This window comes from Pseudoalteromonas sp. BSi20652 (assembly GCF_000239855.1).
In the GTDB taxonomy this organism is placed as follows: Bacteria; Pseudomonadota; Gammaproteobacteria; order Enterobacterales; family Alteromonadaceae; genus Pseudoalteromonas.
The window spans coordinates 1-52,462 of sequence record NZ_BADT01000089.1; the positions used below are offsets into that span (position 1 = coordinate 1).

46 protein-coding genes, 1 tRNA gene and 1 pseudogene are annotated in these 52,462 nt (G+C 37.9%); 33 read left to right on the forward strand and 15 right to left on the reverse strand.

All coding sequences use genetic code 11. The annotated features are described in order from the left end of the window. Positions 1-62 precede the first annotated feature (62 nt). From P20652_RS11115 to P20652_RS11085, 7 genes are all read right to left on the reverse strand, one after another. Complete coding sequence (locus P20652_RS11115; RefSeq protein WP_008167987.1) at positions 63-1,052, reverse strand: sensor domain-containing diguanylate cyclase; 990 nt, start codon at positions 1,050-1,052, stop codon at positions 63-65. A 182-nt stretch (positions 1,053-1,234) separates the two neighbouring features. Beyond that, the gene (locus tag P20652_RS11110) at positions 1,235-1,615 is read right to left on the reverse strand and encodes a DP-EP family protein (RefSeq protein ID WP_008167988.1); all 381 of its coding nucleotides are present in this window, start codon (positions 1,613-1,615) and stop codon (positions 1,235-1,237) included. A 20-nt stretch (positions 1,616-1,635) separates the two neighbouring features. After that, positions 1,636-4,890: a winged helix-turn-helix domain-containing protein gene (locus tag P20652_RS11105; protein WP_008167990.1), complete on the reverse strand. Its 3,255-nt coding sequence runs from the start codon at positions 4,888-4,890 to the stop codon at positions 1,636-1,638. 168 nt (positions 4,891-5,058) lie between these two features. After that, positions 5,059-5,889 (reverse strand): mechanosensitive ion channel family protein, encoded by an 831-nt coding sequence (locus P20652_RS11100; protein ID WP_008167991.1) that lies wholly within the window; start codon positions 5,887-5,889, stop codon positions 5,059-5,061. Positions 5,890-5,927: 38 nt separating this feature from the next. Then, a complete protein-coding gene (locus tag P20652_RS11095) occupies positions 5,928-6,671 on the reverse strand; it encodes an LrgB family protein (protein WP_008167993.1) in 744 nt (247 codons plus the stop codon). Continuing rightward, entirely contained in the window at positions 6,664-7,017 is a 354-nt protein-coding gene (locus P20652_RS11090; protein WP_008167995.1) for a CidA/LrgA family protein, read from the reverse strand. Before P20652_RS11090 ends, P20652_RS11095 begins: the two co-directional genes overlap by 8 nt. 71 nt (positions 7,018-7,088) lie before the next feature. Beyond that, positions 7,089-7,880 (reverse strand): crotonase/enoyl-CoA hydratase family protein, encoded by a 792-nt coding sequence (locus P20652_RS11085; protein WP_008167997.1) that lies wholly within the window; start codon positions 7,878-7,880, stop codon positions 7,089-7,091. Between the two features lie 367 nt (positions 7,881-8,247). Here P20652_RS11085 and P20652_RS11080 point away from each other — a divergent pair, with 367 nt between their 5' ends. From P20652_RS11080 to P20652_RS11070, 3 genes are read left to right on the forward strand one after another with little or no spacing between them, the layout of a single operon-like run. Further along, positions 8,248-8,568, forward strand: coding sequence for an HI1450 family dsDNA-mimic protein (locus tag P20652_RS11080; protein ID WP_008167999.1), 321 nt, complete (start codon positions 8,248-8,250; stop codon positions 8,566-8,568). 42 nt (positions 8,569-8,610) lie between these two features. Beyond that, entirely contained in the window at positions 8,611-9,423 is an 813-nt protein-coding gene (locus tag P20652_RS11075; RefSeq protein WP_008168000.1) for a DUF481 domain-containing protein, read from the forward strand. Between the two features lie 25 nt (positions 9,424-9,448). After that, on the forward strand, positions 9,449-9,931 hold the full coding sequence (locus P20652_RS11070) for a hypothetical protein (RefSeq protein WP_008168001.1): 483 nt from the start codon (positions 9,449-9,451) through the stop codon (positions 9,929-9,931). 42 nt (positions 9,932-9,973) lie between these two features. Here the strand turns inward: P20652_RS11070 and P20652_RS11065 are convergent, their stop codons facing one another. Further along, on the reverse strand, positions 9,974-10,459 hold the full coding sequence (locus P20652_RS11065; RefSeq protein WP_007581704.1) for a peptidylprolyl isomerase: 486 nt from the start codon (positions 10,457-10,459) through the stop codon (positions 9,974-9,976). Positions 10,460-10,471: 12 nt separating this feature from the next. Further along, positions 10,472-11,383, reverse strand: coding sequence for a folate-binding protein YgfZ (locus tag P20652_RS11060; RefSeq protein ID WP_008168004.1), 912 nt, complete (start codon positions 11,381-11,383; stop codon positions 10,472-10,474). Positions 11,384-11,547: 164 nt separating this feature from the next. On the opposite strand from P20652_RS11060, the gene P20652_RS11055 reads away from it, so the two are divergent. Both P20652_RS11055 and P20652_RS20840 read left to right on the forward strand, forming a co-directional pair. After that, the gene (locus tag P20652_RS11055) at positions 11,548-11,799 is read left to right on the forward strand and encodes a succinate dehydrogenase assembly factor 2 (RefSeq protein ID WP_008168006.1); all 252 of its coding nucleotides are present in this window, start codon (positions 11,548-11,550) and stop codon (positions 11,797-11,799) included. Between the two features lie 55 nt (positions 11,800-11,854). Next, entirely contained in the window at positions 11,855-12,196 is a 342-nt protein-coding gene (locus P20652_RS20840; protein ID WP_008168008.1) for a hypothetical protein, read from the forward strand. Here P20652_RS20840 and nadB read toward each other — a convergent pair. Beyond that, the gene (gene nadB, locus P20652_RS11045) at positions 12,177-13,781 is read right to left on the reverse strand and encodes an L-aspartate oxidase (protein ID WP_008168010.1); all 1,605 of its coding nucleotides are present in this window, start codon (positions 13,779-13,781) and stop codon (positions 12,177-12,179) included. The genes P20652_RS20840 and nadB overlap by 20 nt on opposite strands. A gap of 246 nt (positions 13,782-14,027) precedes the next feature. On the opposite strand from nadB, the gene rpoE reads away from it, so the two are divergent. From rpoE to pdxJ, 10 genes are all read left to right on the forward strand, one after another. Next, positions 14,028-14,609: an RNA polymerase sigma factor RpoE gene (rpoE, locus tag P20652_RS11040; protein ID WP_008168012.1), complete on the forward strand. Its 582-nt coding sequence runs from the start codon at positions 14,028-14,030 to the stop codon at positions 14,607-14,609. Position 14,610: 1 nt separating this feature from the next. Beyond that, a complete protein-coding gene (locus tag P20652_RS11035) occupies positions 14,611-15,228 on the forward strand; it encodes a sigma-E factor negative regulatory protein (protein ID WP_008168014.1) in 618 nt (205 codons plus the stop codon). 4 nt (positions 15,229-15,232) lie between these two features. After that, positions 15,233-16,183, forward strand: coding sequence for a MucB/RseB C-terminal domain-containing protein (locus P20652_RS11030; protein ID WP_007581719.1), 951 nt, complete (start codon positions 15,233-15,235; stop codon positions 16,181-16,183). A 19-nt stretch (positions 16,184-16,202) separates the two neighbouring features. Beyond that, positions 16,203-16,652, forward strand: coding sequence for a SoxR reducing system RseC family protein (locus P20652_RS11025; protein ID WP_008168016.1), 450 nt, complete (start codon positions 16,203-16,205; stop codon positions 16,650-16,652). A gap of 274 nt (positions 16,653-16,926) precedes the next feature. Continuing rightward, complete coding sequence (gene lepA / locus P20652_RS11020; protein ID WP_008168019.1) at positions 16,927-18,714, forward strand: translation elongation factor 4; 1,788 nt, start codon at positions 16,927-16,929, stop codon at positions 18,712-18,714. 16 nt (positions 18,715-18,730) lie between these two features. Continuing rightward, positions 18,731-19,666 carry a signal peptidase I gene (lepB, locus tag P20652_RS11015; protein WP_008168021.1) on the forward strand — a complete coding sequence of 312 codons (936 nt, stop codon included), beginning with the start codon at positions 18,731-18,733 and terminating at the stop codon, positions 19,664-19,666. Further along, positions 19,656-20,345, forward strand: coding sequence for a ribonuclease III (gene rnc, locus P20652_RS11010; protein ID WP_033017358.1), 690 nt, complete (start codon positions 19,656-19,658; stop codon positions 20,343-20,345). The genes lepB and rnc overlap by 11 nt, the downstream gene beginning before the upstream one ends. Continuing rightward, positions 20,335-21,267 carry a GTPase Era gene (gene era / locus P20652_RS11005; protein ID WP_008168023.1) on the forward strand — a complete coding sequence of 311 codons (933 nt, stop codon included), beginning with the start codon at positions 20,335-20,337 and terminating at the stop codon, positions 21,265-21,267. The genes rnc and era overlap by 11 nt, the downstream gene beginning before the upstream one ends. A 20-nt stretch (positions 21,268-21,287) precedes the next feature. Next, a complete protein-coding gene (gene recO, locus P20652_RS11000) occupies positions 21,288-21,980 on the forward strand; it encodes a DNA repair protein RecO (protein WP_008168024.1) in 693 nt (230 codons plus the stop codon). 22 nt (positions 21,981-22,002) lie between these two features. Then, positions 22,003-22,734: a pyridoxine 5'-phosphate synthase gene (pdxJ, locus tag P20652_RS10995; protein ID WP_008168025.1), complete on the forward strand. Its 732-nt coding sequence runs from the start codon at positions 22,003-22,005 to the stop codon at positions 22,732-22,734. Between the two features lie 114 nt (positions 22,735-22,848). Here the strand turns inward: pdxJ and barA are convergent, their stop codons facing one another. Beyond that, positions 22,849-25,623, reverse strand: a complete 2,775-nt coding sequence (gene barA, locus P20652_RS10990; RefSeq protein WP_008168026.1) for a two-component sensor histidine kinase BarA — start codon at positions 25,621-25,623, stop codon at positions 22,849-22,851. A gap of 123 nt (positions 25,624-25,746) precedes the next feature. Between barA and rlmD the strand changes: the two are divergent. The 6 genes and pseudogenes from rlmD (at position 25,747) to P20652_RS10960 (ending at position 34,405) form a co-directional block, all read left to right on the forward strand. Next, positions 25,747-27,071, forward strand: a pseudogene (gene rlmD, locus P20652_RS10985) (23S rRNA (uracil(1939)-C(5))-methyltransferase RlmD). 8 nt (positions 27,072-27,079) lie between these two features. Next, positions 27,080-29,236 (forward strand): GTP diphosphokinase, encoded by a 2,157-nt coding sequence (gene relA, locus P20652_RS10980; protein ID WP_008168028.1) that lies wholly within the window; start codon positions 27,080-27,082, stop codon positions 29,234-29,236. Positions 29,237-29,238: 2 nt separating this feature from the next. After that, complete coding sequence (gene mazG / locus P20652_RS10975; RefSeq protein WP_008168029.1) at positions 29,239-30,036, forward strand: nucleoside triphosphate pyrophosphohydrolase; 798 nt, start codon at positions 29,239-29,241, stop codon at positions 30,034-30,036. Between the two features lie 835 nt (positions 30,037-30,871). Next, positions 30,872-32,506 (forward strand): CTP synthase, encoded by a 1,635-nt coding sequence (locus P20652_RS10970; protein ID WP_033017359.1) that lies wholly within the window; start codon positions 30,872-30,874, stop codon positions 32,504-32,506. A gap of 274 nt (positions 32,507-32,780) precedes the next feature. Continuing rightward, complete coding sequence (gene eno / locus P20652_RS10965) at positions 32,781-34,079, forward strand: phosphopyruvate hydratase (protein ID WP_008168032.1); 1,299 nt, start codon at positions 32,781-32,783, stop codon at positions 34,077-34,079. A gap of 71 nt (positions 34,080-34,150) precedes the next feature. Continuing rightward, positions 34,151-34,405 (forward strand): hypothetical protein, encoded by a 255-nt coding sequence (locus P20652_RS10960; protein WP_008168034.1) that lies wholly within the window; start codon positions 34,151-34,153, stop codon positions 34,403-34,405. A gap of 479 nt (positions 34,406-34,884) precedes the next feature. Here P20652_RS10960 and mutH read toward each other — a convergent pair whose 3' ends face one another. Next, entirely contained in the window at positions 34,885-35,556 is a 672-nt protein-coding gene (gene mutH / locus P20652_RS10950; RefSeq protein WP_008168037.1) for a DNA mismatch repair endonuclease MutH, read from the reverse strand. A 530-nt stretch (positions 35,557-36,086) separates the two neighbouring features. On the opposite strand from mutH, the gene rppH reads away from it, so the two are divergent. The 12 genes from rppH (at position 36,087) to P20652_RS17910 (ending at position 46,243) form a co-directional block, all read left to right on the forward strand. After that, positions 36,087-36,605, forward strand: a complete 519-nt coding sequence (gene rppH, locus P20652_RS10945) for an RNA pyrophosphohydrolase (protein WP_008168038.1) — start codon at positions 36,087-36,089, stop codon at positions 36,603-36,605. Positions 36,606-36,635: 30 nt separating this feature from the next. Beyond that, on the forward strand, positions 36,636-38,900 hold the full coding sequence (ptsP, locus tag P20652_RS10940; RefSeq protein WP_008168040.1) for a phosphoenolpyruvate--protein phosphotransferase: 2,265 nt from the start codon (positions 36,636-36,638) through the stop codon (positions 38,898-38,900). A 90-nt stretch (positions 38,901-38,990) separates the two neighbouring features. Further along, entirely contained in the window at positions 38,991-39,800 is an 810-nt protein-coding gene (locus P20652_RS10935; RefSeq protein ID WP_008168042.1) for a sulfite exporter TauE/SafE family protein, read from the forward strand. Between the two features lie 13 nt (positions 39,801-39,813). Then, positions 39,814-40,617 (forward strand): prolipoprotein diacylglyceryl transferase, encoded by an 804-nt coding sequence (gene lgt, locus P20652_RS10930; RefSeq protein WP_008168044.1) that lies wholly within the window; start codon positions 39,814-39,816, stop codon positions 40,615-40,617. A gap of 8 nt (positions 40,618-40,625) precedes the next feature. Continuing rightward, positions 40,626-41,477, forward strand: coding sequence for a thymidylate synthase (locus P20652_RS10925; RefSeq protein WP_008168046.1), 852 nt, complete (start codon positions 40,626-40,628; stop codon positions 41,475-41,477). Positions 41,478-41,500: 23 nt separating this feature from the next. Further along, positions 41,501-42,379 carry a UTP--glucose-1-phosphate uridylyltransferase GalU gene (gene galU / locus P20652_RS10920; protein ID WP_008168048.1) on the forward strand — a complete coding sequence of 293 codons (879 nt, stop codon included), beginning with the start codon at positions 41,501-41,503 and terminating at the stop codon, positions 42,377-42,379. Between the two features lie 348 nt (positions 42,380-42,727). Continuing rightward, on the forward strand, positions 42,728-43,411 hold the full coding sequence (locus P20652_RS10915) for an SPOR domain-containing protein (RefSeq protein ID WP_008168049.1): 684 nt from the start codon (positions 42,728-42,730) through the stop codon (positions 43,409-43,411). Positions 43,412-43,491: 80 nt separating this feature from the next. Next, positions 43,492-44,061: an SPOR domain-containing protein gene (locus tag P20652_RS10910; RefSeq protein WP_008168051.1), complete on the forward strand. Its 570-nt coding sequence runs from the start codon at positions 43,492-43,494 to the stop codon at positions 44,059-44,061. A 59-nt stretch (positions 44,062-44,120) separates the two neighbouring features. Continuing rightward, complete coding sequence (locus tag P20652_RS10905; protein ID WP_008168053.1) at positions 44,121-44,714, forward strand: FlgO family outer membrane protein; 594 nt, start codon at positions 44,121-44,123, stop codon at positions 44,712-44,714. Between the two features lie 13 nt (positions 44,715-44,727). Further along, complete coding sequence (locus P20652_RS10900) at positions 44,728-45,426, forward strand: FlgO family outer membrane protein (RefSeq protein ID WP_008168055.1); 699 nt, start codon at positions 44,728-44,730, stop codon at positions 45,424-45,426. Positions 45,427-45,433: 7 nt separating this feature from the next. Further along, a complete protein-coding gene (locus P20652_RS10895) occupies positions 45,434-46,099 on the forward strand; it encodes a FlgO family outer membrane protein (RefSeq protein WP_008168056.1) in 666 nt (221 codons plus the stop codon). 69 nt (positions 46,100-46,168) lie between these two features. Further along, positions 46,169-46,243 (forward strand) — tRNA-Arg (locus tag P20652_RS17910). A 169-nt stretch (positions 46,244-46,412) separates the two neighbouring features. Here P20652_RS17910 and P20652_RS10890 read toward each other — a convergent pair. The 3 genes from P20652_RS10890 to P20652_RS10880 form a co-directional block, all read right to left on the reverse strand. Then, the gene (locus tag P20652_RS10890; RefSeq protein WP_008168058.1) at positions 46,413-48,422 is read right to left on the reverse strand and encodes a UvrD-helicase domain-containing protein; all 2,010 of its coding nucleotides are present in this window, start codon (positions 48,420-48,422) and stop codon (positions 46,413-46,415) included. A 1-nt stretch (position 48,423) separates the two neighbouring features. Then, positions 48,424-50,622 (reverse strand): AAA family ATPase, encoded by a 2,199-nt coding sequence (locus tag P20652_RS10885; RefSeq protein WP_008168060.1) that lies wholly within the window; start codon positions 50,620-50,622, stop codon positions 48,424-48,426. A gap of 337 nt (positions 50,623-50,959) precedes the next feature. Continuing rightward, on the reverse strand, positions 50,960-52,462 hold a 1,503-nt coding region (locus P20652_RS10880), incomplete at its 5' end, for a replication endonuclease (RefSeq protein WP_050548201.1).

Here is a 52,462-nt window from a genome sequence, read left to right on the forward strand (position 1 = left end):
AAAAAACCGCAATTGTCGGTTTTTATTTTAGTAGATAAAGGCTATACCAAATAGTCGGTACATCACCTTATACATAATTTATTACGACCTTCCGACTTCGCTCTATATAAAGCCGTATCAGCCGCGCATATTAATGCCTCAGATGTTCTGTATTGATTATCGTATTCACACGCTAAACCCTGGCTTACACTTATTTTTACATTCGCTGGCAAACCAATATCTCTAAAATTAATGTTTAGTATTTTTTCTTGAATACGTTTTGCGATCATTTCTGCATTTGAGACATGTGAGCGGGGTAATACAACAGCAAACTCCTCACCACCATAGCGTGCTACTAAGCTATCTTTTGAAGGGAGGCAGTCTTCAATTGTTTGAGCTACTTTTTGCAAACATTTATCACCCTTTACATGACCAAAGTTATCATTAAACAGTTTAAAAAAATCAATATCGATCAAAATAAAACTCAAAGGCTGTTTATCTACTATACATTCTTGCCAATTTTTAATAATCGCCTTTTCTAAAGTGCAGCGATTAGCGATACCTGTAAGGTGATCAATTTTGGCTATTTTTTCGAGTACTTTATACTTTTTAACATGCCTAGAAATATCATGCATAATACAAATAAATAGAGGGATATTGTCTGTGGTTGATCCGGGGATACAAGAAATTGAAAGCTCTATATCTAAACAGCTACCATTGTTTTTTATTATTTTAACTTCTTTCGGGCCATGATTGAGTGGTGTTTGATAGTTGTTTTTCCAACTTTCAAACATGTATTTATAGTCATCGCGATACTGTTCTTGTAAACAATCTTGCCATTTTTTACCTATTAATGAATCAGACGTAACATTAAAAAAACGAGCTGCAACCGGGTTTACTGATTCAAACACGCCATCCGCATTAACAATAAAAATAGCATCGGCCATGACATTAGTGACATTAATAATTGCGCTTATTTTTTCATTGTTAACGGCATTAGAAATGCTGCTGATTAATGCAGATACAGCGTTGTCGGTGTTATTTGCTCTGCTATTTTCATTATTGTTAGACATGGTGTTGCTCATTTTTATTGTTAATGAAACTTCATGTCTAGTAGTTTATTTAATTTATGGTTTTTAAACCTTTCGGTAACCTTCTGATTTAAGTCTTTGTTATTTATTGTTTATTTAAGGGGCGTTTGTAAAAATGCACCGCAATTAATAGGCCTGTGCAATTTTAAAATAAGCGTTGCTAATTAGAGTTCTTTTTCATTCTTAACTTGAGGATCGGCGCTTTCATATTTATTGCCATTACACTCAACGTTAAATATTAGGCATACAGAACCATTATTTTCGTCTGTGTCGGTAATGATAATTGTGTGGCCGTTGTCACTTACTTTATAGCTGAAGTCTTGGGCGCATGGTTTTTGTGTGTCGATATCGGTGATGGTAGCGCCAGTAAACACGAAACCAATTTCAATTGTGGTGTCGTCTAAATTGTAGTTGCCAGCGGTTTTGCCTCTTACTACACCACCGCCAGTAGCGGGTTCGCCATTTTTTGTATAGCTAAAAATAGCTCCACTGTTGTTGAGTTTAATATTTACTACAAAGTCGACATTTTCTAGGGTGTTATTCATATCATTTCCTTTATGAGTAATTATAGTTGGAAGTTCGTAATGCCTAATTTAACTAGGCTTGTTTTTATTTCTGATATCTCGTCTTCTCTGTTTAAACAGGTATAAGCTTGTACTAGTGGGTATGTTATTTTTACGCTCTGACTTATTTTTGCAGCTTCAGAAATAGCTTTGATAGCACTTAAGCAAAATTGCTCTCGCTGTTTATTAGTTGTAGCTAAGTTTGCTTTGATTAAGTTTATTCTTGTATGTACTAAGTAATCACCATTTCTAGTTAGGTTGGCTAATTGATGTGTATAGTTTTCATTATTCTCAAGATCAGTTAATAACTCCTGCGCTTTGAGTGGTGATTGTCTATTTATAAAATATTGAATCAGTGCAATTTGTGTATTAATAGTGCTGGTATTTTTAAAATTTTGAGATTTTAAAAAATTAATTGTTTTTTCAATTCTTGAGTCAGTACTTTCATCAGTAGATAGCATTAGTGAATGTGCTAAAGAGCGATAATACATAAGCTGAAATTTATTGTTTTTTGGATCTTGTACTAAAGCTTCATTGATAACTTGATTAGCCAAGCTGGCTTTTTTATGGGCCATCCGTTTATCACTCAAATAGCTCAGTAAATAACTTTGTTGCATATATAGGTTTGCTGACGTGTAAAAAAGGCTTGCATCACGAGGGTAGTTAGCAATCAATTTTGTGATTACGCCAACTGCAGCTTCTAATATATTAACTGCTTCATTAAAGTTACTTCGCTTCTCTTCTGTTTTTGCAAGCCAACTAATCGTATCGGATTTATCTCGAAGTAAATTTTTGTTATTCGGTTTTAGTTCAAGCGCTTTATTTTTAAGTAAAAGTGACTCTGTAAAGTTCTTTTTTGCAGCGCTGTAGTCAGATCTTTCTATGTATAAAGAACCTAAAGAATTATATGAATACGACAATTCCATAATAGAGTTAAAATCATTGGCAGCCAGCGCATACATTTTTTTACTGTAAGCGTGGTATTTTTTAAACATTTGCTCAGTAGCTTGATGATCATTTTGATCATAAGCTAATTGACCAAGCCAAAAGGCATTGGCACCTGCAAGTGTTAGTAGCTCTAAGTTGTTAGGCTGTATTTTTAATAATGCCTCAAGGCGGGTACGGGCATTTTCAAAGGCGATAAAGGCTTCATCGGTTTTACCCCGGGAATAAGCTACTTCACCCATTGCTTCAAGGGTTTGTGCGTACTGAAAACGGTTGTTAAATTGTGCTTTATTATCGCTAAAGCTAAAGAGTAAACTTGAATCGTCAGTTTGATCAGTAAAATACTCAAGTGCTTTATTACTAATACCATCAAGTAAGTCCATACGTTCAACGCTACGTAATTTATCGGCAAAGTCACCCACCATAAATCCTAGTAAGCTTTCGGCCTCAAGCTGCTTTTTTTGCGCATGTTGTTGGGCCTTAAAACTGGTGAAGCTCATTAATAACGCGGTAAGGGTAAGTAAGCACAATAAAGCAACGGTCACTCGTTTTACTCTTGTTTTTGTTTTTGTTTTTTTAATAGAGCTTTTGATAAGAGCATGCTCGTTATCATCTAATTTAAACAGTTTGTCGTTAAGTAATAGCTGCGCTTCTTGTAGCGGTTTACCTGGTGCTAGGAGGTAAGCATTACTTTTACCTTCATCTATCCAATTTTGTGCTTGGTGATGTAAGCGGCTTTTTACTGCTAGTGCATCTTTGTGATCGCTTATCCACTGCTTTGCGCGCGGCCATTGACGTAATAATGCCTCGTGAGCAAGGCTAAAACAGGCTTCGCCATTTTGTAAATGCGATACAAATAAGCGGCTATCGACCATGGCTTGCACAAGCTCTTTTTGGCTGGTGTTGGTTAATGCTTTCCAGCGGGCTGCGCGGCTAGTGATGGTTTTACCGTCAGGGTTTAGCGTTATTAATTGTGATAACACGCTTTTTAGTTGCAGTTGTTGCGCTTTAGAAAGGCCAATAAATACATCTTCTGCCTTTTTGCCTATGGCGCCCTCAATACCCCCGAGTTTTTTGTAAACACTGTGCAGTAGCTCGTTATTATCACTGCGCTGTAAGTACAGCTCTTGTAATGTGTATTGCAGCATGGGCAATGCATCGGGGTTATTGGCTGTATCGGCACAAAGTATTTCATCCAGTGGTGTTTGGGTTTGCGGGTCATTAGAGAACGTTAAATTAGCGGTTAACGCTGGCAGGCGAATAATTTGTTGAAGCTCTTGGCGGTTTGGCGGTGTTAAATCGTAGTGCGCGCCATGAGCTTTGCCTGCCATTAAACTGGGTTGTTCAACCACTAAAGGGTAAAAGTCGTTACGACACGCACTAAATACAATCACAGTTTTAGAGGTTGCTAAGCGCTCAATAACCGATAAAAAATGGCTGCGCGTTTCGCTACTAAATATAGGAGAAGAAAGCAGTACTTCTAAGCGGTCAATAAATAAAAATAACTGGGGTGTTTTAAGTTGTGTAGAGGCTTTACTAAGTGCAGCTTGTATGGCGTTAATTACGCCATCGATTGTCAACTCTAGTTGCTCTGCCAGTGTTTGCGCGCTTAATCCTTCAAACACAGGCTGGGCGTTTATATCCCAATCAAGCAATGCAGAAGCTAAATCTAAAAAAAGTCTATTTTTATGAACATCTGCAAAGTCGAGTTGGCTATAAGAAATAACCCCAATGCCGTTATAGCCTCGCTCATCTAGCAGTTTTGGTAAAATCCCAGCATTAACAAGCGAAGATTTACCCGTACCGCTAGGGCCAAGTATTAAGCAAAAAGCACGACCAAATTTAACTTGGCTCGATATTCTATTGAGTAACGTTTCTATAGATTGATTGCGGCCAAAAAATAGGTGTGTATCGCTTGGGTTGTAGGCGCTTAATCCTAAAAAAGGAGAGCCACCTTGCCATGTGTTTTCACTTTTTTTTATATCTTCAGCCAGAGGAAACTCAAGTTTTGCAATAACGCGGTAACCACGTTTGCGAATAGTTTCTATGTAGGTGGGTTCACTTGCTTTATCACCGAGGGCTTTTCGTAACTGGGTAATTGTTTTATGCAGCGGGTTATCGCCTACCTCAACATTTTTCCAGCATTGATCTAATAGCTCGTCAGTAGTAACAATTTCGCCTTTTTGGAAGCAAAGATGAACTAACACATCCATGGCTTTTGGTTCTAACTGTTTATTTTTTTCTGCACGCTGAAGAGTATTTGACTGGGGATTGACTTGCCAATCACCTAAATAAAAAGGGCTGCGATTCATAATGGCTCATTATTGTTATTATGTAATTAAAGCGAGTGATTAGCCGACTTTTTTAACCAAGTCTTTATATTACAGATAAAATAACAAACAGATAAGGAGTTTTTACGCAGTAAAAGAAGTTTATTGATGTGGGTAATTCAATATTGAATTACCCACTGGATTTTATGACTATATATCGCTTTTATTTATAGTAATGACGCGTTGAGGGAATGGGATTTCAATATCAGCGTTATTAATTGCTTTATAAACACCGCCATTAATAGCCAGCTTGGTTTCAATAATTTTAGTGGTAGGTACCCAATATCGGTAGCTTATTGTAACACCGCTATCGGCAAAGCGTTCAATACCCACTTGTGATAACGGATTTTGTGCGACTAATTCGTGTGCTTTAAGTACGTCTTCAATAAGGCTAATCGCATTATCAGAGCAAGCACTATAGGCTATATCTATTTCACCTTTGACCAATGAGTAACTAAATGAGTTATGAAGTATTTCACCTACTATGTGCTTATTTGGAATGGTAATTTCTACTTTTTCTTCATTGATTAAAATAGTGTAGCCAAGCTCAATTGTTTTAACTTGGCCGCTTACATTTTTAACTTCAATAGTATCACCAACAACAAAAGGTCGAGTGGCTATAATGGCAAGGCCTGCACCATAGTTAGAAAGCATTCCTTGCAGTGCTAAACCAGCACCTAAAGATGCAGCACCAATGGCAGCTACAAATGGCGTAACGCTGATACCTATTTTGCCAAGTGCAATAATTATAACCATTACAATGAGCAGTACTTTTACCACGCTACTGACAAAGTTAGTGAGCGTAATATCAACGTTATGGCGGGTCATTAACGCAGCTACAAATTTGGCAAGCTTTTGTGCTATCCACAAACCAATGAGGACGATAAAAATAGCGCCAACAATTTGCATACTGTAGGTAACCATATACTCAGTAAGCATGGTGTAATATTTTTCAAACTGTTCGATTTCAGAACTGATCATAAAGCGCTCTATGTTAGGGCTATGTTGTATTTTTCCAACTATAGCAAAATGTTGACTAAAAATGGATATAACAGCGGCACTATAATTGCGGTTAATAAAGCACTTAGCGCCATTGCAACTGAGGAGTAAGCGCCTACTTTTGGATGCTCAGCAATAGCAGCAGCAGTCCCAATTGCATGACAAGCGGTGCCCATGGCAACACCTTGAGATTCGTGATTAAAAATATTAATGAGTTTAAAAAGCATAAAACCAAATAAAGCCCCTAGTAAACCAATAAAAATAACTAAAGCTGCAGCAAGAGAGCTTATACCTCCTAACGAGTTGGTAACAATTAAAGATATTGGGGTTGTGACACTGAGTGCGGCAACAGATGCACTTAGCTGCGCTGGCGCATTAAATAATATGCTTAGTAAAAATGCCACAACGGTTGCGTTAACAATACCTAAGCTACATGTTGCGACTATGAGTAATAAGTTTTTTCGTACGTGTGTAAACTGCTGATATAAAGGAAGCGCTAAAGCGACAATTGCGGGCTCTAATAACCCGCTTAGTAATTTGCTGTGCGTGGCAAATTGCGTATAAGGCAAATTTAGGTTAACGAGTAATAAAGCGATAATACTAATACTTAAAAATACGGGGTTAGTGAGCGATTTAAATACGCTGCTTTTTATACTTTGGTTTACGGCCCTTAGTGCTAAAAACAATACAATAATAAAAGGAATACTTAGCCACCATAAATTAGGCTGTAGCTCTGAAATAGCGGAAAAAGTAAAATCAGTCATTATTTTCTTTTCCCTTAAAGTACGCAATTACACTGCTAACAAGCAATAAGGTAGTTATAGGGACTAGCACCACAACTGAGGCTAAAAATGCCCATTGCGATTTTATAAGGCCGAGATGTTCAATAAATCCCACGCCTGCAGGAATGAAAAATATAGGCATAATATTTAAAATAGGGGAGGCGCATGGCTTTACATGTTGCTCTTTTACAATTCCCGATAAGAGTAAAACTAATAAAATAACCATAGCAAGTAACGGTGCAGGAAAGCTTCCACCAATAAAGTGCATAACGAGTTTAGCGAAGGCTAAACAGAGTAAAATAATAGCGCTACTGAGCAGATATTTCATCAAAGTGGCTCACAGAAAAAATAAGAGCTTAACTTTAACAAATCAGACTCTTTTATGCATTGTGCAATAGTCTACCAGTGCTTTGTATTTGCGTAGGTTATATCCGCTTTTCCTTTTGCTTTAGCAATGGCTTTTTTAGTATTTGGGTTTAGCAGTAAGCGAATTTGGCTTAAGGTTTCTTTCGCGAGTATTTTTCGTTGGTTTGGTTTATAGCTAAGTTGTGTAACACGTTTAATAGCAGCAAGCGTATCGGGTGAGCGTTCGAGTAATGTATTGAGCATGTTTTGCGTGGCTTGTTGAGTATCATCGGTAAGTTTAGTAACCAAACCTAGCTCATTTGCTTGTTGTGCAGTGATTGGGTTTGCGTGGCTTGCAAGCCAAAGTGCTTGGTCGCGCTTAACTAAACCGCTCATCATTACATTTGCACCCATATCGGGGCACAATCCCCAACGCGCTTCCATAATGGCAAGTTTGGCATCAAGATGAACAACCCTGTAATCGGCACCCAACGCTATTTGTAATCCCCCTCCTAAACAGTTGCCATCAATTTGTGCAATAACAGGCACGCTCAGTGACTGCCAGCCTAATACTACTTTTTGCGCTAAGTTTTGATTGCCAGGTAACCATTTGAACAATAGTTTTATTATATTCAATGGTGCCGCCATGACAGCTGATATATCAAGGCCTGCACAAAAATGCTCGCCATCGCCTTTTATTACTACAGCACGAATACTGCGATCTCTTTTTATATTTTTAATAGCTTTGTTTAGCTCTACAAACATTTCAAAGCTTAATGCATTTTGTTTTTTTGCTCTGCTAAGCGTGACGGTTGCAATGCCATTTTGTTTTTCTAGTTTTATCATTACACACTCCTCTGACCTGTTAGTTGAGCTTATGTTGTTATAAGAATTAAGTAAAGTGACGGTATTTTTTAAATAAATGGAATTTATTGCTAAAGCTGTAGTCTTAAAGGGTTAGATTCAGATGAGAAAAAGCTAAACAATTCGGACCTAAGATAATAAAAATATTTTACGTTGTTATTTTAACTAAAATAATAAAAGTAATCTTTATATTCAATAGGTTAGGTTAATTGTTGTTTGTCGTTTTAGTTGTATGCTGAATAAAGCATGACTCGGTTACAAAAAAGTCAGTGTTTTACGCTTTTTTTTATCAAAATGATGATGAGATTTGATAATATAGCGCAACTTAAAAGCTTAAGGTTAAGCATATATGTCTGGTCCACGTTTATATACGGTAGAAGAAGCGACTCACCAAGCTTATGATATTTTTTTAGAGCTAGCGCCAAATAACTTGAGTGATAAAGATGTTGAAGACTTTAATGAGTTTAGAGAAGACCTAGGCTTTATTGAAGAAGATGAGCCAGACGAACAGTGGCAAGACTTTGTAGCCCTTGAGATAGAGCCAGAGCATTTTATTCAGGTGCTGGTTGGTTTAGAATTTGAAAATGATGATGTTTTATTTGCTAAAATTTTGATTAGTCGTGATAAAGATGCTCCGTTTTGTCATATTCTATGGAAAGAGAGTGAATAAGCAATACTGCTTATTTTTATAATTGTGTGCAGAGAGAGTGTTGTGCGTAAGTATTTATTTTTAATTTTTCTAATAATTAGCAGCCCAAGTTGGGCCGTTGATCCATTTGAAGATTTTCATGAATATGGCAAGCTCTCTGATGAAGAAATTCATGAGTTACATAAAGGTGAAATGTTTTACGGTGATACTGAATTTGGCTTTATTGTGAGCAAAGGTAACACCAATTCGACCAGTTTTAAGCTCAAAGGTAATTTATACCAAGATTTTGAAAAATGGCGCAATCAATTCAAAATAGACTCTCTTTATAAGCGCGACGAGAATGATGAAAGCGGCGGCAGTGATGTTACAGCTAATCGTATCTTTGTATCAGCGCAAGGTAATTATAAAGTAGGCGTTAAAAATTCATCTTTTTTTATATACGGTGATTACGAAGAAGATCAGTTTAGTGGGCTTAATTTTAAAAGCACGGTAGCAACAGGCTATGGTGCGCGCGTGTATCAAGGCTCTAAAAACAAAGTAGATATTGATATAGGGCCTGGTTTATATCGTTCAGTAGCTGACGATGATTCGGATGTGAGCGAGGATGAAATCAATAAAACGGGTTACTTAGTACGTGTTGCAATGCAGTGGGAACGTTTGGTTTCTAAGCGTACTCGTTTTAATCAAGATGTGAGTATAGAGCAGTCGCTCTCAGGTCTTAATTCTCGTTTAAAATCTGAAACCGCACTGATAAGCCAAGTGATTGGCGCCGTCTCACTCAAATTTACCTACATGTATCGTTATAATTCAAAACCCGAAGATGATAAACTCAAGTTTGACTCAGAGCTGAGTGCTACATTGGTGTACAGCTTTTAAGTATTTATTTAATTTAGAGAATATTATGTATCAGCATAAACAGTATGCAGTGTTTATCTTTTTTGTATTAGCGTGGATAGGCGGTTTTGTAGCCCTTGCATGGAACTTGTTAGGCGCTGATGGACCTTTAATGATATTTGCTGGGATTTTAGTGCTGGTGGGCTTTTTGTTCCATGGTCTAACAGTTAAAGTAGATGATAAAAAAATTAGCTGGGCGTTTGGTCCTGGCGTTGCAGGGCAGAGTATTGAGCTTGGCGAAGTAGTAGAAGCTAAGGCAGTTCAAAACTCTTACAGACACGGTATTGGTATGCGAATTACTCACGATGGTTGGGTTTATACAGTATCTGGCTTTAGTGCAATACAGCTAACGCTTAAAGATGGCACTTTGTATCGAGTTGGCACAAACGATCAAAAAGGTTTACTAGCCGCACTAAAAGAAAAGAATGTATCAATCGCGCTACCTAGTAAGGCAAAAACTGAAACGGTTAAGCGCAACAATATGATATAAAAAAAGCGCCCTAGGCGCTTTTTTACTTGGTTTAACAGTGTATTAGTGGTCGTGACCACATCCACCTTCACCATGTACATGACCATGAGTGAGTTCTTCTTCGGTTGCATCACGTACTTCTAGTATTTCTACATCAAAGTTAAGTGTTATGCCCGCAAGTGGGTTATTACCATCTACAATCACTTCTTCATCTTGGATATCGATGATCATTACTGATTGGTCACCATCATCTGTTGATGCACGAAATTGCATGCCGACTTCAATTTCCATACCTTCAAACATTGACTTAGGTACAGCTTGCATTAGGTTATCGTGGCGTTCGCCATAGCCTTCATCAGGTTCAACTTTTACGCTAAGTGTGTCGCCTGGTTGTTTGCCTTGCAAAGCATTTTCTAGGCCTGAAATTAAGTAGCCGGTACCAATAATAAAGTGTAGTGGCTCACCACCAAACGAGTTATCAATGCTATTGCCATCATTATCCATTACCGAATAATGCATTTTTACCACTTTGTTTGCCGCAACGATCATAGTCATTCCTATTTATTCATCTTCAAGAGAGTAGGGTAGAGGCAGAATGCTTAGCTCTACCTGAGGTATGTGTTTTGCACGAAGTACCTGAGTTACATCAGTATCGTTTGGCAACACAACAAGGCCTATTAATTTATTTGTTTGTTCATTAAAGCTTTGTGCAATAAGTTTACCCGCACGGCGCCAATTTTCGCCCAATTGGGTTTCTAAATCAGGCTCTGAAAGTATCCCTTCGCTTTGCCCTGAAACGATATACATTGCACGCTTATTTTTACCTAGGTACTTCATGCGGGCGACAGTTTCTTGACCTGTGTAACACCCTTTTTTAAAGCTTATACCGCCAATCGCGTGCAGGTTTACCATTTGAGGAACATACTCGCCAATGGCTTCTATACTTAATTGAGGCTCACCTGCAAGCATAGATGCTTGTTGCCATGGGGCTTCATTATCAAGCGTAGATACGTCATCAGGCATATCAAATTGGCTATCAACCATTAATAATACACGGTTGTTAGCTAATTTTAATGCTTTACCGTGGGTAAAATCACACGCGCTTGTATCACTTTTAAAGTTAATATCAAGTTGTGCAAGTACAGCAGATAAATCATTACCTATTAAGCCAATTAAACGCTTTGAGGATGTACTAATATCAACGTTTGCAAATACAGCATATTTTTTAAGCTCAGCTAAGGATTTTTCAATTTCAGCTTTACTACCTGCAAGGTAATAATTATCTTGGTAAGAAAATAGTTGAAATACACCCCAAAGCTTGCCTTTGGCGCTGCAATGACCAGTCCATAAATAATTACTGCTGGTTAATTTATTAATATCTTGAGTGATTTGCCCGTGTAAATAGGATAATTTATCAGCACCGCAGAGGCTAATAAGCTGATGGGATAGCGGACATGCATAAACGCTCGACATAAAAACCTTCTTTGCAATATAAATGAAGTGACATAATAACGCAGTTGTTACGTATGGTACAGACAAGCGCTTATTGGTGCGGGTTTATTCTTTAATGAGAGATTAATAGCTGCTAAATAGGCTTGTGTTTGTTAAACTCGAGTCAATTAAGTATGAGGTTTAAAATGGTTGAAATTCATAGTAAAGCACGTATTCGTTGGGCTTGCCGTCGTGGCATGTTAGAGCTAGATGTTTTGTTTATGCCGTTTGTAGAGGAAGCATACGATTCTTTAAACGCAGAGCAGCAAGCTATTTTTCAGCGTTTACTAACAGAAGAAGATCCTGATTTATTTGCATGGTTTATGGGTCATCAAGAATGTAAAGATGAGCAACTAAATGGCATGATTAAACTGATTCTAGATCGAGTTCGTGTATAGATTTACGGTTACAGAAAATAAACCAGACCACAAATCAGTTGTGGTCTTTTTTTGTATGCTTGCTTTAGTATTGTGTCTGTTTTTAAGTTCAATTACAGCAATGGTTTTTTGTATAATTGTAAATGCATTAACTGGGCTGTTGGCTTGGCGCAAAATTTTAGCCGCGCACCCACCTCAAGGTGTAATAATTTTAGAGCCGAACCAGTTTAGATTTGAAAGTACTACGTTAAAAATTCAAGGCGAGATAAGCGTTAAAAGTCGTTTATTTGGCAATAGTGCTTGGTTGTACATAAAAGGCTTCAGTACAAACCATTGGCTAATAATATCAGCCAATGGTGTCGATGAACAAAGCTTTGTAAGGTTAAAACGGGCGTTACTTAACGCGGCGTTAAAATAGTTGGTTTTGGGTTTTTATTTTTTTTGGGATAGTCAATAGTATAATGCAGACCTCGACTCTCTTTACGCTCCATTGCACTTCTAATAATTAATTCAGCCACTTGCACTAAATTACGTAACTCTAACAAGTTATTGCTCACCCTAAAGTTCGCATAGTAATCATGTATTTCTTGCTGCAATAATTCAACGCGATGAAGCGCACGCTCCAAACGTTTAGTTGAGCGTACAATCCCGACATAATCCCACATAAATAGGCGTAACTCATGCCAGTTATGGGTAATAACAATTTCCTCATCAGAGTTACTAACGCGGCTTTCATCCCAATGTGGTAGTGCGATAGGCTCAGGGGCTCGTTCAATTTTACTTAATATATCTTTCGCAGCAGCGTGGGCAAATACGATACATTCTAATAATGAATTACTTGCCATACGGTTTGCACCATGTAGGCCAGTGTAAGCCACCTCACCTATAGCATATAAGTTATCTAAATCGGTTTTACCGTTAAAGTCAGTCATAACTCCACCACAGGTATAGTGAGCTGCGGGAACTACTGGAATTGCTTCTTTTGTTATATCAAGTCCTACACTTAAGCATTTTGCGTAAATAGTAGGAAAGTGTTCAATAATAAATTCTTTATCTTTATGGCTAATATCAAGGTATACGCACTTTGCACCAAGGCGTTTCATTTCAAAATCAATCGCACGAGCCACTATGTCGCGAGGAGCAAGCTCTTCACGGCTATCAAAGTCTTTCATAAACCGAGTGCCATCAGGGCGTTTTAAATAAGCCCCTTCTCCGCGCATAGCCTCGGTAATTAAAAAGTTTTGTAATTCTGGATGATAAAGGCTTGTAGGATGAAATTGATTAAACTCCATATTTGCAACTTTACAGCCTGCGCGCCACGCCATTGCAATGCCATCACCACTTGAAACGTCTGGGTTTGACGTATACAAATACACTTTACTCGCGCCACCCGTTGCAAGGGCTACAAATTTAGCTGAAATAGTTTCTACTTTTTTAGCTTTTTTGTTCCACACATACATACCTTCAATGTGTGAGCCTGTTTTTCCGGCACTTTTATCCGTGATTAAATCAATAGCGTTGTATTGCTCTAAGAGCGTTATATTCTTATGAATTTTTACTTGGCTAATAAGCGTAGTTTGCACAGCTTTGCCTGTTGCATCAGCTGCATGCAAAATACGACGATGGCTGTGACCGCCTTCACGTGTTAAATGAAAACGCTCTTTTCCTTTGCTATCAAACTCCATATCAAAGGGTACGCCTTGGTCGATTAACCACTGTAGGCAATCGTGAGCATTGCTGGCAGTATAATGAACAGCGTCTCTGTCGCATAAACCGCCGCCCGCATCGAGCGTATCTTCAACATGAGATTCTATGCTGTCGTTTTGTTTATCAAATACAGCTGCTATACCACCTTGGGCATATAAAGTAGAACCTTCTGTAAGCGCTCCTTTACTGATCACGGTAACGTTACAATAATTAGCTAGAGATAATGCAAGTGATAAGCCTGCTGCGCCGCTACCTATAATAGCGACATCTGCAATGTGATGTTTATTTTGGTTCATGTCAGAGGTACTTTGCGGTTACAATGCTCATATAGAGCAATATTTGTTTTTAATATCTGTAGTTGTACCATATTTGTCATACTACTACGTAGTGATTTTAAAGGCTTAGCGCCGTTATTTATCATCTATTTTATAAAAAAATAATATTAAGCAGAACTTTTTATTCATGTCGGGGTCAGAGTATTTGTGAACAATAACGACAATATGAATAACAAGCAAAAATCAGACATAGGAGTACCGGCTCGAATGAGCGAGCAGGAATTAGATTTAGTGCTAGTAAAAAGGGTCCAGCAAGGAGATAAAAACGCCTTCAACCTATTAGTGAAGAAGTATCAAAACAAAATTGCAGGTTTGATCTCACGTTATGTATCAAACCAAGGCGATATTGCTGATGTAGCACAAGAGGCTTTTATTAAAGCTTACCGTGCACTTCCCAACTTTAGAGGTGACAGCGCCTTTTACACGTGGTTATACCGTATTGCCGTTAATTGTGCTAAAAATTACTTAGTAGCCCAGGGCCGTAAACCGCCAGCTAATGATATAGACGCTGAAGACGCTGAATTTTATGACTGCGGTGATTCGATGCGATCAAACGCATCCCCTGAAAATTTACTACTGAGCGAAGAAGTTCGCGCTGTAATTTTTAATACAATTGATAGTTTGCCTGAAGAGCTTAAAACCGCAATCACTCTTAGAGAAATCGAAGGGATGAGCTATGAAGAAATAGCCGTGGTAATGGATTGCCCCGTCGGGACTGTGCGTTCGCGTATATTTCGTGCCCGAGAAGCAATTGATAACAAATTAAACCCATTAATAGGCGAGTCTTAGTATGACAAAAGCACACCTTAACAAGTTAGATAACGAAGCGTTATCGGCATTACTTGATGGCGAACAACATCTAACTGATGCAATAATTGCAGAGCAAGACGTTACTACGTTCGGCCGTTATGCGTTAATTGGTGATGCAATGCGAGCTCAAAAAAATAATAACGACATTCATATTGATATTAGCGACCGCGTTGCATTAGCACTAGAAAGCGAGCCTGTTTATGCTGACTTTAATAAACCAAAAACACAGCCTCAAGCAATCACAGAGACAGTGCAAGATAATAAAGTAGTGGCTTTTAATTGGCGCAAGCCTGTTGCTCAACTAGCGATTGCTGCCAGCGTAGCCATGTTTGCTATTATGGGAGTAAATACGCTACCTCAAAATGATCCTCAGCAAAATGAAATTCCCTTGCTGCAAACAACACCCCTAACAGGTATGGCTTCACCGGTTAGTTATTCATCAGCAGCGCCTGCGCTTGAAAATGCAGAGCTAGGTTTACGTGAATTACAACAGCAACGTATTGGTGCATTAGTTCTTGAGCATCAACGCCAAGCACGAGTTGCGAATTCTTTAGAAACAGCGCAAACTAATACCAAAGCGTCTGAGGAAAAAAACTAATTAAATGAAAGTAATCACTTTTGTTCTGTCGTTGGTAGTAAGCTTTAATGCATTTGCCAACGACACAAATCCTGCCAAAGATTTATTACTAAAAATGGCTAATGCCGTTCACACCCGTAATTTTGACGCTTCGTTTGTGGTTGTCAAAGGTAAAACAATGGAGCCCTACCGATGGGTGCATGCTTTACAAGGTGACACAGAACTTGAGCATTTAAGTTTACTTAACGGTGCTGGGCTTGAAATGGTCCGTATTGACAACCAAGTTACTTATTTTGAACCTCAGTCAGAACCATACTCCCTAAAAACAGATTCAATAGCGGGTCCAATCCCTGAAGTGCTTTTTAAAGATATAGATCGCTTAAGCGCGCACTATGATTTTGTACTAGGCGGGAAAGGTCGTATTGCAGGGCGTGCTGCACAACTAGTTCGCATAGAATCTAAAGACGAGTATAAATATAATTATTGGATTTGGCTGGATATGGAGTCGTCGTTGTTACTAAAAGCCGCGTACGTTAACCATGAAGGTGAGGCCTTAGAGCAGTTACAGCTTACTCACATTAGTGTGACAGAGCAGCCAGCAGGTATGTTACTAGAAGTGCTCAATCGAAACTTTCCAACGCCTTTACCAAACGATGCACTTATAAACGAAGACAGTACAGCTACTAACTGGCAAATTAGTTGGTTACCGGATGGCTTTGAATTACTAAAATCAGACAGACATAAGCTCGATTTAAATAACGAATTAACAGACTATTACTTGTTCTCTGATGGTTTTGTTGAAATTTCGGTATTTATACAACGTCCTTTACCAGGCAAGCGTTTAAGCGGTGCATTAACCTCTGGTGCAACGACGGTATATGTACATAACGGCGGTAATTTTGATGTATCGGTTGTTGGTAATGTACCGAGTATGACTGCAAAAGCAATTGCAGAGTCAGTAACTCGCGCCTTATAAACGATTTGTAAGGATTGTTATGATTGAACAAACCCTCACTGTTGTGGCCATTAACGGCCACATTGCAGACTTAGAAGCAGAACAAAAGCAAGCGTGTGCAGGCTGTAATGGTCGTTGCGGTTCACAAGTATTTAGTAAATTATTTGGCACAGCTAAAAAAACACTCCCCTATAAATTTGACTCATCTGTTGTGGTAGGTCAAAAAGTTACGTTGTCGTTAGATGACAGTCACGTTGTTAAACATGCTTTTGCTGTGTACATGCTTCCGTTATTTTTAAGCCTTATTTTTGCTTTAACAACATCTGAACTTTTTAAAGTTACAGAAGGCTGGCAAATTCTAGCAGCAGCTTTTGGTGGTGTTTTTGGTTTTTTTATAGCTAAAACACGAGTTAAATCGCTTAAACACGATATAAAAGTAATAAAAATTCATCCTATTAGTATTCCTTTAACTCAAATAGATGGTGATTGACGCCAATTAAATGTAAAATTGCCGTTTTATACCAAAGTAACTTGGAAATACAGGGAACCATGGTTTTAAAATTATTTTATCTGATTGAGTTGTTTGAGTTAACTAGTCGTAACTTTTTGTTATTTAAAGAATAAAATAGTTTTAGCCTACCTTAAAAAGTGTAAGTTGAGTCTGTAATTTACAAACTGAGCTTATGGCATCCTAAAGCAAGTATTTTCAAGTCACTTAGGTATTCATATTTAGTCCATTAAAATAGAAGTATAGAATCCAGTTTATGAAGCATATCCGTAATTTTTCGATCATCGCCCATATTGACCATGGTAAATCGACCCTTTCAGATCGTTTGATTCAAGTTTGTGGCGGTTTAACCGACCGTGAAATGCAAAAACAAGTTTTGGATTCAATGGATATTGAGCGCGAACGTGGTATTACCATTAAAGCGCAAAGTGTGACGTTGAATTATAAAGCGAACGATGGCGAAACTTATCAACTTAATTTCATTGATACTCCAGGACACGTTGATTTTACATATGAAGTATCGCGCTCTTTAGCTGCATGTGAAGGTGCACTACTCGTTGTTGATGCAGGCCAAGGCGTTGAAGCACAAACATTAGCTAACTGTTACACCGCTATTGAAATGGAATTAGAAGTAATTCCAGTACTTAATAAAATCGATTTACCGCAAGCGGATCCTTTGCGCGTTGCAGAAGAAATTGAAGAAATTATTGGTATTGATGCCCTTGATGCAGTGCAATGTAGCGCTAAAACGGGTGTAGGTATTGCCGAAGTTCTTGAAATGATTGTTAGAGATGTTCCGCCGCCAGTAGGCGATACAGATGGACCTCTGCAAGCACTTATTATCGATTCTTGGTTTGACCCATACCAAGGCGTTGTATCACTAGTGCGTATTAAGCACGGTGAATTACGCATTGGCGACAAAATAAAAATAATGTCGAACGAGCATATACATACTGCCGACCAAGTGGGTGTGTTTACACCTAAGCAAACTAACACCGGTATTTTAAGAACCGGTGAAGTAGGATTTGTTATTGCGGGTATTAAAGAGATACATGGTGCACCAGTAGGTGACACTATTACTCATCAAAAAAATGCGGCTCCACTTCGTTTACCTGGCTTTCAAAAAATTAAGCCTCAGGTTTATGCAGGTATGTTCCCAATTGCATCAGATGAGTATGAATCATTCCGTGATGCGCTTAATAAACTAAGCTTAAACGATGCGTCGTTATTCTTTGAACCAGAGAATTCAACTGCATTAGGTTTTGGTTTCCGCTGTGGCTTTTTAGGTATGCTACACATGGAAATCATTCAAGAGCGTTTAGAGCGTGAATACGATATTGATTTAATTACAACGGCACCTACGGTAATCTATGAGATAGTTACTAAAGAAGGTACATTTCAGATTGATAACCCGTCTAATTTACCTGCAGTAAACGATATTGTAGAAATTCGTGAGCCGATTGTTGAAGCTAATATTTTGGTACCACAAGAATACTTAGGTAATGTTATTACTCTGTGTATTGAAAAACGTGGTAGCCAAACAAAAATGACTTATCACGGAAAGCAAGTAGCTGTTACTTACGAGCTACCTATGGCTGAAGTGGTAATGGACTTTTTTGATAAATTAAAATCAACAAGCCGTGGTTTTGCGTCGCTTGATTATAACTTTAAACACTTTCAAACATCAGATATGGTGCGTGTTGATATTTTGATCAATGGAGAGCGCGTTGACGCACTTGCGATAATTGTTCACAGAGACGGTGCGCAGTCTCGTGGTCGTCAATTAGCTGATGCACTAAAAGAACTTATCCCACGTCAAATGTTTGATATTGCGATTCAAGCAGCGATTGGACAACATGTTATTGCCCGTACTACGGTAAAACAGTTACGTAAAAACGTAATTGCTAAGTGTTACGGTGGCGATGTGAGTCGTAAGAAAAAGTTACTTAAAAAGCAAAAAGATGGTAAAAAACGTATGAAGCAAGTAGGTAATGTTGAAGTGCCTCAAGAAGCGTTTTTAGCTATTTTAAAAGTTGGTAAATAAAAACAAAGGATTATAAATGGCTGGTTATTTTTCAGTTTTATTGGTGCTATTAACCTTAGGCTCAGGCTTAATATGGTTAATAGATCACTTAATGTATGCACCTAAAAGGCAAGAGCGCTTAGCGATAGCGCAAAGGTCTGCTGGAGCGCCGTTAGATGAAGAAACTGCGGCATTAATTGCACCAGAACCAGTACTAACAGAAACAGCAAAGTCGATTTTTCCAATGATTGCTGCAATTACTATTTTTAGATCGTTTATTTTTGAACCATTTCAAATTCCATCAGGTTCAATGATGCCAACATTATTAGTGGGCGATTTTATTTTAGTGCAGAAGTATTCATATGGTATAAAAGATCCTGTTTGGCGTACTCAATTAGTTGAGATGGACGAGCCTGAACGTGGTGATATTGTTGTTTTTAAGTTTCCTGGTAATGAAACAATTGACTACATTAAAAGAACAATAGGGTTACCCGGCGATAAAGTCGTATACCGCGATAAGCACCTATATATTCAGCCAAAGTGTGCTGAAGGTGAATTAAGCCGCAGTAACCTACAATGTGGTGAGTACAACAAAATTGACATGGAAGTGAAAGATAGAGGCGAATTTATGCTAGAAGGCATGGAATCGGTTCGAATAAATGAATCGCTCACAGAAGATGGTCACGATATTTTAATTTACCCTGAGGTTCCAGAGAAAAAAGGTCGTTACTTTAGACAAGCTGGTACTCGCACCGATGAGTGGGTTGTACCCGCAGATCACTATTTTATGATGGGTGACAACCGAGATAATAGTGAAGATGGTCGATTTTGGGGATTTGTACCAAAAGAAAACTTGGTGGGGAAAGCTGTCTTTATATGGATGAGTTTTGAATTTGAGAATGGCCCTGACGATATTTTACCAGGATGGGTTCCAACTGGTGTTCGCTTTGAACGCCTAGGTAATATTCAGTAACAATGAAAAAAATGTAACAGAGTTATACAACAAAATCGGCTATGAATTTGCTGATCAAGGTTTACTTGAACAGGCAATGACGCACCGCAGCCACAAAGGTCAACATAATGAGCGTTTGGAGTTTTTAGGCGACTCAATTTTGAGCTTTGTGATTGCGAACGCACTTTATGCCAAATTTCCTAAAGCACGTGAAGGCGATTTAAGTCGCATGCGTTCTACACTTGTACGTGGTCAAACTCTTGCTGAGTTTGGACTTGAATTTGGTCTGGGTGATTATTTACGCTTGGGTCCGGGCGAGCTTAAAAGTGGCGGGTTTCGTCGCGAGTCAACGCTTGCCGATGCAGTAGAAGCAATTATTGGTGCTGCATTTTTAGATTCAGGAATTGACCGTTGCGGCGAGCTAATATTGGCGTGGTACGAATCACGCCTGGATGCTATTTCACCAGGGCTTAATCAAAAAGATCCGAAGACCCTGCTGCAAGAGCATCTACAAGGCCGTAAGTTGCCTTTACCTGGCTACACAGTTGTTGATACACAAGGTCAAGCGCACAATCAAACATTCACGGTTGAATGTATTGTTGATGGAATGGATAGCATAATTTCTGTTGGTAGCTCGCGCCGAAAAGCCGAACAAAAAGCTGCTGAAAAAGCATTGAAGATAATTAAAAATGAATCTTGATACCCTAATAAAACATCGCGAAGGTGATGTAGATACGTTTTGTGGCATGGTCGCAATTGTAGGACGTCCAAACGTTGGTAAATCAACTTTACTTAATGAAATTATTGAGCAAAAAGTAAGCATTACCTCACGCAAACCGCAAACAACACGCCATCGTATTATGGGTATTCATACCGAAGGTAAACACCAAGCGGTTTATATTGATACGCCAGGGCTTCATGTTGAAGAAAAACGAGCCATTAACCGCTTAATGAACCGTGCCGCGTCTAGCTCTATTGGTGATGTTGAGCTTATTATTTTTGTAGTTGAGGGCACTCATTGGAATGCCGATGACGATATGGTACTAAATAAAGTATCGCAAAGTGGTAAGCCGGTATTATTGGTTATTAATAAAATAGACCAAGTTAAAGACCGTGACCTTGTACTGCCTCATATGAAGTGGTTAGGTGATAAGTTTGATTTTGTTGCCATCATGCCAGTATCGGCAACGCAAGGTAAAAATGTTGATTTAATCAAAGCAGAAGTCACTAAACGCTTACCTCCTTGTGAATTTTACTTTCCTGAAGATTATGTAACTGACCGTTCAATGCGCTTTATGGCAGCTGAAGTAATTCGTGAAAAGCTAATGCGTTTTATGGGTGAAGAACTACCGTATTCTGTGACTGTTGAAATTGAGCAGTTTAAATGGCAAGACAACGGTATTTGGCACATCAATGGGTTAATTCTTGTTGAGCGCGAAACACAAAAACGCATGGTTATTGGTAATAAAGGCGAAAAGCTAAAAACCATTGGCCGTGAAGCTCGTAAAGACATAGAAGAAATGCTTGATAACAAAGTGTTTTTAGAGCTTTGGGTTAAAGTTAAGTCTGGTTGGGCTGATGATGAACGTGCCCTTAGAAGCCTAGGTTATGGTGAAGACTAAACGCATAAGCAGCATAGTTTATGGATAGCGACTTCTACACTGCTTATTTGTTGCATCGACGTCCTTATAGTGACTCCCAAGTGATGCTCGATATGTTAGTAGAAGGCGTTGGTCAGCTAAGAATGCTGGCTCGAATTAGTGGTCGCCAGGCCACTAAACATAAAGCACAACTTCAGCCATTTCAGGCACTCCTTGTTAATTACAGCGGCAAGTACGATTTAAAATATATCAATAGGTTTGAACTGCATGGTAACTCGCACTTTTTAAAGGGCGATGAGCTTTATTGTGGTTTTTATTTGAATGAGCTGACTAATAGGGTTGTTCCTGTTAATGAGCCAATTGAACAAGTATTTGAGCTATATAAATCTCATCTAGGAAATTTAAACAGCGGCGCTAATCTTCAAGCGGTACTTCGTTCTTATGAATTTCAATTATTAGAACTACTCGGTTATGGTGTCGATTTTAATTTTGATGCCAGCGGTGAGCCAATAGATGAAAAGCAAACGTATAGTTATTTTTCTGAGGTTGGATTTTTAGTGCAAGAAGATACACGCTCTGGTTTTAGCGGTTTTCAGCTTAATGCGATAGCGAATCATGACTTTAGCCAAGCTGATGTGCTATATGTGGCAAAACAATTAAGTCGATATTTATTAAAGCCTTTGTTAGGTAATAAGCCATTAAAAAGCCGCGAGTTATTTTTGGCTTCTCAATAAACGTAATTTTACAGGTAAAATAATGAAAGATATTCTTTTGGGTGTAAACGTAGATCATATTGCAACGCTTCGCCAAGCGCGTGGAACTAACTACCCAGATCCAGCACATGCAGCAAGTGTTGCTGAGCACGCTGGTGCAGACGGCATAACGATTCACCTACGTGAAGACAGACGCCATATTCAAGATCGTGACGTTTATGTGATGGCTAAAACCATTCAAACTCGTATGAACCTTGAAACAGCTGTTACTGATGAAATGATTGCAATTGCACTCGACATTAAGCCCGAATACGTATGCCTAGTACCTGAAAAACGTGAAGAATTAACAACAGAAGGCGGCTTAGATGTAGCGGGCAATATCGAAAAGATAAAAGCTGCCACTAAAACGTTAACCGACGCAGGGATTAAAGTATCGCTATTTATTGATGCAGACAAAGCACAATTAGATGCAGCAAAAACATGTGGTGCACCTTATGTAGAAATACACACGGGCGCGTACGCTGATGCAACAAATGATATTGATTTACAAAAAGAGCTTGAACATATTCGTCAAGGTGTTAAATACGCAGCGAGTTTAGGCTTAATTGTTAATGCAGGACATGGTCTTCATTATCATAACGTAAAACCAATTGCTGCTATGCCAGAAATTTATGAGCTTAATATTGGTCACGCTATTATTGCTCGTGCTTCTATTGATGGACTAGATAAAGCAGTTCGTGATATGAAACGATTAATGATTGAAGCTAGAATCTAAATTTATAGCATAAATCAAATATCTTTAATTTTTAAGCGCGGTTTGTAACCGCGCTTTTTGTATTAAAAAGGTAAATAACAGTCATTGAAGCGACTTTACTTTTAGCGCAGTCAACTACCTGTGTAGCTCAGTTACATTGGCATCTACCAGTAAATTTTTAAGCTCATCTTGTAGCTCAAACAGCTCCGGCTCGATATTATCTAAAATGCAGTTACTTTTGAGTGATGTTTCTATTGTTTCAGCTAATGACTTAAGTTTTGGTACGCCTGTGTAACAGCATGCACCATGAAACTTATGAATAATACTAAGGACTTGCTGGCAATCTTTGTCATCAATAGCTTTAACGAGTAATTTTAGAGTCTCTGGCACGCTCAGTAATAGCATGTTGAGCATTTCTAAGGCTAATTCATTTTTACCGCCAGCCCGTTGCAGTGCTTGGGGCCAATCAATTCGACTGCTTTGAAATGGAGCTGGGCTTTGTGGTATGTCTATTTTAGTTTTATCACGATTTATAGGTGTTTGCGGGCTATGGTCGCTAATAATTTGTTTAAGCATATCTTCATCAATAGGTTTTGTTAAATAACCTTTAAAGCCATCTTTTAATAGCTGTTCTTTTTCGCTATGAAGGGCGTGTGCAGTTACAGCTATAATTGGTGTGTCCTCGTTAAGTGATGATTCCTGTATGAGTTTACAGGCCGTTATGCCGTCCATAATTGGCATTTGAATATCCATAAAAATCACATCGTATTTATGACTTTTACTCAAACTGTATGCTTGTGAACCATTATGAGCGGTTTCTATTATTTCAATCTGTTCACTTAATAAAGTATGCAGAAGCTTTAAATTGGCGTCGTTATCATCAACTACAAGTACTTTAAGTGGAAGTAATTGATGCTCATTTTGCTCAATATTATGTACAGGGTGGTCCAGTCTGTAAGGTGCAGCAAGTAGTTCACATAATTTACGATGATTAAGCGGTTTACTTAAACATGCGTCAGCACCACTTCCTATAAACGCTTCACGCATATTATGCGAAACAGTATTTAGCATCAGGTATAAGTAGTCGGTAGATTCGCGAACTGATTTTATGTAGCCTTTTAATTGCTGCATGTCATCTACAGATGCCATGTGGCCTATTAAACAAATATCGTATTTAAAGTCATTACTTTTAATGGCATCTAAAAAGCTGGTTTCGTTGAAGCATGCTGTAACATTGGTTTGCCATTGAGTTAATAGTGACAAAACAGCATGATGAGTATGTTCGTGAGGCTCTAAATACAAGATGCGTTTACCAATAAGTGATTTACTTGGTAAGTCGTTAGTAAATACATGGTTTGGTAAATTAAACACACTATTAAAGGTAAAGCACGTACCATTACCCGGTGCTGAATTTAGTGTTATGCGGCCATTCATAGCCTCTACTATATGCTTGGTAATAATAAGCCCTAAACCTGTCCCCCCAAATTTACGTGTAATACTTGAGTCGGCTTGGCCAAATGGAGTGAATAACGAATCTTGTTTATCCATTGGGATACCCACACCAGTATCAGTTACCGAAACCAGTACTGAGGCACGTTCGTCATCTAGTAAGCGGAAACTAACATCTACCTTAATAGATCCTTTTTCGGTGAATTTAATCGCATTACTCAACAAGTTTATAAGTACTTGCTTAAATCGAGTGGGATCACCTGTTAAGTCATCAGGCACTTGATGATTAATATAAATAGATAACTCGAGTTGTTTATCGTGCGCACTTGGTGCGAGTAATGTCATAACTTCATTCACTGAGTCACGTAATTGGAACTGTATAGATTCAAGCTCCATTGCGCCGGCTTCTAATTTAGAAAAATCTAAAATGTCACTAATAATAGTCATTAAGCTGTTGGCCGACAGCATAATGGTATCGAGGTAGTCTTTTTGGTGTTTATTAAGTGGTGTTTTATACAATTGACGAGTAAAGCCCATTACGCCATTTAAAGGTGTGCGAAGCTCGTGGCTCATTTTTGCTAAAAAATCAGACTTAACGCGATTAGCATCCTGTGCTTCTTTTTTAGCAAAAGAGAGCTGAATATTTTGCGTTTCGTATTGTTCGAGTGTTTCGCGGTAGTCGCTAGTTGCCTGATCAATATTTTTTTGCATTTCGTCTTTTTGCATCACCATTGTGTGAGCAATCGTATTTAAGCCTTCACGAAGTAACTCAAATTCACCTATCATGTTGTCGTTAAGCCCTGTACTTCTTTTTCCTTCAACAAGTTTGTCAGTTGCAAGTACTAACTTATTAAGCGGTATCATAAACATACGGCTTAACCTAAAAGCTAAAATAGCGGCAAGTACAAGAGATAAAATAATTACAACGCCAGTGACCAGTAATGCGCGCTGTTGGCCAATAATTGCTTCATCTTTATTTAGCTGCAAAATAACAGTGCCCAAAGGGCTTTGAAATGCAGGCGAATCCCATTTTGTATCATAGGTTAAATGATTAATAATAGGCGTGAAAAATGTTATGAGATCCTCAGACTCTTGCACTTTAGTTGTGAGCAGGTTTTGTAATGACTCTTGGCTAATTAGTTTATTAAAAGAGCGATGATAATTGCTGGTCATTAAAAGTTGGTTATTAACATCAAATATGGCAATTGATTTAATTGCAGGGGAGTGTCTGTTATGCGTAAAACTAATTAAGCGATTGAGTAATTGTTTATTTTTATCAAGTAATGGCTGCTCAAGCGCAATAGCAAGGGGTTCTGAAATCGTTGTCCCTTGCTGATATAAAATTTCATCAAGCTCAATGTAACGATTTATTGTAAAATACCCACCAAGCAACAATCCAATGATCACCGTTGGGATCAGGGTCAAGGTTAAAACAGAATCGCGTAGGCCTAATTTGGTCATAATGGCAGCATTTTTATCATTATTAGTATCTTTTGAGTATATACGGTTCGACACCTATTCTCAAAATATCTACAACCGTCAAAAAGTAATTGTTTTAACCAATATTTATTTAAGGTATGCCAAATGGCACAAATTTTTAAAGCGAAAAAAAACCACTACAACAAAAGTCAGTAGTGCTTGATATAACAACAATGGATCATCAAGGGCGTGGTATCGCAAAATATAACAATAAAGTATGTTTTGTCAGTGGCGCTTTACCTAATGAGCAGGTTAAAGTAACAATCGTTGATGATAAAGCTCGCTACAGTAGTGCAGTAACTCAGAAGGTTATTAAAGCAAGTGATATGCGCGTAGTTCCTTTTTGCGAGCACTACAATCATTGCGGCGGGTGTCAATTACAACACTTAGATGCACGTCAACAAGTTGTTGAAAAACAGACAGCAGTTAATCAATTATTTGAAAAGTTTGCTAAACAAAACAATCTAAATTGGCAAGACCCATTATTAAGTAAACCTAAACATTACAGACGAAGTGCTCGTATAGCGGTGATGTTTGACAAAGCAGCTAAAAAAATGAAGGTGGGTTACAGAGCAAGTGGTTCAAAAAATATTGTAAGTGTTACTAAGTGCGCCATATTAAGTGAAGCATATGCAGACGTATTTACGTTTTTTGATAAAGTGATTAATCAGCATAAAGCGCTGCACTGCATAAGCCATTTACAGTTATGCCAAGGTGATGAGCAAAATTTTGTTGTTATTCGCCATACAAAAGCAATACCAGATGAGATTAAAGCGTTAGTAGTACAAGCCACTACAAATAATCATTATGTCGTTATATGGCAAGATGAAAGTGATGTTATTGATCACTCGCATAGAGCAATGCCGTTTTATTACCTTAAAGAATTTGATCTTAAATTTGAATTTGGTTTAGGTAACTTTATTCAAGTAAATGCACAAGTTAATGAGGCTATGCTAAAGCAAGCCGCAGATTGGCTTAACCTAAGTGGTGATGAAAATATATTAGATTTATTTTGTGGCATTGGTAATTTTTCACTCGTGCTGGCAAAACAAGCAAAAACGGTAATTGGTGTTGAGGGAGTGGCTTCAGCGGTTGCAATGGCAGCTCAAAATGCGCAAACTAACTCTATTGATAATACGCAATTTCATTGTTTTGATTTAACGCAAAAAATTGAAAAAGCACAATGGTTTACTCATAATTTAGATGTGCTCGTACTTGATCCTTCACGCACTGGTGCAATGGCTGTATTAGAGCAATTACCTTTAAAACAGTTTAAAACAATTTTATATGTTTCTTGCGACCCTGTTACCCTAGCCCGTGACAGCGCTATTATTTCGCAAGCAGGCTTTGAGCTTAATAAAATAGGGCTAATGAATATGTTTCCTCATACAGGGCATATCGAAACTATGGCGTTATTTCAACGGAGGTAGAACGCATTATGGTAGCTACACGTCAATCGCATCAACAAGATGAAACAGGTGATTTTGCCGCGCGTCTTAAATCACTCGACCTTTCTACCGAAAGAGCCGAGTTATTAAATCAAGCGCAAGCGCTTTGTATTAACTGCGATAGCCAAAGCCGACAAAATATGGCCATTGAAATGGTTGAGATTTTAGTTGAGTTAAATCTTGATGCTGAATCGCTAGCTACTGCGTATTTAACACCTTATTTTTTGAGTGATTTAGTATCGCTTGAAATTGTTGAGAAGCAGTTAGGTCATAATGTAGCGATGCTTTTAACGGGCGTTGCGCAAATGGCTACCATTAGTACGTTGTCCCATCAAGGTAAAGGCACAGCGCAAGTCGATAATATTCGAAAAATGCTGCTAACCATGGTGGAAGACGTGCGCGCCGTGGTTATCAAGTTAGCTGAGCAGGTGTGTCATTTACGCAATGTAAAAAATGCTGATGAAGAAGAACGGGTTATTGCAGCAAAAGAAACCGCTGATATTTTTGCTCCGTTGGCTAATCGATTAGGTATAGGACAATTAAAGTGGGAGCTTGAAGACTTATCGTTTAGATACCTTCACCCTGATAGATACAAAAGCATAGCTAAACAACTCGACGATAAACGCTTAGCCCGAGAAGCTTACATGGAAAATATGGTTGAGCAGGTTAAAGATCGCCTAAAAGAAGCGGGTATTGAAGCGCAGGTGTATGGACGTCCCAAGCATATTTACAGTATCTACAAAAAAATGGCGCAAAAAAATTACGAGTTTGATCAGCTTTTTGATATTCGTGCAATGCGAGTTGTAGTTGAGCGTTTGCAAGATTGTTACGGCGCATTGGGAATTGTGCACACAAATTGGCGCCATCTTAATAAAGAGTTTGACGATTATGTAGCGACGCCAAAACAAAATGGCTATCAGTCTATTCATACTGTGGTATTTGGTCCTGAAGGGAAAACGGTAGAAATACAAATTCGCACCAGCGACATGCATCAAGATGCAGAGTTGGGTGTGGCTGCCCATTGGATATATAAAGAAGGTGCATTACCAGGTCGTGGCTCAGGCTACGAGCAAAAAATCAGTTGGTTGCGTAAGTTACTTCAGTGGCAAGAAGAAGTGGTTGATGGTGGTGACCTGGCCGAAGAACTTAAAAACCAAGTAGTTGAAGACCGTGTTTATATATTTACCCCAAGCGGCGATATTATTGATTTACCGCTAGGTGCAACACCGCTTGATTTTGCTTATTATATTCACTCAAACGTTGGGCATCGCTGTATTGGTGCAAAAGTATTTGGCAAAATAGTACCATTTACGCACCAGCTTACAACAGGGGATCAAGTAGAAATACTCACCCAAAAGCAGCCTAATCCAAGTCGTGATTGGTTAAATCCGTCATTAGGGTACATTAAATCATCACGTGCGAGAGCTAAAATACACCATTGGTTTAAACAACTCGACCGCGATAAAAACCTCAGTGCTGGTAAAGAAATTCTCGACAGCGAACTACAAAAACTCAATTTAACATACAAAGATTTAGAGCCCGCCATAAAGCGCTTTAATTTTAAAGAGCTTGATGACCTGATGGTTGCGATTGGTGCTGGCGATGTGCGCTTAAATCAAATGCTTAATTTTGTGACCGACCGGACAGAAGATGAGCCGGTAATTCGTATTAAAGCCCCCAGCAAAGTAACCGGTGATAAAAACGGTATAGTGGTTGATGGCGTGGGTAGTTTAATGAGCCATGTAGCTAAGTGTTGTCGTCCAGTACCGGGTGATGAAATTATTGGTTATATAACACAAGGCCGTGGTATTGGTGTTCACAAGGATGATTGCGACTCTTTTAATAACTTAAAGACTCAACACCCAGAGCGCGTAATTTCGGTAAGTTGGTCTGATGACATTAATGGCTCGTATGCATTGAGTATTAAAATTGAAGCAAGTGATAGATCAGGGTTAATACGCGATATTAGTTCAGTCCTAGCTAATGAAAAAGTAAATGTTTTAAACATGAACGTAAATACGGTAGAAGCTAATCAGTTAGCAGTGTTTAACATGCAAATAGAAGTGCATGATTTATCTGGCACTAACCGTGTACTTTCAAAGTTACACCAAATTGAAGGTGTTCACGATGCCAAGCGTAGCCATTAAATATGACTGATAATACCCCCCTGACACAACTGCTTAGTATAATGAAAATATTACGAGATCCTAAGGGCGGTTGCCCGTGGGACCTAAAGCAAGATTTTAAATCTATCGTGCCACATACACTAGAAGAAGCATATGAAGTAGCCGATTGCATTGAATCTGGCAACTTAGGTGAGCTTAAAAATGAATTAGGTGATTTATTATTTCAAATCGTGTTTTATGCGCAAATAGCCCAAGAACAAAACTTATTTGATTTTAATGATGTGATCAATCAGCTGAACGAAAAGCTAACACGCCGTCATCCCCATGTGTTTGGTGACAAAAAAGAGTTAACAGACGAGCAACTGTCAGCGCAGTGGCAGTCAATTAAAGCACAAGAGCGAAGTGAAAAAGCAGATAAAAGTACACCGTCACTTTGGCAAGATATCCCTGTAAATATACCAAGTTTAAGCAAAGCTAAAAAAATTCAGCAACGTGTTGCCTCACTTGGTTTTGATTGGCCTACTTATCATGGGGCACTTGAAAAAGTCAGCGAAGAAGTCAATGAAGTAAAAGAAGCGCTGGAGCATGACCCATATTCAGATCATACCGCAGAAGAACTTGGTGACCTGCTTTTTGCTACAGTCAATGTGGCACGCCATGTAAAACGGGATCCGGAACAACTTATGCGCAGTGCTAATGACAAATTTTCAGCTCGGTTTGAAAAAGTTCAAGCGTATTTAAATGCCCAAGGTAAATGCCTTGATACAGCCACCCTTGAGGAAATGGACAGTGCATGGGATGCGATTAAAAAAGCGAGGTGATTTAGGGCGTGTTGAACTTTATGGACTGAAACGTGTTCAATATAGGGGGATTAAATCGCAGCGTGAGATGTGTAGCCTAGTAGGCTCGGTAACTGCTCCTACGTTACTCTTTTGGATTATATCCGTGTAAAAACAAGTAAAAACCGAGCAAAGCTTCTGCGTCCTGCTCACGACACTTACCTACATCTATTTTGGCAATAAAGAGTTAATCGTCCCAGGAAGGAACTCAAAGGGCAGCGCATGTTTGACATTTATGCTGCGTTTTAGTCTCTTTATAGGGAATAACCACACACCATAGGCTCGCCTTGCCTTACCTAAAAACCAAATAGTCTGCTGCAAACCGAACCACCAAAGATCAACACGCCCTAGTCAATTTACGTACCGTGATCGCCTATTTGTTAAGAGTAACGTATTAAATAACCTGAGCTCTGGATAATAAATCTATCTCGAGCAGCTATTTTCAGCGCTAACTCCGTTGAATTTACTTGCAATAGGCCCGCTATTGAGGCGTAAATTCGCCTTGTTTTCACTGAAAATCTCTGGTTAGAGAAAATAAATTTAAATATCGCCATGATTCAATACGTTAGTAAATCTCTTAACCAGAGTTCAGGTTAAATAGGCTTTATTTTTATAAAAACTCAATTCACTGTTGTAAAGTCAACCTCTAAGATAAACATGTACTTAAATAGTGTGTGTTTTTTGTGCGTGTATTTACACATTTTAGCTGGATTGATTAGCAGCGTTTTGGTACAATTTCGCCCCGTCTTGATGATATACCCTTAGGCTCTTCTTTGGGTGTTATATTCCTTTTAATTCCTGATATTCTAGGGTTCGCATGAGTACAAAATTTATCTTCGTTACTGGCGGAGTTGTTTCTTCGTTGGGTAAAGGTATTGCCGCAGCTTCACTGGCCGCTATTTTAGAAGCCCGTGGCTTAAATGTTACCATTTTAAAGCTGGATCCTTACATCAACGTTGACCCAGGCACAATGAGCCCAATTCAGCACGGTGAAGTATACGTTACAGAAGACGGCGCAGAGACTGACCTTGATTTGGGTCACTACGAGCGTTTTATCCGTACTAAAATGACTAGTCGTAATAACTTCACACAAGGCCGTGTATATGAAGACGTATTACGTCGTGAGCGCCGTGGTGAATACCTAGGTGCGACTATTCAGGTTATTCCACATATTACTAACGACATAAAGCAACGTGTATACGACGGTGCTGAAGGTTATGATATCGCTATTGTAGAAATTGGCGGCACAGTAGGTGATATAGAATCACAACCGTTTATTGAAGCAATTCGCCAGATGGGAACTGAAATAGGCCGCGAACGCGCACTATTTATTCACTTAACACTAGTGCCATTTTTAGGCCCAGCGGGTGAAGTGAAAACAAAACCAACTCAGCACTCTGTTAAAGAGTTACGCTCAGTAGGTATTCAACCAGATATTCTTATTTGTCGTTCAGACCGTAAATTACCAAATAATGAGCGTGCAAAAATCTCATTATTTACAAACGTAGAAGAAAAAGCGGTTATTTCACTACCAGATGTAGACAGTATTTATAAAATTCCAGCGTTATTAAAGTCGCAAGAATTAGATAATTTTGTATGTCGTCGTTTTCACTTAGACCTACCTGAAGCTGATTTAGCTGAGTGGGAACAAGTGCTTTATCAAGAGTCTAATCCTACAGGCGAAGTGACTATTGGTATGGTAGGTAAGTATATTGAACTACCAGATGCTTACAAATCAGTTAACGAAGCATTAAAGCATGCAGGTCTTAAAAACCGTTTAACCATTAATATTCAATATGTAGATTCACAAGACCTTGAAAGCAAAGGTGTTGAGTTGTTATCTAATTTAGACGCTATTTTAGTACCTGGCGGTTTTGGTGGTCGTGGTGTTGAAGGTAAAATATTAGCGGCTAAATACGCGCGTGAAAACAAGGTGCCTTATTTAGGTATCTGTTTAGGTATGCAAGTAGCACTTATTGAATATGCACGAAATGTTGCCGGTCTTACTGATGCTAACTCAACAGAGTTTAATGCAAAGTCTGCTGCACCCGTTGTTGGTTTAATTACTGAATGGCTTGATGCTGAAGGTAATGTTGAAACACGCAGCGAAAAATCTGATTTAGGTGGCACAATGCGCTTAGGCGCACAAAAATGTCATTTAACACCAGGCTCTAAAGTGCATGAAATGTACGGTAGTGATGAAATTGTAGAACGTCATCGTCATCGCTACGAGGTGAACAATAACTTTGTAGAGCAACTAGAAAAAGCGGGTTTAAGCTTTACTGGTTTGTCAGAAGATAAAAAACTGGTAGAAATTATTGAAAATAAAGATCACCCTTGGTTTATTGCCGCTCAATTCCACCCGGAATTTACGTCAACGCCACGTGATGGTCATCCGCTATTTGAAGGGTTTGTAGCAGCCGCTCATATCCACCAAAAAGCGTCATCGTAATTTAAAAAGGCCGTGCTTATTGCACGGTTTTTTTGTTTTAAGGGCTGACTAATACCAACTTTATTAAAAATATGAACATTGTATCGCATTAAATAACTCACTCACTGCGTTAAAATTACTGATATATAACAACTATATGTCATAATTTCGGCCTTGTTATTGAGCTTTTTTTTAGCGCTATAATAGCTCACTAATTTAATGCAATTGGTATAAACTATATAAAACATAGTAAGGTTAGTCGAACTCACCATTTTGGGAATATAGAGGAAACAAGATGTCAAAAATCGTAAAAGTAATCGGTCGCGAAATTATGGACTCGCGTGGTAACCCAACTGTTGAAGCTGATGTACATTTAGCTGACGGTTCATGGGGCCGTGCTGCAGCACCTTCAGGTGCATCTACAGGTACTCGCGAAGCATTAGAGTTACGTGATGGTGACAAAACACGTTATTTAGGCAAAGGCGTATTAAAAGCTGTTGGTTTTATAAATAACGAAATAGCAGACGCTTTAGCTGGTCAAAACGCGTTAGAGCAAAGCGTTGTTGATCAAGTCATGCTAGATTTAGATGGTACCGAGAACAAAGAAAAATTAGGTGCCAATGCAATCTTAGCTGTATCACTAGCTACTGCAAAAGCAGCAGCTCAGTCTAAAAAAGTAGAACTATACGAGCACATTGCTGATTTAAACGGCACACCGGGGGTTTACTCTATGCCACTTCCAATGATGAACATTATCAATGGTGGTGAACACGCAGATAACTCTGTAGATATTCAAGAGTTTATGATCCAACCTGTTGGCGCTGCTAACTTCCGCGAAGGCCTACGTATGGGCGCAGAGGTTTTCCACAGCCTTGCAAAAGTACTTAAAGCAGATGGCCACTCAACAGCTGTTGGCGATGAAGGTGGCTTTGCGCCTAACCTTGCATCTAACGAAGCGGCTCTTGCTGCAATTAAAGTCGCTGTTGCAAACGCAGGTTACGAGCTAGGTAAAGATATTACTTTAGCGATGGATTGTGCTGCGTCTGAGTTTTACGACAAAGAAGCAAACATTTACGATCTTAAAGGTGAAGGCAAAAAATTCACTTCTGAAGAATTTAACTTCTTCTTACAAGATCTTACTACTCGCTACCCAATCGTTTCTATCGAAGATGGCCTTGATGAGTCTGATTGGGATGGCTTTGCACATCAAACTAAACTAATGGGTGATAAAATCCAATTAGTAGGTGATGATTTATTTGTAACAAACACTAAGATTTTAAAACGTGGTATCGACAACGGTATTGCTAACTCAATCTTAATTAAGTTTAACCAAATCGGTTCACTAACTGAAACGTTAGCGGCTATTAAAATGGCTAAAGACGCTGGTTTTACCGTTGTTATCTCTCATCGTTCTGGTGAAACTGAAGATTCAACAATTGCTGATTTAGCAGTGGGTACTGCTGCGGGTCAAATTAAAACAGGTTCATTGAGCCGTTCTGACCGTGTTGCAAAGTACAACCAATTGCTTCGTATTGAAGAGCAATTAGGTGATAAAGCACCGTACAATGGTCTTAAAGAAGTTAAAGGTCAGTAATTCTTAGAAATATTAAGACTACATAAGAGCCAAGATTTTCATCTTGGCTTTTTTATATCAAGGAAGAAATCATGGATAAAAGAAAACTTATGATGTACGCAGTAACAGGTGTATTCACTTTGATGATCATTATCACCATAGTTCTTGGGCTTTGTGTCAGTGACTCTTGGATGGAGTTTGCAAGTATATTTGGCGATATACTTACACCAATCGTTGCGGTTATATCTGCTTTTCTTTTCTATGAAAGTTTACAGCAAAACCGAACCCAACACCTGAATGAAATAAGTTTATTAAAACGAGAGGGCAATCGTTCGTCACTTTTATAACTTATAAAAGGTTTAAATGAAGTATTAGCTCAACAAGTTCTAGTCGATGCTCATATGGCAACTTACTACGCAGATACAGCTAGAAAAGAAAAAATCCAGTTTCAAATTGATGATCGAATTAGAGAGGCTCTACTTAAATCATATGTTCTATATGATGAAGATAACGTACATCATCATTATTTTTTATTTTTGTATAGCTATATTTTTAAAGACTTATTCTATTTAATACTTAGCATAATAAATTTATTAAATAGTAATAGTATTGATGAAAATGAAAGAAGCGAGTTGCTAGTTCTATTCAGGGGATTAATTGATGGTGTTGTGTTGAAAGCACTTTTGGAATATTGCGTTAATAGAAACAGGCATACCCCGACAACAGAGCGAGACTCTTCGTACGTAGTAAAAGAAATACTTAAAGGTTTAAATAGATTGAGCTGTATTTCAGCCGCTTCTTGTTTACAGCATTACTGTAAAAGTCATCACAACTGAAACTGCTGCTTTAAAATATCACCTGTAAAACTGGTTTTTAAGTAAAAGCCACGGGGCAGGGTTTTTATTATTTGCCCATTAGGGCCAATGGCATCAGTGACTATTTTGCTATGGGCCGCTTTTGGGCGTATTTGCATTGCATCGCCTAAATGGCCTGATATTTCATCAATCCTACCAAGCGCAATAAGCTCCATTTGTTCTTCCCAGTCGCGCTGTAATAAAGCGTCCTGCTCAGGTGTGGGTTGCCATAAAAAGCCACTGCCAATTGTTCTATTAAACGGTGCTATATCACGCTCGCTTAAAATAGGTAGCCATAAAACGTGGTTAAGCTTTTTACGTACTGCGCTTGTATGCCATGTCATGCCTGTTACGTTCATTAGTGGCGTAACCGATACAAAAGTGGTTTCAAGGGGTTTTCCTTTATAGGAAATAGGCAACGTTTTAAGTTCAATACCCAAATCTTCAAAGTCGGGTAGGGGCTTCGACCCTGCTGTTGCACCTAAAACGTACTCAATTAATTGCCCCGTCCAGCCTTTTTCTCTTAATAAATCATCTGGGGTTTTAAAGTTATATTGATCAGCAAGCTGCCCAAGAGTAAGCCCTGCAATACTGTTTACACGTTGAGTAAGATCATTAATTGAAAGTGGTTTAGTTGGGCGCATAATATTAATTTTAGTTGAATAAATACCATACCCATGATAGCAAAACAGCTAAGCCGTGGATATCTTTAGGGTTGTGCGTTTTTTGTTCGGGGGTTGTTTGGGTTAATTTTGACCATATTTAAAATTATAGATAAATCTTTAAGTTATTGACTCAGTTGGTTTTTTTAAAGTTGTAGATTCAGTTTCGATTAAGCAATTTAAAAGTTGTAAGGATAAATACAACTATATGAACATGTTTATCCACAGATTCTGTGGAGAACACGACTTTTTCGATCTTATATTGTGGATTTGTTTGCAAAATGAACGTGTTTTTTAAAAGTTATGCACAAACTGTGAGTAACTAGAGTGAAACAATAACTGCAATAGCTTATACGCATTATTTTAAAACTTTTTACTCACATCCGCGTATTTTTCTCTCTGAGCTAAAGCATAAATTTCACTTACCCAATGGCTTGCCTATAATAGTGTTTGCCGTATTGCGGCTAATGTGGAACAATCATTAAAAATCGACTTACAAATGAGGCACTAAGGTGATTGATGCCGAAGGTTTTCGTGCCAATGTCGGAATTGTAATTTGCAATAATCAGGGGCAAGTTTTTTGGGCCAGACGCTACGGTCAGCACTCTTGGCAATTTCCCCAAGGTGGTGTTGATGAAGGTGAAACGCCAGAACAAACCATGTACCGTGAATTACACGAAGAGGTAGGGCTGCGACCAGAAGATGTAGAAATAGTCGCAAGTTCAAAACATTGGTTACGCTATAAATTACCCAAACGATTAATCCGTCGCGACTCTAGTCCGGTGTGTATTGGGCAAAAACAAAAATGGTTTTTACTAAAACTACGTTGTGAAGACGAAGACGTAAACTTACTTAAAACTCATCATCCAGAATTTGATGATTGGCGTTGGGTGAGTTATTGGTATCCTGTAAGACAGGTAGTATCGTTTAAACGGGATGTTTATCGACGTGTAATGAAAGAGTTTGCACCTTTTGCCATGCCTTTTAACAAGAGAGAACAACATAAAGATCATTGGCGAAGTAAAAGGTAGTTAACTAAGTACAAAATAAAGGAGCAGGACATGCTGGCTACATTGAGATCCATTGCTGAGTCTGTATCGCGTCAAGCGAATTTAGACAGCGCACTAGTGTGCTTTGTGCAAATGGTAAAAGACGCCATGCAAACCCAGTGCTGCTCCATTTATTTTGCAGATTACAGCCAAGATAATTTTGTACTTATGGCAACCGAAGGGTTAAATCCTGATGCGGTAGGTAAGTTTAGAATTGGTTTTACCGAAGGGTTAGTTGGCCTAGTTGCGCAGCGTGAAGAACCGATTAATATTGCATTCGCTAAATCGCATCCGCGTTTTAAGCTCTCCCCAGAAGTAAACGAAGAAGGCTATAACGCTTTTTTATCTGTGCCTGTTGTCCATCAAAAAAAAGTACTGGGCGTTATTGTTGTTCAACAAAAAATGGCTCGTGTTTTTAGCCAAGATGAAGAATCATTTTTAATTACTCTGTCTGCTCAACTTGCATCACAGTTAGCGCATGCCGAAATAAAAGAAGTATTACGCCAAGATGAATCATCTCATCAAACATCGGTTTTAAAAGGCGTATCAAGTGCGCCAGGGATAGGTATAGGGCAGGCATTTGTACTTTTACCAAAACTTGATTTTAAATCTATAGAACTTTTAAAAGACAGCAATATAGTAGAACAACGCCGTTTGTTTACACAAGCTGTTGCTGCAACGCGTAAAGAGTTTAATACTCTTTCGATGACGTTAAGTGACTCTATTCCTCTAGAAGCACTAGCGGTATTTGATGTTTATCAACAATTGCTTGACGCTAAAAGTTTAGGCCATAATGTAGAAATACAATTACAAGAAGGCTGGTGTGCTAAAAGTGCCTTAAAAATTGTAATTGAGCGTTTAATATCTCAATTTAACGCGATGCAGGATCCTTATATAAAAGAGCGCGCTGTTGATGTTAAAGATATTGGTCTACGTGTGCTTCATCATCTTGTAAACACCGAGCATGCCGTTAAAAATTACCCACCAAATACTATTTTGATTGCTAATACGTTAACGCCAGCTATGCTTGCTGAGGTGCCAAAAGGGCGCTTAACAGGGGTTGTCAGCGTAAATGGTTCTGCAAATAGCCATGCCTCTATATTGACTCGCGCAATGGGTATTCCTGCTATTTGGGGTATAGAAGACTTACCTTTATTACAGTTTGATAGCAAACCGATGATTTTAGATGCATTTGCGGGGCGTTTATATATCTCGCCTTCACAAATGCTGATAGATGAGTACACCGAGTTACAGCATCAAGATAACCTGCTTAATAACCGCTTTTTGGCAGAGCAAGACTATGAGTCAATTACGCTTGACGGTGAACATGTTAGTTTATTATTAAACGCAGGCCTTGAGCTAAATACAGATCAAAGCAGCGCACATATTTGTGATGGTGTAGGGCTTTATCGAACCGAAGCGTGGTTTATGCAAAAAGGTCAGTTTCCTTCTCAATTAGAGCAGGAAAATTGGTATCGAGAAGTACTTACTAGCTACTATCCTAACCCTGTAGTTATGCGTACTTTAGATATAGGTGGCGATAAGGTTCTTGATTACTTTAACATTACCGAAGAAAACCCTTTTTTAGGGTGGCGGGGTATTCGTATTAGTCTTGATCATCCTGAATTATTTTTAGATCAGTTAAAAGCCATGCTTAAAGCAAACATGGGCTTGGGTAATTTAAAAATTATGCTGCCAATGATCAGCGGTACTGAAGAGGTCGATGAATCACTCGCTCTTATTGAACAAGCTTATTTTGAGCTAAGTGAAAAATACCCAGAGCAACAAATAGAAAGACCCGACATAGGCATAATGCTTGAGGTACCATCAAGCGTATTTATGCTGCCAGAATGGTCTAAAAAAGTCGACTTTTGCTCAGTAGGCAGTAACGATTTAACACAATATTTATTAGCAGTAGATAGAGCTAATGCACGCGTTGCTGAGCTCTTTAACCCTTACCACCCTGGCGTGCTTAGAGTACTTAATAAAATAGCGCGTGAATGTGAGCAGTATGAACTACCCTTTAGTTTATGTGGTGAGCTTGGCGGAGACCCCGAAGGAGCAATATTGCTAATCGCAATGGGTTACAGGCGACTAAGTATGAATTTATCATCCCTTAATAAAGTAAAGTGGGTGCTTAGACGTTTAAGTGTAAGCGATATGGAACAATTACTTACTGACTGTTTAGCGCAATCTACAGCCAAACAGGTACTACGTTTAACGCGTAATTTTATGTTAGAGCATGATTTAGGTGATTTGTTTTATACACCCAAATAATATCGTGTATTTAATTAATTCCAATACGCAGATGCTATTCGTTTTATAATCCTTTAATATATAAGCCTTCAAAAGGTATTTGAGATCTTTATGTATGACTTAGGTTTGTTAGTCGCAAGCTGCGCACTACTAGGCTGTATTGTCGGTTTTTTAGCTGGATTGTTAGGCATTGGCGGAGGATTAATTATTGTCCCCGTGCTCAGTGCTATGCTTATCTCATTTGACGTTACATCAACAGATCATGTTTTAGTTATCGCTATTGCAACGTCGCTTGCCTCTATATTATTTACTTCAACGTCTTCAGCGTTGGCTCATCATAAAAATGATAATGTGCCTTGGGCAATCGCCCCTTGGGTTATGTCGGGAGTGGCTTTAGGTGCACTTATTAGTGGTTTTGCGGCAAGTTTTATTCCTGAGCAAATATTACGTACCGTATTTGCTGTAAGTGTTGTATTTATTGCAGCCAGAATGGTGCTCTCTACTCGCAATAAACCCGTGTCGGCAAAACCCTTGCCATCGGGTCCTATCCTATGTGGGATTTCTGCAATAATGGGCGGGTTATCGGGTTTAATCGGTATTGGCGGCGGGGCGCTCATTGTTCCTATGCTTAATTACTTTTCGGTTGATATAAAAAAAGCAATTGGTTGCGCGGCCGCCTGCGGCATTGTAATTGCACTCTTTGGCTCTATTGGCTATATCAGTGCAGGTTGGCGTGTTACCGATTTAGAGCGTGGTTTTGCGGGGTTTGTATATCTTCCTGCGTTATTTGGAATTGTAATTACATCATGGTTTGTTGCGCCTTATGGGGCTAAAGCAACACACTATTTACCTGTAAATATAATTAAGAAGTTTTTCGCGGTACTGCTTGTAGTAATCGCAATTAAAATGATTTTTAGCTAAAGGTTTATTTTTTATGGCACTTGAGTTTCCTCAAATAGATCCAATAATTTTTTCTGTTGGACCGCTAAGCGTACGTTGGTACGGCTTAATGTATTTAATAGGTTTTGCATTTGCTATGTGGTTTGCTAACCGTCAAGCATCAAAGCCAAACTCTGGTTGGACAAAAGATCAAGTAAGCGATTTACTCTTTTACGGTATGCTCGGCGTAATATTGGGTGGACGTATTGGCTATGTATTGTTTTATCAGTTTAGTTATTTTTTAGAAAATCCACTGTATTTATTTAGAATAGACCAGGGCGGTATGTCGTTTCATGGTGGCACGCTGGGTGTAATTACAGCCGTCGCTATTTTTTCGTGGACACGCAAAAAGTCACTACTACAAGTTGGCGACTTTGTAGCGCCACTGGTGCCCGTGGGATTATTAGCAGGGCGCATAGGTAACTTTATAAATGGCGAGTTATGGGGGCGCGTATCAGACGTACCTTGGGCCATGGTATTTCCAACCGGTGGGCCGCTTGCTCGCCATCCGTCGCAGTTATACGAAGCCTTTTTTGAAGGGCTCGTTTTATTTTTAATTATGCTATGGTTTATTAAAAAGCCACGACCTGCTGGCAGTGTTGGCGGCTTATTTTTATTAGGTTACGGCGTGTTTAGGTTTGGTATTGAATACTTCCGCCAGCCAGATGCGCAATTGGGCTTATTTGCCGACTTTATCTCTATGGGGCAAATACTGTCACTCCCTATGATTATAGGTGGTCTAGGTTTATTAATTTGGGCATATAAAAAACCGCAGCAAGAAACAGCAGCAAAGGCATAATAAAAAGCATGAAACAATATTTAAAGTTATGTCAGCGAATTGTTGACGAAGGGCAGTGGGTTGAAAACAAACGTACAGGTACGCGTTGTTTAACCGTTATAAACGCCGATTTAGAATATGATGTAGCAAGCAATCAGTTTCCGATGATCACTACGCGTAAAAGTTACTACAAAGCCGCTATTGCGGAGTTACTCGGCTATTTACGTGGCTACGATAGCGCAGAGCAATTTCGTGAAATTGGGTGTAAAACATGGGATGCAAACGCAAACGATAATAACGCATGGCTCAATAATCCTAACCGTAAAGGTGAGGATGACATGGGGCGTGTTTATGGTGTGCAAGGGCGAGGCTGGCAACGTCCGGATGGCTCAACACTTGATCAGCTTGCAAAAGTTATTAATAACTTAAAAAATGGCATTGACGACCGTGGTGAAATAATTACATTTTATAATCCAGGTGAGTTTGAGCTTGGTTGTTTGCGACCATGTATGCATACGCACACTTTTTCGTTACTTGGTGATACCTTATATTTAACGTCGTATCAGCGCAGTTGTGATGTGCCGCTTGGTTTAAATTTCAATCAAATCCAGTGTTTTGTATTATTGGCGCTAGTAGCTCAAATTACCGGCCATAAAGCGGGTAAGGCATATCATAAAATTGCCAACGCTCACATATACGAAAATCAACTTGAGTTAATGCGAGATGTACAATTAAAACGCGAACCATTTGCATCACCTCAGTTAAAAATTAATCCAAAAATTAAATCATTAGAAGACATAGAGACGTGGGTAACACGAGACGACTTTGAGGTAACAGGCTATCAATGCTACGAAGCGATTCAATACCCATTTTCAGTATAATAAAAAATTAAGGAAAACATAAAATGAAAGCAGTGATCCCAGTAGCCGGCCTTGGTACTCGTATGTTACCAGCCACTAAAGCAATTCCTAAAGAAATGCTTCCAGTGGTAGACCGTCCTTTAATTCAATATGTAGTAAACGAAGCCGTTGCTGCAGGTATTAAAGAAATAGTGTTAGTAACCCATTCAAGTAAAAACTCAATTGAAAACCACTTCGATACGAGCTTTGAGCTTGAAGCAACTTTAGAAAAGCGTGTTAAGCGGCAAATACTTGCCGAAGTGCAAGCTATCTGCCCTAAAGACGTAACTATTATCCACGTACGCCAAGGTGAAGCAAAGGGCTTAGGCCATGCTATTAGCTGTGCAGCGCCTATTATTGGTAACGAACCATTTGTGGTTATTTTGCCAGATGTGATTATTGATGACGTAGAAAGTGATCTTAAAAAAGATAACTTAGCAGAGATGATTACCCGCTTTAAAGAAACTAAGCACAGCCAAATTATGGTAGAACCTGTACCAATGGAGCAGGTAAATCAGTTTGGTGTGGTTGACTTAGGTGATGTTGAATTAAAGCAAGGTGAAAGCTCGCCGATTTTTAATATGGTAGAAAAACCATCAGTTGATGAAGCTCCATCAAATTTAGCTGTAGTGGGTCGTTACGTTTTAAGTGAAAAGATTTGGCCATTACTTGCAAAAACACCGCAAGGTGCAGGCGATGAAATACAATTAACTGACGCAATAGCTATGTTAATGGAACAAGAAAAAGTTGATGCATACGCTATAAAAGGTCGTAGCCACGATTGTGGAAGTAAAATTGGTTACTTAAAAGCGACCATTGAATTTGCATTACGCCGAGATGAGTTTGCAGGCGAGTTAAAAACGTTTATTAAAACACTTATTTAACTGCTTGTTTTACGGATAACAGAAAGGCGCCCATTTGGGCGCCTTTTTTAATTGTTACTTATTATATTTAAAATAGTGTCAGAGTTGCTCTAAAAATAAAATTTTATGGGTACATTAAAGACATAATGTAATTTTTGTTGTAAATTTGTATTAATTGGCATTGAATTTGTATTAAACAATGCCCTCAAGGAAGAGGTTAAGTATGTAACGTTGTGTTTATGAAACACAAATATGCATGCGAGGAGCCACGTTTTTATGGCTCATAACTTAAATAGAGTTAAACGCTTTCTTGTGGAAATGTTTAACTGAAACGTAGTGTTAAAGATCTACTTTCAGGACGACGAATACATGTTTATATATAAAAATAATAACATTGGGCTTTTACTCAGCTTACTAATACTTTTATTTAGTACGGCATGCAGTGTCACACCTGAAATAAAAACAACAAGCGCACCACAAAGTAATACTCCTGATTACGTTTCCGTTACAGCCTTGGAGCTTGCTCAGCTAAAAGATGCCGCAATGCAATGGCAACAAGCTCGTGCCGGTATTGAGCGTATTTTAAAGTTAGAAAAAGAGATAACTTATCTCGTAAATCATATTGATATTATAAATAGCAAAGCTATTGCACAATCTAACCAAGGCAATAGCAGCAAGTTTGTACTTACACCACAAAACACACGCAATGTTAAATCGCGCCAACGGGAAGTTAAGCAAAACTATAGTAATAAAAAACAAACTGTAAAATTAAATACACCTAAGCATGTATTTTCGCTGCAGGTTGCCTCGGTTGACTCTGAACAAGCCGTTGGTAAAGCGTGGCAAGAACTAAATACTAAAGCTGCACCCTTGTTTAGAGACAAAATATTGACCAATGTAGAAACTGTAAAAATAAATGAAAAAATGTTCTACAGGTTAAAACTTGGCTCTTATCAAAACTTTAAAAATGCAAAGGCAGACTGCGAAGTATTTAAACTTTATAAACTCGATTGTATAGTAAGTAATTATACAGACAAACCGGTTAAGCTGTAGTTAAAATGGAAACTTGCTAATATTTTATTTATCCATAGAATACGCAACTAATAACAAAGGAGTAACTTCAGGAAAAAGACATGGCGATAAAAAAGGAGTTTATAAGCGCGTTATTTTTAACTGTGACTGCGCTGTATATAACAGGATGCAGTACTTCAACTAATAAAGCAGAGCCAGCGCCATTAGCGCCTAATACAGTGAGTATTTCAACCGCTGATTTACAAGCCCTCAAAAAAACTGCAGATGAGTGGAAAAGCGCAGAGTCAGAAGTTAACCACCTACTCCAATTAGAGAACCAACTAGCCCAGTTAAAATCACGGTTAAAAACGCTTAACGAAAGTACAAATCAGGCAAAGGTCGAAAGTATCTTAAAAAGCGACCAGGCATTTTTTGCTATACAAGTAGCTGCATTTAAAAATAAAAGTAAATTACAAACAACACTTGCTAAATTAAAGCTCAAAGCGCCCGAATTCTTTTATGCCACTTTAATTGTGAATATTGAGCCTAAGGTGATAAATAACAGTACCATTTATAGGTTAAAACTAGGCGCATATAAAAACAAAGCAGAGGCAGAAAATCACTGCTACGCATTAAAAAAACAACAAATAAACTGCTTTATAAGTTATTACACCGAGCAACAACCTCAGTAAGAACCTTTTAGGCATAATAATTGCTTTATCCTATATATATTTGAAAGAGGATGGCAACTATGCGCCTTTTACTACCTTTATTATTAGTTAACTTAGCCGCTTGTAGTTTAATACCTCAGCCAGCGCCAAGTGTCAGTACCAATGCCCCTAAAGCAGCAATGGCGCCCTATACAGTAAACGACTATATAAATAATTTAACCTTACAGCTTAGCCATCTTAAAGAGCCGCTAAGTAGTCATGCACGAATAGGTGTAAGCAGTTTTTATTTTGCAGATTCGCTCGATTCAAAACTTATGACAGAGCAAGCCTCTGGTTTAAGCCAGCAAATTCAAGAAAGCCTGTTAACTCAAATGACGCAGCTTGGCTATAATACGATTGAATACCGACTAGCTAATAACTTAAATTTATCAACCAATGCAGATAGTATACTTAGTCGTGATTTAACTCAGTTACGTCAACGTCAGAATATTGACTTAATAGTGACAGGGACCGTTACACGACAACAACATGCCTATATCGTCAATGCGCGATTAGTAAATATAAATAACAAACATGTGTTATCTGCTGGCAGTACAGAGATCCCTATTAACGTAATGTGGGGTGATGAAAAAATTCAGCAGCGCGACGGTTACTTATACCGCAGCGAATACTAACCAGGAGCACAAAATGAGAAATTTACTTATTACTATATGTTTGCCATTAGGCTTCGGTTGTTCGCAAATATCAGGTGTAACAAACTCAGCAGCAGAACCAACTGCAAATCCAAGTAATCAAAATTCACAGTTGGTAAGTAATCAACGCGATATTGCAACGCCAGCAGTTAATAACAACTTGTTTCAATCTGGTTTAGTACAGCAAAATAACTACACTAAATCTACACCGCCAATGCGTAAAAATATAAATCACTATGTGCGTGGAATAATGCAAGATATGGTCGAAAATTTACAATACGTAAATGAAAAAACACCACTCGCTGTTTCAAGCTTTATTTTTTTAGATGATGACTACACTGATAGTAGCTTATTAGGCAACCAAATTGCAGAAAGCTTTATGCATGAGCTGCATAGCTTTGGGGTGCCTGTTATTGATTTTAAAACAACCGATTATATGCGTGTATCACCCAAGGGTGACTTTGTATTTAGTCGTGATTATTTAGAGTTGAACCAAGATCAAACCTTTAATTATGTATTAGCGGGCACACTTGTAAGCCACCAGGGTGGAGTATTAGTTAATGCACGAATTGTCGGTTTAAAAAGTAAAGCGGTAGTAGGTACAGCACAAGGGTTTATTCCACAGTCGGTTGTAGATGGACTTAATGGTAACTCCCGTACAGACGGCATTATGTTAAAACAAGCGGATGAGTGAGGTAAGTATGCGGTTTATATTAAACGCTATTATTGGCGCATTCACTGCACTAGGCTTAGCGGGTTGCTCTATAATGCAGGACGAACACAGCCAAAACATTGATACGCGAACTGATTATATCCTCCATGGTGGACATGAGCAACAAAGACCAAGTCAAGATATGCAGATACAAGATGAGTACGACGCCACAGCGCCGTTTAAACCTTTAAAACATCACAAAACACTTGTGAATTATGTAGAGCAAATGGCCCTTGATTTAGTCGACACACTAGAGTTTGACGTAGATACCCACACTCATATTAATATTGCGGTTACCACTTTAGTTGACCTTGATGCTTCATTAAATAAAAGTAATCAGCTAGGTAATCAAATTTCTGAAACGTTAATTCATCAGTTACAAAAGTTTGGTTACAGCGTTGTCGATTTTAAAACAACACAAACGATAGATGTAACTAGCCGTGGTGACTTTACTTTTTCGCGCGACATTGCAAAACTGAGTGAAGACCAAATGGCAAGCCATGTACTCGCTGGCACTTTAATTTATCGACATAATGGGGTTGTTGTTAACACTCGCGTTATAAACGTGCAAACAAAGCAGATTGCAGCCAGTAGTCGAAAATTAATACCGTTATACGTACTAAATAAAGAAGATATATACTTATCAAGTAATTAACTTCATTTGCACTTGATATGAAAAACCAGATGCCGTTATAATTCAACCCGTTAAGCACACTACTTTAGTGGCCTCTTAGTTAAATGGATATAACGGCCCCCTCCTAAGGGGCAGTTGCAAGTTCGATTCTTGCAGGGGCTACCAATTAAATCAAAGAGTTAGCTTTATTGTTCTTCCTTTTTTTATTTCTGTGTAGCACATGTGTAGCAAGGTAACTGATTTTATTTAACGCCGCTTAGTGTCTTTTATTAATAGTGGAAAGTTTATCTCAATTAAAAATACTCTTATTAGTTGCTACTATTTAACACTTTAACTATAAGACAAATCTCTTTGCTTCCCCAAACAATAACGAAGCTTCTTCTCGAAACGAGTCAATAGGATCAATATATAATATCCTCATGTTATCAATGGCTCTTGAGCAAGCTACATATAGCAAATTTCGGCGTTCTTGAAAGTCTATGTTCTGAGGATCTTTAAAAAAGTTAGGAAAATATGATCTGTCTCTACTAAATGAATTCTCCATAATAATGACTACGTTGCTATACTCTAACCCTTTAGTACTATGGTAAGTGTTAAATCTAACAGGTTCGCTGCTAGATTCAGTAATGAATTCGTACCATTTAGTGAATTCGTTAAGAGAAGTACTTATTGCTATATTAATTTGGTTAATACGGTTTTCTTCTTTAATTGAGTCGCTTTTTGGTAGGTCATTATTTAGCAACTGTTTAAACCCCTCAAGTGAATATCCAAAATCATCAGATGGAAAAAAGTCTTTCAATTTGCATTTGAAAAGATAAGAACCAGAGTCATAAAGTTGGAATAGCGCAACTAAATAATCTTCGAAAGTATTAATTTTCTCGTCTATTAATATGTTCAACTCGTTTAGATAGTTATGAGCATCAAACATCGATACAGGATTTTTTTCTTTTGGGAGTATATCTTCAAGTGTCTTCTGAGGTTTTGCTATCAATTCTCTAAATTCAATGAGTGCTAGAATTGTACGAATTGAAGTATCTAGCTTAGTTAAATCTCTACTTAATACTTTTTGTGCTTGTTCATTAAAAAAGAAAAAAGCTTTAAAGCAATTGAAAAGATTCTTAAAACCACTTAACTCAGCAAGCATTTCATTTTTAAGCACTAAGCAGTGGACGACGTCCTCATTTAAACTTGAAAGTTCACTTTCTATGAATCTTTTTACTAGAATAGAGGAATCGTTTGGTCTTTCGCTTATTAATTTATGAAAAGAAAAAGAACCGCCGTCATTATTTTCATAAATACTCTCTTGAGATATCTCATCATTACGAAGCTTGTTGGATATATTTATGATTTCATTTCGCGATCTACGGTTATACTTTTTTTCTATTTTTAATAAATTGGGGTGATATTCATTTAGGGAATTTGAAATACCCTCCGAATAAATGCTTTGCATTACATCCCCGTAATATCCAAGTAAAAATTTATGAGATAATTCTGTATCTTTAATTAATTCATACATAAATTGAATAACATGTTTATGAGTATCTTGATATTCATCAATTAATACATATGGGTATGAATCAACAATTATTCGGCGAAGTGTTGGATACTTTTTGCATAATTCAAGTCCATATTCTAATAGAGTATTATGGCTAATCAACATGTAGTGAAGTCTATCACTGTTAAAATTAGGGTTATATCTAACTTCTTTATTTTCACCTGATTTGATTCTATTAAGGCATTTTTGAATTTTATCGGTATCATGTAAATATTTTACGGCTTTCTTAAATTTGCCTAAGTTACGGTTTAGCGTATAACCAAAATCTTCAAGGATGCTTCCAAAATCAGTAGTATGATTAGTAGAGTTATAGAAAGTGTTTTTTGCTTCATCTAAAAGAAAGTAACCATTAAATCTTTCTTTATCACCACTGTTTAGCCACTCTTCATCTGGGCTATTTTCAAAAGACTCCTTTAATGTAACTAACTTTTTATTTATTTTTATCTCATGTTCAATGAGTAATGCATCTTGCTGTAAATGAATTAGCTCCCAAACTCGCTCGTGAATAGTTGATACTTTTACTATGTCACTGTTTCCAAATTTTGATTTGATATTATCCGCAGCTGCGTTAGTAAAGGTGATGCATAAAACATGTTTATTTTGGTTTGATAGCTTCTCCCCATAATGTTTGACTATATATTTTAAGCTTTCAATTAATGCGTAAGTTTTTCCTGAGCCAGCTCCAGCATTGAAAACAAAGCTTTTGTTATTATCTATAGCATTGTTAAGCAACTCTTGTACTTTCATTTCCTCAATTAATTTTTCAGGGTTTTCTTTAATTTTCAACATCCTAAACTCCTTTATTTTGGAGAGATTTATCATTATTCAATTTTTTAGTTAGCCAATCTAAACCATCTTCAATATATTTAGGTAGTTGTGGAGCATTAATATTTGATGTAATTATTTCGTAGAGGAGTGTATTTGCAAAATCACTTTTACTTGAAGCTAGCTTGCATTGCCACTCAAAAGACTTTTCCTTGGATTGGTTAGTGTTTTCTAGACCTGAGGCTCCAACAATTCTTTTATATATTCTTGGTTTTAACTCTTTTAGTGTTTTATTAAGAGTTTTATGTTCATAGTTTGTGAGAATATAGGCTTCTTCAAAGCTTGAAGCAACAAAGCCATTGATTGCATCCTTTTGGAAAACGATCATAAAATTGTCAATGCAGTAATAAGGTGAGTCACTTGGAAGTATTATACTTTTTGATTCATCTTCATCTGATGGCTCTTCATCGGGTAACTTTTCAATACAAACATATTTCTGCAAAACTGCATTAGTTGTTTCGCGGTTATCTAGTTTATCAATTTGTTTGAAATTTTCTTTATCGGCCTTACTTCTTTTGATATCGAGATCAGTGATTACTAAGCATGGGATTTTCAATAAATCTATAAGTGGTTTATATATGTGAGCAAAAGCACCATTAATATTAAATATTGAAATCCCATATTTTTGTAAATTTTTAGATTCACTAAGGTAATGCTGAATTAAATGCTCTTCAGTAACTCCTTCGACTAAAACTATCGCATCAGAAAAGAAAAGTTCTGATACTTTATATTTAATGTGCTTCTTTAAAAACTTTAATTCATCTTTTGCAGTGGCTTCTTCAGTGCTTTCCGGTGCTATTTTATCAGTGATTTTTTTATCATTTAATGTAACTACATTACTGAAATTATCTTCATCTGTGGTTATATAGTTTATGTTGTTGAATGTGTTACTGCTATGGATTTTACTGTTTACGATATGTGATGAGTGAGTTGTTATTATTAATTGGCTATTAATATTTTTACTGTTGTGATTTCCTAATAATAAATTAAGAGCATCGTCAATGTTTTTTATGAATAATTCCTGCATTTGAGGATGCATAAAGTTTTCTGGTTCTTCTATACATATAATATTTACTTTATCGTGAGCTTCGCTTTCTTCATACTGTTCTACATAATCAATTATTTGGCCAAGTATTTTCATAAGGTTTGAATAACCAAGCCCGAATTGATTTTCGGGTATATAGTTATTGTTTTCTTCAAACTCATATCTAATAAGCTTATTAAATAAAGATTTAAAATCTAAACTGGATCTTAAATGAACTAGCATATTTTGTTGGTCTGTTATCTGGCTAACGACATTATTAACAATATCATTGTGAGATTCCCCTATGTGTCTATCCATGAAATCGTTAATATTTAATATTTCATTTTCTAGTCGAACACGACTATCACCTTCTTCATCCTTTAATCTATACTGAACTATTTTATTGAAAACAGATGATAGTGATGTCTCACCATCATCCAAATTAGCTTTTATAGTTGTAAGTTCGAATAGATTGTTTATGTTAAATAAAGAGTTTTTTATTAATCTTCCTTTGATATCGTAGATCTGCCTAGAAAAATTAGTATTATCTATTATTCTTAGAAACTCACTAAATTTAACTTCATGCTCTCTTTTTGCTGCGCTACAAAAGGTCTTGTATACCCTTTCCTTATACTGCTCAGACTCAGCGATAATAAACTTAACCTCTAGAGTTATAAGCTTATTAATCGTATTGTCTTCGATCGAAATAAGGTTGCTTAAGTTTTGAGTCGATGTAGATTTAGGATCTGTATCTAAACCAACTTTCAACCTAAATTTCATGTTTGGCAGCTCTACTTTATTGAATTCGTCTTTTCGGAAATCGAGAAAATTGTCTTTATTCAGACCAAAAAGTACTTTCTTGTATTTGTCGAATAATCCATTTAGATAACTCAGATTAAAAGAAGCGCCTAATATATTGTCATTATCGATAACCTGCTTTAAGGCTTTGGTTACCGTTGTTTTTCCTGCGTTATTTTTACCAATAATTAGGGTTGTGGCACAAGCAACAAAGCTTTGAGAGGTAGATTCATCAGGTTTGCTTTCAGTGGCTTTTTTATAATCTGATTGGACAAATTCGATTATATTGTTCTTAGTGCCAAATTTTCTAAAATTAGTAATTTGTAGAGACTGTAAATACATATAACATCCTTATTGACTGTAATTATTTTTATTTTGTTAAATAAAATTAACACTTTTTAGGTGTCGTGTGTAGCTAAATTGGTACTTATTTATCAGAAGTTAATAATGTAAAGTACAGTTATTTACAGAACTCCAAGTAAGATCTTTTTTGCCATTCTGGCAAACAGTGAACTAAAGGTTATTATTGGCTTTCTGATGAAATACGATGTGAGCTAAAGCTCTGTAGATAGCTTTAGCTATTTGAAATATTATATTTAACTGCAATTTTATTTATTGGTGATAGCTTTAGCTCTTTTAATATAATAAGGAGCTTTAGCTAATACGTTTTAGCTTTAGGTTATGCCTTTTCTACCTTCCATGAGTAATGTCTAGTGATGATGGCTTTACCCGCGAACCACAAGCCTTTTACTTTGAGTATGAATTCACCATCGTAATAGCTTTGTAAGCACTCCCCAGTTTCCTCAACGATGTTTAAATCGTAATGTAATTTGATAGGTCTATCTTTTTGTTTTGTGTGTAAACCGCCCATAGCAAGTATGTAGCCTTTCCAATCACTGTTATCAGCAGCAAAGCGAGCTTGTTCTAGTAGGCTATCTTTTTTATCATTAAATATTGAGCTTAAACGTCTTAATTCACGCCATACAGACACGCTAGCACCGCCAATTTGTTGAAACTGGCGAATACACCAACACGATGCCCACGCATCAATACGTTGCGCTACAAGCAGCGAATCGTTACCAAATTTATCTTCGCCTACACCTTCACCATCAATGTTTTTCGCTATGTATTTTAAGATATAACCAGTTGCAGAGCCTTTGTTTGGGTCGATTTGTTTAAAGTCACAACGGTTTTCCGCTGCGCCTTTTTCGTCACCATCAACTTCTAACGCGTAATGGCGAATAATTGCTTTTAATGCGTCTAGTTTTTCGCTCTCAATAAAAAACAGCATATGCCAATGCGGTGTGCCGTCATGTTGTGGTTCTGCTACACGAAAACCATAAGGCGCAATATTTTGACGTTTAAACTCTGCACGGGCTTTTTGCCATTGGTGGTTTAAATAGCTATTGGCTTCATCAGGCATAAAACCTTCCCACTTAGGGTTTGCAGCTCCCGACTTTGAAAAGGCACGATGGTACTTAGAAGGGCACGTAACCGTAATAAAAAGTGCTTCATGGCCTAGCTCTTTCGCTAGGTCTTCAAAGCCTCTTGCACGACATAGTAATTCATCCTTTCGTATCTTAGGGTTTGATACATTTAGGTCGGATATTTCTTTTAACGAGTAGCGTTGCCCTTGCTCGTTAAGTATGTAAGTTGAGCTAAGTAACTCATCATTTCGTTGGCGCTGAGTAATGCGATTTTGAGTTGTTATATTACTTGCATAGATTTCTCTTTTTCTGTTCACGAAATTTAAATGCAGGGCTGCTTTTTCGTTTGCTTGAGTAATGAGTTTACGAAACTTTCGTAGCCACCAACGGTTATCGATATAGCGTTTTATACAGCCTGATATTTTGATGTTGTTTTTAGGTTCTATAGGCGAAACACCAAACTTAATTGCGTAGTTTGATAAAAAATCAAAAAGGGCTTTTTGCTTTGCAACAGCGAATTCGCTATTAATTTCGGTATTAGTAGAGCGAAACATAGCGGGATTTTCACTATTGGTTTCGCTGTCAGTAATTTTACTACTACGAAACTCATGCGAAACGGTTCGCTTTAGTTCGCTATCATTTCGCTGTTTGTTTTTAGCTTGATAATAAAGAAAGTTAACTTTTTCGGGGTTAATGGCAATCTGGCGGCAATAGTTTGCACACTCTTTCGCTATGTTGTTAATGTCATCATCAAA

Excerpts from the sequence above, each read along its gene's own strand:
- lgt (WP_008168044.1), top strand. The coding sequence starts at position 39,814 with ATGGCACTTGAGTTTCCTCAAATAGATCCAATAATTTTTTCTGTTGGA.
- ptsP (WP_008168040.1), top strand. The coding sequence starts at position 36,636 with ATGCTGGCTACATTGAGATCCATTGCTGAGTCTGTATCGCGTCAAGCG.
- P20652_RS11055 (WP_008168006.1), top strand. The coding sequence starts at position 11,548 with ATGGTTGAAATTCATAGTAAAGCACGTATTCGTTGGGCTTGCCGTCGT.
- mutH (WP_008168037.1), bottom strand. The coding sequence starts at position 35,556 with ATGCGCCCAACTAAACCACTTTCAATTAATGATCTTACTCAACGTGTA.
- recO (WP_008168024.1), top strand. The coding sequence starts at position 21,288 with ATGGATAGCGACTTCTACACTGCTTATTTGTTGCATCGACGTCCTTAT.
- P20652_RS10970 (WP_033017359.1), top strand. The coding sequence starts at position 30,872 with ATGAGTACAAAATTTATCTTCGTTACTGGCGGAGTTGTTTCTTCGTTG.
- relA (WP_008168028.1), top strand. The coding sequence starts at position 27,080 with ATGGTAGCTACACGTCAATCGCATCAACAAGATGAAACAGGTGATTTT.
- eno (WP_008168032.1), top strand. The coding sequence starts at position 32,781 with ATGTCAAAAATCGTAAAAGTAATCGGTCGCGAAATTATGGACTCGCGT.
- P20652_RS11115 (WP_008167987.1), bottom strand. The coding sequence starts at position 1,052 with ATGTCTAACAATAATGAAAATAGCAGAGCAAATAACACCGACAACGCT.
- P20652_RS10960 (WP_008168034.1), top strand. The coding sequence starts at position 34,151 with ATGGATAAAAGAAAACTTATGATGTACGCAGTAACAGGTGTATTCACT.
- P20652_RS11070 (WP_008168001.1), top strand. The coding sequence starts at position 9,449 with ATGTATCAGCATAAACAGTATGCAGTGTTTATCTTTTTTGTATTAGCG.
- lepB (WP_008168021.1), top strand. The coding sequence starts at position 18,731 with ATGGCTGGTTATTTTTCAGTTTTATTGGTGCTATTAACCTTAGGCTCA.
- pdxJ (WP_008168025.1), top strand. The coding sequence starts at position 22,003 with ATGAAAGATATTCTTTTGGGTGTAAACGTAGATCATATTGCAACGCTT.
- mazG (WP_008168029.1), top strand. The coding sequence starts at position 29,239 with ATGACTGATAATACCCCCCTGACACAACTGCTTAGTATAATGAAAATA.
- lepA (WP_008168019.1), top strand. The coding sequence starts at position 16,927 with ATGAAGCATATCCGTAATTTTTCGATCATCGCCCATATTGACCATGGT.
- P20652_RS10900 (WP_008168055.1), top strand. The coding sequence starts at position 44,728 with ATGAGAAATTTACTTATTACTATATGTTTGCCATTAGGCTTCGGTTGT.
- P20652_RS11095 (WP_008167993.1), bottom strand. The coding sequence starts at position 6,671 with ATGACTGATTTTACTTTTTCCGCTATTTCAGAGCTACAGCCTAATTTA.
- P20652_RS11060 (WP_008168004.1), bottom strand. The coding sequence starts at position 11,383 with ATGTCGAGCGTTTATGCATGTCCGCTATCCCATCAGCTTATTAGCCTC.
- P20652_RS10890 (WP_008168058.1), bottom strand. The coding sequence starts at position 48,422 with ATGTTGAAAATTAAAGAAAACCCTGAAAAATTAATTGAGGAAATGAAA.
- P20652_RS10905 (WP_008168053.1), top strand. The coding sequence starts at position 44,121 with ATGCGCCTTTTACTACCTTTATTATTAGTTAACTTAGCCGCTTGTAGT.
- P20652_RS11035 (WP_008168014.1), top strand. The coding sequence starts at position 14,611 with ATGACAAAAGCACACCTTAACAAGTTAGATAACGAAGCGTTATCGGCA.
- galU (WP_008168048.1), top strand. The coding sequence starts at position 41,501 with ATGAAAGCAGTGATCCCAGTAGCCGGCCTTGGTACTCGTATGTTACCA.
- P20652_RS11065 (WP_007581704.1), bottom strand. The coding sequence starts at position 10,459 with ATGATCGTTGCGGCAAACAAAGTGGTAAAAATGCATTATTCGGTAATG.
- era (WP_008168023.1), top strand. The coding sequence starts at position 20,335 with ATGAATCTTGATACCCTAATAAAACATCGCGAAGGTGATGTAGATACG.
- P20652_RS11080 (WP_008167999.1), top strand. The coding sequence starts at position 8,248 with ATGTCTGGTCCACGTTTATATACGGTAGAAGAAGCGACTCACCAAGCT.
- P20652_RS11085 (WP_008167997.1), bottom strand. The coding sequence starts at position 7,880 with ATGATAAAACTAGAAAAACAAAATGGCATTGCAACCGTCACGCTTAGC.
- P20652_RS10910 (WP_008168051.1), top strand. The coding sequence starts at position 43,492 with ATGGCGATAAAAAAGGAGTTTATAAGCGCGTTATTTTTAACTGTGACT.
- P20652_RS11105 (WP_008167990.1), bottom strand. The coding sequence starts at position 4,890 with ATGAATCGCAGCCCTTTTTATTTAGGTGATTGGCAAGTCAATCCCCAG.
- P20652_RS11025 (WP_008168016.1), top strand. The coding sequence starts at position 16,203 with ATGATTGAACAAACCCTCACTGTTGTGGCCATTAACGGCCACATTGCA.
- P20652_RS11110 (WP_008167988.1), bottom strand. The coding sequence starts at position 1,615 with ATGAATAACACCCTAGAAAATGTCGACTTTGTAGTAAATATTAAACTC.
- barA (WP_008168026.1), bottom strand. The coding sequence starts at position 25,623 with ATGACCAAATTAGGCCTACGCGATTCTGTTTTAACCTTGACCCTGATC.
- P20652_RS11100 (WP_008167991.1), bottom strand. The coding sequence starts at position 5,889 with ATGATCAGTTCTGAAATCGAACAGTTTGAAAAATATTACACCATGCTT.
- P20652_RS10895 (WP_008168056.1), top strand. The coding sequence starts at position 45,434 with ATGCGGTTTATATTAAACGCTATTATTGGCGCATTCACTGCACTAGGC.
- P20652_RS10925 (WP_008168046.1), top strand. The coding sequence starts at position 40,626 with ATGAAACAATATTTAAAGTTATGTCAGCGAATTGTTGACGAAGGGCAG.
- P20652_RS10915 (WP_008168049.1), top strand. The coding sequence starts at position 42,728 with ATGTTTATATATAAAAATAATAACATTGGGCTTTTACTCAGCTTACTA.
- P20652_RS11030 (WP_007581719.1), top strand. The coding sequence starts at position 15,233 with ATGAAAGTAATCACTTTTGTTCTGTCGTTGGTAGTAAGCTTTAATGCA.
- P20652_RS10885 (WP_008168060.1), bottom strand. The coding sequence starts at position 50,622 with ATGTATTTACAGTCTCTACAAATTACTAATTTTAGAAAATTTGGCACT.
- P20652_RS11090 (WP_008167995.1), bottom strand. The coding sequence starts at position 7,017 with ATGAAATATCTGCTCAGTAGCGCTATTATTTTACTCTGTTTAGCCTTC.
- nadB (WP_008168010.1), bottom strand. The coding sequence starts at position 13,781 with ATGAACCAAAATAAACATCACATTGCAGATGTCGCTATTATAGGTAGC.
- P20652_RS10935 (WP_008168042.1), top strand. The coding sequence starts at position 38,991 with ATGTATGACTTAGGTTTGTTAGTCGCAAGCTGCGCACTACTAGGCTGT.
- P20652_RS20840 (WP_008168008.1), top strand. The coding sequence starts at position 11,855 with ATGCTTGCTTTAGTATTGTGTCTGTTTTTAAGTTCAATTACAGCAATG.
- rpoE (WP_008168012.1), top strand. The coding sequence starts at position 14,028 with ATGAGCGAGCAGGAATTAGATTTAGTGCTAGTAAAAAGGGTCCAGCAA.